The organism is Lentzea miocenica (genome assembly GCF_033949945.1).
In the GTDB taxonomy this organism is placed as follows: Bacteria; Actinomycetota; Actinomycetes; order Mycobacteriales; family Pseudonocardiaceae; genus Lentzea; species Lentzea miocenica.
The window spans coordinates 1-56792 of the sequence record NZ_JAXAVW010000038.1 but is presented as its reverse complement, the minus strand read 5'-3'; the positions used below and the strand labels follow the sequence as shown (position 1 = coordinate 56792).

Genomic DNA, 56792 nt, shown 5'->3' with positions numbered 1-56792 from the left:
CCTGGTTGCGGTGCGCGATGTCGAGGAAGACCCGGTTCACACCCTCACGGGCCTGCGTCTCCTTCACCGCCGCCGCGACCGCCGTGTACTGGGCGGTGTTGAACGCGTCCGCGACCTGGCCGATCTCGTCGTTGCCGTAGTCCAGCGGGGGCATGTCGCGGTGGACGTCCACCTGCTCGCCGCCACGCAGGCGCGCCACGATGTGCGGCAGCCGTTCCTGCGCCAGCCGCAGCGTGTCCTCCCGCAACGACGCCAGCCGCGTGACCAGCGCCCTGCTCACGAGCCGGTTCGAGATGCGCAACGCCAGCACGATGCCGACGACGACCGCGAGCAACGCGATGAGGCTGCCGATCAGCACGGCGGTGAACCGGCTGTTGGCCTTGGCGAGGCCCAGGTCGGCGGCGTCCCCGACCTGCCGGACCGCGATCCCGACGAGCTTGTCGTGCACCGGACCGGCCGCCGCACGCCACTGCTGGTCGGTGACGGCCGTGTCGTTGTTGATGATCCGGCCTTCGAGGTCGAGCAACGTCCGGTACTCCGAGCTCGTGCGCAACTCGTCGTACTGCGCGCGCGGCTGCTCCAAGGCGAACGGGATCGTGGAGTCGATGCTCGAGTGATAGGCACCCACGAGCCGCACGAACTCAACGCGCTCGGCCGGGGTGAACGTGCCGTTGAGCAACCCGCGCGAGCCGATCGTGGTGCCGCGGGACATCCAGTCGGCGGCCTGGAAGATCGTGACGGCCTGGATGTTCGCCTGGCCGGACTCCGCGTCCGGCACGAGCCGCGCCTGGCGGGAGAACAGCGCCACGCCCGCGTCGAGCAGGCTGTTGTAGTAGTCGTAGACCGCCTGCGGGTTCGCCGCGCCCGACGCGACCTGCGAACGCTGCTGCGGCAGTTCGTTCAACACCGAGTTGAGGGCGTTGATCCGGTCGGCGATGTCCTGCGGCGAGCTGTCCGAGAGCTCGGCGAACGCGTCCTTCATCTTCCGGACCGACTCGTCGGTCGCGTCCTGCTGCCGCTTCAGCGCGGCCGCGTCCACCCCGCCCGCCTTGCTCAGCACCTCAAGGCTCAGCTGACGTTCCTTCTGCAGCCCGACGAACGCCTCGACGGACGGGATCGCGGCGTCCTTGACGCTCGACGCGATCGACCGCATGTAGATACCGTCAAAAAGGGTGTAAGAGGAGAAAACGGCCCACATGACCAGGAGCACCACGCTGGGAACGACCACGACACCGGCCAGCCGCGACCGAATGGTCCGGGGGTTGGTCGGTGTGTAACCGCTCTTCTCGTTCACAGCGCTCTCACGGTCTCCTGTGTCCCACGGCTAGCGCTGCGGGTAACCCGAGTCACTCCTTCGGCTGAAATTAGGTTACAAGTAGCGATCATCGTTACCCAATGACAGCGATCACACGCAGTACGCGGTTGGCAGGCTACCCAGTCGAGTGAGCGGAGCAACACCCGGTACGAGGGTTCTCACAAGGCAAGAACCCCCGTACGGGCTAGTTCTGGCGGTCGTTCTACGGCCGCTCCACCGCGACGACGGTGTAGGTCGTCTCCGGCGTCGGCGGCGTGCTGAACCGGGCATTCGGCAGGTAGAGGCGTTTGCCGAACGCGGCGACCGTCGTAGGAACGTCGAACCGCGCGTCCGTGCGTTCCGCCGCAAGCGTCGCGCCGTCACGACTGAGGGTGTAGCGCGCGACTTTGTTCAGCCTGTTTTGCACCACGTACAACTGGCGCCCCTCACGCAACAGACCGTCACCATTCGTGAGTGTTTGACCGTGCAAATTAACACTTGTGGTCATGCCCGATCGTGCATCGATTCGGAACAGCAGCCCGGTGTTGCTCTGCACGGCGAGCAGGCCGCCGTCGAGCCCGGTGACGATGCCGTTGAGGTTCGTCGCGCCGGGCGTGACGACGAGGTCGCCGGTCAGCGCCAGGGTCCGGTGCGGCTTGAGGTTCAGCGGCACCTCGTACAGGACCGCCTTGCGCGAGTCGGTGAACCACGCCGACCTGTCGGTCAGCACGACGTCGTTGACGAACGTGTCCGTGGTCGCGAACTTGAACGTCGCGAGCAACACGCCCGTACGGGTGTCGTAGACGCGTCCGTCGCCACCGACACCACCCGCGACCCACAGCCGTTTGCGCCCGTCGACCTTCATGCCGAGCGATGGCGTGCCCGGCCCCTTCGCGAGCACCTTGCCCTTGCCGGTGCGCAGGTCCGCCGCGTAGATCGACCCGTCGGCCCGCGACCCGAAGTAGGCCGTGGTGCCGCTGATCGCGATGCCTTCGGGTTGCCACCCGTTGGGCAGGGAGAACTCCGTCGGGAACTGCTGGGAACCGTGCTGCGAACCGTCTGCGGTGGCCGGCGCGGCCGCGGTGAGCGTGACGCCCAGAACCGCCGCGAGCAGGACACCGAATCTGCGGTACATGCCGCCTCCTCCTCGGATTGGGGTGCGCCTCGATCCTTCTCCAGGTGGCGGCCGAACCGGAGTTTTCTCAGCAATCCGACATGTCTACAGCTCAGCGGCGGCGCCCCGGCCTGCCAACTCGGGCCACTGCTGCCACTCCACGCCGGTCGGCAGCTCTCCCCCGGTCTCCATGAACTCGACGCACGCTCGCAGCACCGCATCAGCAGGGCACTGGGCGCTTGCCGGAAACTCGTTGTCGCTGTTCATGTAGTAGTACAAGACGATTTCAGCCTGCAAAGGCCCGGTTTCCCGGTTCCTGCTGTACAGGCCGCGGCGATGGTTCCCGCCCGCGTACCGCAGCACTCCAAGGTCCCCGTTCAGTCCCACGTTCAAGATCACCCGGTTCGGGGAAGCGGCGTCGAGAACCTCGAGCAAGATCGGGTAGTCAACTCCCCGTACCCTCAGGAGGAGTGCCTCCAGCTCTGCGGAAGTCCGGACCAGCGTCGGTTCGTCGGTGCCCTCGTCACCCCAGATTTCTAGCTCCACGACGCTGCTGCCCCTCCTGTGTAGGTCTTCGTCATGAACCGGCCGTCTGGCGTCACTCCTGGACCGTCAGGCTGCTGCCCTCGGGAAGCACGACCGGAAGCAGCGTGTCACATCCGAATCGCCCCCTGCAGGGAGTGTTGTTCAGGACCACCGTCGCGTGTTGGATGCCGTTGCGCGCCATGTGGACCGCGATCTTGATCTCCACATCCGCAGCCGTTACCGGCGTGCCCGGTATGCCCATGTCGAGGAGATGTTGCTCGGCAGCCTGCCACCACTCATCGTGGCCGCTGATCAACTCGCGTGCGGGCGTGTCGAGCGAATCGGCGTCCGTGAACCATCGGCCGTGGGTCTTCCGGCCCGATCGAGGTTGCACCGGCGGCGGAAGGTCGCGGCGCAATTGGTCGACGTGCTCGGGGCTACCTGGTTGAGGAGGCCTTTCTCGTGACGGTCTCTGCGGCAGAGCCGCTGTTCGAGCTCCTCCTGCGCTGGTAGGTGTGCTCCTGTCGAGCTCCAGGCTGTGCAGGATCTTCTGAGTTCCGTCTACTCCAGCCCCAAGGTGACGGTGAAGTTCTGCCATGCCCTCAATGGCATCCGTGAACTGCGCGCTCGCAGTCTCGACGTCCGCTTGGAGGCTGCCTTCGGCGGCTGACTTCAGCAGGTCCCGTGCTTCCTCTGCCCACTCCGCGGCGGTTCGAAGCGCGGCGCCGGCCTCCACCGCCTTGTCGAGCACCGCGTTGAGCCCCTCGCCGACTTCTCCCAGTGAAGCCACACCTCAACACCTCGCCCGTTCCTGGCAATCCGACATGTCTACAGCTCAGCGGCGGCCTCGGCGATGAGCTCCAGCGACTCCCCGGTGTCCAGCGCCAGCTGCCGCGAGCCCGCGAACCTCTGCGCGCACTGCTCGACCAGCCCCGGTTCCTCGACGTACTCGCCCTTGACGAACGTCTCCAGGTACGCCACGTCGTTGTGCTGGCGGTGCGGGAAGCCCAGCAACGTGAACGGCGACCCCATCGCCGGATAGGCCCCGGCACCGCGCGGCACGACGCGCACGCTCACCGTCGGATGTTCGCTGACCTCCATCAGGTGCAGCAGCTGCGCCTTCATCACCCGCGGCCCTCCGACGACCTGCCGCAGCACGGCTTCCGGGAACACGGCCTGCACGATCAGCGGGTCCTTGTCCTTCAGGCGGCTGGACCACGCCTCCCGCGCCATCGCGAACCGGGCGATGCGGACCGGGTCGTCGGCCTGCATCGCGGCGTTGGTGTAGCCGGGGAGTTGAAAGACGGCCGGCACGAGGTCCGTCGTGAACACGCGCAACAACGTCGCCTCGAACACCAGATTCACGAAGTCCGCGGCCGGATCGAAGTTCAGCGCGGTGCCGAGCGCGCGCGTACGGACTTGTTCCGCGTGCTGCGCGCGCAGCACCACGGCTTGCCATTCCGGGGTCGGCACCTTGTAGACGTAACCGAGCGCCATGACGTCCACGGGCGACGAGGGCTGCACCGCGTTCTCCATCATGGACAGCTTGGCGCTGCTGAAGCCCACGCGCTGGCCGGCCTCGGTGAGGCTGAGCTCGCGCTCGTTGCGCCACCCGGCCAGCTGCCGCCCGATGGCGCGTTCGAGCGTCGTGGCCCGGAAATCCTTCGGCATACCGCGAAGGATATGACCAATTCGGATTCCCGAATGGGACCACCCGGTGTGGACAACCCTTTAGCACCGGATTTCCTCGTTTATCCGAACCCTATGCCGTTAAACGACCGTGCGTGCAATTTACTATTGATAGCGCTTCGTGCGCGCGTGAGCACGCACGAGATCATGGAACCTGAACGCGTCGTCTCCGACCTCGGTCAGCAACGACTTCTCCACCAGGTCGTCCAGCGCGTCCTCGACGTCGCAGTCGGACTCCCCCGCGATCGCCGCCGCCGCCGGAACGCCGAACGTGCCCGGCTGCCACGCGCACAGCCGGTAGAGCCGCGCCTGCCGTTCCGGAAGCTCCACATAGGACCGATCGAGCAGCTGCCCGATGCGCCCGTCGTCGGCGAGCGGTTCGACGTCGATCTCCTGCGACTGCGGGAGGTTCAGCTTCACCCGGCTGGTCACGAGCACCGTCCCGGACGCGGGCAGCAGCCGCGTCACCTGGTCGGCGGAGTCCACGTTGTCCAGCAGAAGAGTGAACTGCCGTCTGATCACGAGGCTGCGGAACACCGCCGGCCTGTCGTCGGCGTCCACGCCGGTGAGCCGGAACGCCCGCAACAACTGATCGAGATCCTGCGTGGCCAGATCGACGTACAGCTGGTCGCCGGATCGCCGTTCCTGCAACCACTTCAGCGCCAGCGCGGTCTTCCCCACCCCGCCGGGGCCGCTCAGCACCGTCACCCCACCGGCCCTGATGCCCGCCAGCTCGGCGTCCCTGCCCACGAAGTGCCGCGGCGGCAGCGGTGGCCGGAACTGCGGAGGCACCTCGTTCCAGCCGCGGAAGCGAATCGCGCCTGTGGCGGTGCCCGCGGTGCCTGTGGTGCCCGTCAAAACGTCACTCATCACCCGTACCTCCCCAACACGTTGAAGTTACGGGCTTTCCTCTTCTTACGTCAGACAGCCATAGAGTGATCGCACGTCAGTGCGGCACCCGTGTTCGACGTGGCGGTCTTCACCTGACGCCCGTTGATGATGATCTTGCACGTGAGCTCGCCGTGCACGCCTTCAAGCCTGATCGCCACCCGCCCCTTGCGCGCGCCCATCCGCTCGAACGGCATGTCGGGGTTGCGCAGCGTCCGTTCCTCCTCGCCGGGAAACGCGTAGGTGAGCTGATCGGTCGTGCCCGATCCCTCCACCACCACACGGATGTTGGGCGCTACCGCGCAGCCGGTGCTTCCGGCCAGCAGCAGGCCCACGAGTAAGGCGGCGGTCTTCATGTCGGGAACGGTAGGAAACAGGGGCCCGCGGACACATCAGCCTGAAGGCTCAAGAAGGGTCCACCATCAGACTGACAACCCGAGGCGGCGCAGGCATTCCTCGACCCGGAACCGCTCGATCTCGCGGTCCATCCCCTCCGGCAAGAGGCGCAACCGGTGCTCTACCTCCAACGCCGCGCAAGCCTGCACGAGCAGCGCGTCATAGGCCTGACGAGCGGCGATCTTCTTGACCGCCGACGTCCCCGGCTCGAAACAGGCCAACGTCCGGCGCACACGACGAAGGTCGGCCGCGATTCGTTCGATCGGCCGATGGTCGGACACCGGGGCAGGTGGACGAAGCCTGCGCAGCACCTTCATCAGATCGAAGGCCACCCCTCCAAGCTACCCCGCCTGCAGCGCCAGGAAGAGGTCCACGCGGGCCTCGAACTCCGCCAGGTCGATCCCGAGCAGGTCCTCCACGCGTCCCACCCGGTACCGCAACGTGTTCACGTGGACGTGCAGCTTGGCCGCCGCCGCGGTCCACGAGCCGGAGCAGTCCAGGAACACCTTCAACGTCCCGGTGAGATCCGACCCGTGCTCGGCGTCGTAGTCCAGCACCGGACCGAGCAGCCTTCGCCGCAACGACGTCCGCAGCTCTTCCGGAACCCCGGCGAGCAGCAGTTGGTAGAGCGCGATCTCCTCGCCCGCCACCACGCACGTGCGACCGCCGCGCCGTTCGCCGAGCCGACGCGCGTGCGTTGCCTCCTCCGCGGCGCCACGCAGGCCGCGCCATTCGACCGGCGAGCTGATGCCGATCAGGACCCGGGACGACCCGAGGCCCGGTTCCATCACACGCATCGCCTCGCGCACGTCGTCCGGCAGCGAGTCGTCGGCTTTCGCGACCGCGTAGACCATGTCGCCGACGGGCGTGACCAACGCCTGCGGCAGCGTCTCCTCCAGCACGGCGGCCGCGAGGTCCGTGCGCTGATCGGAGGTGACGGCGCTGATCACCCGCAGGCGGGTGTTCTCCAGTCCGGCGGCGGCCAGCCGTGACTCGACGTCCGCCGAGCCGGTCAGCACCGCGGTGACGAGCGGGCCGGCGGTCCGGTTCTCGATCTGGCGGCCCTGGGCCTGACGGAGGCGTTCCAGCCCGACCAGGGACGCGAGCTCGGCAGCGGCCTCTTGCTGCGGTTCGCCGCCCACGACGAGGATCCAGCTGGTGAGCCGGTTGCCGCCGCGTTCGGAGACGGGCACGAGCGTCATGCCCCTGACCGTCTTCGGGAGCCTGTCGGCCTGCAGGAACTCCTTGACCAGCGTGACCCGATCCAGCAACTCGCCGCCCGCCACGACCCGGCCGGCCGTCGACAGCACCCAGCACGGCGCGTTCAGCTCGTGGCCGCCTGCCAGCAACAGCGCGGGCAGACCGGAGCCCTCCGCGACGACGTTCAGAAGCCGGCGGTGGCGGGACAGGCCGACGAGCTCCATCGACACGCGTTCGGTGATCGTCGCGAACGACAGGTCGACCGGCACCTCCAGCAGCGGCACGTGGTGGCGCACGCAGGCGTCGACGAGATCGGCGGGCAGTGACCGGTTCTCGGTCTCGGACGCGGCCAGGCCGGCCACACGGGCCGTGGCGAGCGAGCGGACGAACGTCTCGGAGTCCTGCGGGCTGTGGTGCCAGAGCAGGCCGGACAGCACGAGCTCCCCTCCGGACAGATACCGGCTGGGGTCGGGCAGCTCCGTTCCGTACACGCGGGTGACCGTGCGATCGAGCTGGTCTTCACCGGTTTGCAGGCTCAGGCGCAGTTCCGGCATCTGCAGCAACGTCCGCAGGAGCAACATGAGAGGTCACTTTCGTCCATTCGTGTTTGTAGGAAAGCACAAATTCGTTACGTGTAGGAGCCTGCTGATTCATGTGTCCCGGCCGTAGAGGTACGGACCTCTGGGTCTGTGTACTGGCTCACAACGAGATGGGAGGGCGAGTGACGATCTCCACGCATGTGCTGGACGCGGCACGAGGCAGGCCGTTCGCGGGCATCGCCGTGTCGCTGCAGCGCCGCGACGGGACCGAGGTGGGTGCCGCCGAGACGAACGCCGATGGCCGGATCACCGGATGGGGTGATGGCCTGGAGGCCGGGGTGTACCGGCTGGTGTTCGACACGGCGGAGGCCGCGCCGTTCTTCCCCGAGGTCGTGCTCACGTTCGACTACTCCGATCCGGCGCAGCACTACCACGTGCCGCTGCTGCTCTCGCCGTTCGCCTACTCCACCTACCGAGGTAGCTGACGATGGACTTCCTTCGACCGGAAACGCTTGCGGAGGCGTTGGAGCTGAAGGCCTCCCGGCCGGACGCCGTGCCGATCGCCGGTGGCACGGACGTCATGGTGGAGCTGAACTTCGACCACCGCAGGCCCGCCGCGCTGCTCGACCTGACCCGGATTCCCGAACTCCAGCGGTGGGAAGCCGGGCTGCGGGTCGGTGCGGGCGTGCCGTACGTGCGGATCATCGACGAGCTGGGCGCGGAACTGCCCGGTCTGGCCATGGCCGCGCGAACGGTCGGGTCGCCGCAGATCCGCAACCGCGGCACGGTCGGCGGCAACCTCGGCGCGGCCTCCCCCGCGGGAGACACGCACCCGGTGCTGCTGGCGTCCGACGCGGTGATCGAGGTGGCCTCGGTGCGCGGGACGCGGATGATCCCGGCCGCCGACTTCTACCTCGGGGTCAAGCGGAACGCGCTGGAGCAGGACGAGCTGATCGTCGCGGTTCACCTGACGCCTGCCAAGGGGCCACAACAGTTCTCCAAGGTGGGCACGCGCAACGCCATGGTGATCGCGGTGTGCTCGTTCGGGATCTCCTTGTTCCCCGAGGAGAACCGGGTGGGCGCCGCCGTCGGGTCCGCCGCTCCCACTCCGCGCCGGGCTCACGACGCCGAGGCCTTCCTGGCTTCGGAGCTGGACTTCAAGAACCCCAAGCCGTTGCTGGACTCGGTGAAGCGCGAGTTCGGGGAGCTGGTCTCGCAGGCCGCGTCGCCGATCGACGACGTGCGCGGGTCGGCGGCGTATCGCAAGCACGCGCTGGCCGTGATGGCTCGCCGGACGCTGGGCTGGGCGTGGCAGGAACTTCTGGACGGGGAAAAAGCATGCGCGTGAACGTGACGGTCAACGGCGAGCAGCGCCAGGCCGACGACGTCTGGGAAGGCGAGTCGCTGCTGTTCATGCTGCGCGAGCGGCTCGGGCTGCCCGGCTCGAAGAACGCCTGCGAGCAGGGCGAATGCGGTTCCTGCACGGTGTACCTGGACAAGGTGCCGGTGTGCGCGTGCCTGGTCGCGGCCGGGCAGGCGCAGGACCGGGAGGTCCGCACGGTCGAGGGGCTCGCCGAGGGCGATCGGCTGGACCCCGTGCAGGAGGCGTTCGTCGAGGCGGGCGCGGTGCAGTGCGGGTTCTGCACGCCTGGTCTCGTGGTGGCGGCGCACGACCTGCTGGACCGCGTGCCGGCGCCGTCCGACCCGGAGATCCGCGAGGCGCTGGCCGGGAACCTGTGCCGCTGCACGGGGTACGAGAAGATCCTGGACGCCGTGCGATTGGCGGCGTCGCGCCGATGATCGTCCTCGACCGCTGCGCGGTGTCCACTGTGGATTCGAACGGGACCGAGCACGCCTCCGGGCACGTCGTCGTCGACGCCGGCCGGATCGTCTCGGTCGGTTCGGGTCCGGCGGCTCGGCCCTACGAGTCGCACACCTACGTCGACGCGTCGTCGTGCCTGGTCACGCCCGGGCTGATCAACACGCACCACCACCTGTACCAGTGGGCGACGCGGGGACTGGCTCAGGACGCGACGCTGTTCGAGTGGCTGACGACGCTGTACCCGGTGTGGCGCGGGCTGGACGACTCGGTGACGCACGCCGCCGCGTCCGCCGGCCTGGCGCGGCTGGCGTTGACCGGCTGCACGCTGGCCGCCGACCACCACTACGTCTTCCCGTCCGGCGGCGGTGACGTGTTCAACGCGCTGGTGTCGGCGGGGCGGCGGATCGGGATCCGGCTGGAGGCGATCCGCGGGTCGATGGACCGGGGCCAGTCGCACGGCGGGTTGCCGCCGGACAACCTGGTCGAGGAGACCGAGGCCGCGCTGGTCGCGACCGAGCAGGCGATCGGTGACTACCACTCGACCGCGGACGACGCGCTGGTTCGCGTTGCCGTGGGGCCGTGCTCGCCGTTCTCGGTGTCGAAGGAGCTGATGACCGGCGCGGCCGCGTTGGCGCGACGGCACGGCGTCCGGCTGCACACCCACCTCGCCGAGACGATGGACGAGGAAGAGCAGTGCCTGGCGGAGAACGGGTGCACGCCGACCGAGTACGCCGAGCAGCTCGGCTGGCTGGGATCGGATGTGTGGCTCGCGCACACCGTGCATCTGAACGCCGACGCGGTGAAGCGCATCGGTGCGACCGGGACGGGCTCCGCGCACTGCCCGACGTCCAACGGGCGCCTGGGCACCGGGATCGCGCCGGTGCGCGACCTGCTGGACGCGGGTGCGCCGGTCGGGCTCGGCGTCGACGGTGCGGCGTCCAATGAGGACGGTGGACTGGTGGTCGAGCTGCGTTCGGCGCTGTACCAGGCCCGTCAGCGAGGCGGACCGGGTGCTCTCGACGCCCGCAAGGCGTTGTGGATGGGCACGATGGGCGGCGCGCAGGTGCTGGGCCGGGCGGACGCTTTGGGCTCGATCGAGCCGGGCAAGGTGGCGGACCTCGCGGTCTGGGATCTGTCCGGAATGGACTACGCGGGTATCGCGGACCCGGTGGCGGCGCTGGTGCTCGGCACTCCCCCGCCGTTGAAACTGTTGATCGTGGGCGGCCGGGTCGTGGTGCGGGACGGGGTTCTGCTGACGGCGTCGACCGACGAGCTGGCGCGTGATCTTTCCGCCGCCAGTCTGAAGCTCCAGGAGGCAGCGCGATGACCCTCACTCCCGCCGAACTCACCTCCGCGGTGTCGGGTGGCATCGGGACGTCACCGCAGCGCCCGGACGGCAACCTCAAGGTGCGCGGCGAGTTCGCCTACGCCTCCGACCTGTGGCACGAGGACATGATCTGGGGCGCGACCCTGCGCTCACCGCACCCGTATGCCCGCATCACGTCGGTGGACATCACCGAGGCGCTGAAGGTGCCGGGCGTGTACGCGGTGCTGACGCACTCGGACGTGCCTGGGCGCAACCTGTACGGGTTGGAGCACAAGGACCAGCCGGTGCTGGCGGTCGACATCGTCCGCTATCAGGGCGAGGCGGTGGCGCTCGTCGGTGCCGACCACCCGGAGACCGCGCTGCGGGCGATGAAGAAGATCGTCGTGACCTACGACGTGCTCGAACCCGTGGTGGACATGGAAACCGCCGTGGACGACACGCCGCTGCACCCCGGCGGGAACCTGGTGCGGCACGTGCCGATCCGGCGTGGTTCGCAGGACGTCCAGGCCGATGTCGTGGTGACCGGCCGGTACGAGGTCGGGATGCAGGACCAGGCGTTCCTCGGTCCGGAGTCCGGGCTGGCGGTGCCGGCGACCGACGGTTCGGTCGATCTGTACATCGCGACGCAGTGGCTGCACGTCGACCGCGACCAGATCGCCGCCGCGCTGGGGTTGCCGCAGGAGCAGGTGCGACTGACGTTGTCCGGCGTCGGCGGGGCGTTCGGTGGCCGTGAGGACCTGTCGATGCAGGTGCACGCGTGTCTGCTGGCGCTGTACACCGGCAAGCCTGTGAAGATGGTCTACAACCGCGAGGAGTCGTTCTACGGGCACGTGCACCGCCACCCGGCCGTGCTGTACTACGAGCACGGCGCCGACCACACCGGCAAGCTGGTCTACGTTCGTACTCGCATGTACCTGGACGGCGGTGCCTACGCGTCCTCGACCCCCGCTGTCGTGGCCAACGCGGCGACGCTGGGCGTCGGGCCGTACGAGGTCGACAACGTGACCGTTGATGCCTACGGCGTCTACACGAACAACCCGCCTTGCGGTGCGATGCGCGGATTCGGTGCGGTGCAGGCAGGTTTCGCCTACGAGTCCCAAATGGACAAACTGGCAGAGGCTCTCGGGATGTCGCCCGTCGACGTCCGGGTGCGCAACGCGATGACCGAGGGTTCGGTGATGCCGACCGGTCAGGTGGTCGACTCCGCCGCGCCCGTCGCGCAGCTGCTGAAGCTGGTGCAGGACAAGCCGTTGCCCGCAGGCACGTCGTCCGACATCCGCGAACTGCCCGGTGGCGTGTCCAACACGACCCACGGCGAGGGTGTCGTGCGCGGTGTCGGTTATGCCGTCGGCATCAAGAACATCTGCTTCTCCGAGGGCTACGACGACTACTCGACCGCTCGCGTGCGGGTGTCGATGGTCAACGGAGAGCTGGCCGCCGCCGTGCACACCGCCGCCTGCGAGGTCGGCCAGGGCCTGGTGACGATCATGCAGCAGATCGTGCGGACCGAACTCGGCATCGAGCGCGTGACCGTGCTGCCGATGGACACCACGATCGGCAACGGCGGTTCCACGTCGGCGTCGCGCCAGACCTACGTGACCGGTGGCGCGGTGAAGGCCGCCTGCGCGATCGTGCGCGACCGGCTGGCGGGCCGCACCGACATCGGCGCGGAAGTGATCGACGAGACCACCGAGTGGCGGCACCGCGCGACCGAGTCGCTCGATCCCGTTACCGGGCAAGGCAACGCGCACGTCCAGTACGGCTTCGCCGCGCACCGCGCCGTCGTCGACGTGGACGTCGATCTCGGACTCGTGCGCGTGGTCTCGCTGGACTGCGCCCAGGACGTCGGTCGCGCGTTGAACCCGCAGGCCGTGGTGGGTCAGATCCAGGGCGGTTCCGCCCAGGGCCTCGGCCTCGCGGTGATGGAGGAGATCCAGACCTCCGGCGGCAAGGTGCGCAACCCGTCGTTCACCGACTACCTCATTCCCACCGTGCTCGACATGCCGCCGATGAGCATCGACGTGCTCGAGCTCGCCGATCCCCATGCCCCGTACGGCATCCGCGGCGTCGGCGAACCGCCCACCATCTCGTCGACCCCGGCGATCGTGGCGGCGATCCGCGCGGCGACCGGCCTGGCGCTCACCCGCGTCCCGGTCCGCCCGGAACACCTCACCGGTACCTGATCTTCTCTGGAGTTCTTGCTGTGAAAGCACATCTGCTCGCCACCATCGACCTGGCCACCCGCAACGTGGCCTCCGGCGGCGGCCCGTTCGGCGCGATGATCGTCCGCGACGGCCAGGTCATCGCCACCGGCGTGAACCAGGTGACGCCGAACCTCGACCCCACCGCCCACGCCGAGGTCGTCGCGATCCGCGCGGCCTGCCAGGTCGTCGGCGACTTCCGGCTGACCGGCTGCACGCTGATCTCCTCGTGCGAGCCGTGCCCCCTGTGCCTGTCCGCCGCGCTCTGGGCGCGGGTGGACAGGGTCGTCTACGCCGCCGACCGCCACGACGCGGCCGCGGCCGGGTTCGACGACCGCGAGTTCTACGAGCTGTTCAGCAAGTCCCGCAGTGAGTGGGACTTGCCCGTGCACCAGATCTCCACAGGCGAGGACAACGCCCCGTTCACCGCGTGGATGTCACTCGCGACCCGTATTGATTACTGACGGCTGTGTTAGTTCACGAGCAACCAGTCCATCAACGGTGTGCCCCCGGAGGAGCGCTGGCCGCGCGATAACGGGATGACTGTGGCCAAAAGCCTGTCTTGCTGACCGGAGCTTGCATCGCACAAACGCGTTCCGGCGTTGGAACGCGCCCACCGGCATGGGAAAGGCCGTCCTCCATGACCCAGTTACGGAGCCGACAATCGACGTCGGCCCTCGACCAGTTCTTCCGCATCACCGAACGTGGCAGCTCGTTGGGCCGTGAAGTTCGGGGTGGCATAACGACTTTCGTCGCGATGTCGTACATCGTGCTGCTGAACCCGCTGATCCTCGGTGCGTCCGCCGACATCACCGGCGCCAAGCTCACCATCGCCGAGATCACCACCGCGACAGCGCTCGCGGCCGGCGTGATGACCATCCTGATGGGACTGGTCGGCAACGCGCCTCTGGTGATCGCCGCCGGTCTCGGCGTGAACGGCGTGGTGGCGTTCCAGATGGCGCCGACCATGACGTGGGCCCAGGCCTTCGGGCTGGTGGTGCTGGAGGGCGTGTGCATCGTGATCATGGCCGCCTCCGGCGTCCGTGAACGCATCATCAACGCGATCCCGGAACCGTTGAAGATCGCGATCACCGTGGGCATCGGCCTCTACATCGCGTTGGTGGGACTGGTTTCCGCCGGTTTCGTGACCCGCACGCCCGATGCCGTCGGGTCCACGGTCCCGGTGCGGATGGGCGTCGACGGCCACCTGAGCGGCTGGCCGATCGTGATCTTCTGCCTGGGTCTGCTGCTGATGATCGTCCTGATGGCCCGCGGTGTGCCCGGCGCCGTACTGATCAGCATCGTGGTCGCCACCGTGGTCGCTGTGGTGGTGAACTCGGTCTTCACGATCTCCGGCTGGGGACTCGTGACGCCCACCCTGCCGTCGTCGATCGTCGGCTCACCCGACTTCGGCCTGTTCGGCAGGGTGGACCTGTTCGGCGGCTTCGTGTCGGCCGGCGTGATCGCGGCGACGATCTTCCTGTTCACCCTCGTGCTGTCCGGCTTCTTCGACGCGATGGGCACCATCACCTCGGTGTCCGACGAGGCGGGCCTGACCCGTGACGGCAAGGTCGAGGGCATGGGCAAGATCCTGATGGTCGACGGCGCGGGCGCGATCGCCGGTGGCGTCACGGGTTCGGCCCCGAACACCGTGTTCCTGGAGTCGGCGGCGGGCGTTGGCGAAGGCGCCCGAACCGGCCTGGCGTCACTGGTGACCGGCGGTCTGTTCCTGGTGGCGCTGCTCTTCACCCCGCTGGCCACCGTCGTGCCCGCCCAGGCGGCGGCACCGGCCCTGGTGGTGATCGGCGGCCTGATGATGACCCAGATCCGCCGAATCCCGTGGCAGGACACGGACTTCACCATCCCGGTGTTCCTGACCGTGGCCATCATCCCGTTCACGTACTCGATCACCAACGGCATCGGCGCGGGCCTCGTGTCGTACGTCGTGCTGCGCATCTGCAAGGGCCGCTGGCCGGGCTGGCTGATGACCGGCCTCGCCCTGATGTTCGCCGTGTACTTCGGCGTGGACATGATCACCGGCAAGTGACGCGCGGAGGCCCGGCCGGGCGGCCACCCGGCCGGGCCTCTCGCCTGAGGGAGGTTCGGATGCGTGACCTGGCATCGACTTTGCTGTCGTGGGACCGGTTCGCGGTCGCCTCGGTGGTGGCCGTGCGGGGCAGCGCACCACGTCCGGTCGGCGCCGCGATGGCGGTCGGCCCGTCGGGCGAGGTGATCGGCAGCGTGTCCGGCGGCTGCGTGGAGGCCGAGGTGTACGAGCTGGCCCGCACGGTGCTGGAAACCTCCGTTTCGTCGTTGGCCACGTTCGGCTACTCCGACGACACGGCCTTCTCCGTCGGTCTGACGTGTGGCGGTTCGCTGGACGTCCTGGTGCAGCGCGACACCCCTTCGTTGCGCGCCGCTCTTCAGGCCTCTGTGGACGGACACCCGGTCTCGGTGCGGTTCGGGATCGAAGGCCGCGTGTTCACCGAGTCCTGGCTGCCACCGCCGCGCCTGCTGGTGTTCGGCGCCATCGACCACGCCGCCGCCGTGGCCGAGATCGGGCGTTTCCTCGGCTACCACGTCACGGTGTGCGACGCCCGCCCGATCTTCGCCACCCCGCAACGCTTCCCCGCCGCCCACTCCGTTGTCGTCGACTGGCCGCACCGCTACCTCGCCGCCACCCGCACTGATGCCGACACCGCCGTGGTGGTGCTGACCCACGACCCGAAGTTCGACATCCCGGTGCTGACCGAGGCGCTGTCCCGGCCGCTGGCGTTCGTCGGCGCGCTGGGTTCCCGCCGCACGCACTTCGAGCGGCTCGACCGGCTGCGCGAGGCGGGCGTGCCCGAGGCAGCGCTGGCCCGGCTGCGGTCACCGATCGGCCTGGACCTGGGCGGCCGCGGCCCGGCGGAAACGGCCGTGTCCATCGCGGCCGAACTCGTGGCCCTGCGCCACGGCGGCACCGGCCTGCCGCTGTCGTCGGTGTCCACGCCGATCCACCGATCCCCAGTTCAGGAGAGTCATGGCACTGATCTTTCTCAACGGCGGCGGCATGCGGGGCGGCCCGCTGCACGACCAGCTCCAGGGCACCCCGATGGTGTGCCGGGCGCGCAGTGCGGCGAGGTATCGCTACTTCTCGGTGCGCGGGAAGTTCCCCGCGATGCACGAGTCGGGGTCGGCACAGGTGGTCGGTGAGCTCTACGACCTGCCGCTGACCATCCTGCGCGACCACCTCGTGCCGGCCGAACCGCCGGAGCTGGAGATCGGCGTGATCGAACTCGAGGACGGCAGCGCCGCCCTGGCCACCGTCCTGCGCGACGCGGTCCTCGAGGACTCGTCGCTACTCCGATCGGGTGACATCCGGGACATCTCGTATCTGGGCGACTGGCGGGAGTTCCTACATCGCGAGGGGTGAGGGAGTGGCACGGGGGGTGCCATTGGCAAGGGGAGTTGCCGCTGGCGGCGGGACCAACCGAAGTGGTCCCGCCGCGGGGGAACTCATCGCCCGCGACCGCGCAACAACCCGCGTTCGTACGCCACCGCGACGGCCGCCGCCCGGTCCGAGACACCCAGCTTCGCGTAGACGTGCAGCAAGTGGGTCTTCACCGTGGCCTCGGAGATGAACAGCGCCGCCGCCACCGCCCGGTTCGTCGATCCCTTGGCCACCAACGCCAGCACGTCGAGCTCCCGCGCGGACAACGCCTCCGATGCCGGCTGCCGCACCTGCCCCAGCAGCCGCGTCGCCACCGCGGGCGACAACACGGCCTCGCCGGAGTGGGCGGCCCGGATCGCGCGCTGCAGTTCGTCGCGCGGGGTGTCCTTCAGCAGGTAGCCGGTGGCGCCCGCCTTGATGGCCGGCAGCACGTCGCGGTCGGTGTCGTAGGTGGTGAGCACCAGGACGCGGCACGGGTGGGTGCGCAGGCGTTCGATGGCGGACAGGCCGTCGGAGCCGGGCATGCGCAGGTCCATGAGCACCACGTCCGGCGACAGCGCCGTGACGACCGCGACCGCCTCGTCGCCAGAGGCCGCCTCGCCCACGACCTCGAAATCCGTTGCGGCGGACAGCATGCCGCGCAGCCCGTCGCGGACGACCGGGTGGTCGTCCACGATCACCAGGCGGATCACGCCGGCACCCGCGCCGAGATCGCCGTTCCCACGCCCGGTTCGGACTCGACGAACAGCGCGCCGGACAGGCGGTGCACGCGGTGGCGCATCGCGGGCAGGCCGAAGCCGTCCGAGGGACGCGCGAGGTCGAAGCCCACACCGTCGTCACGCACGTCCAGGGTCACCACGTCCTCCATGTACGACAAGGTCAGGCCCACTCTGGACGCCGAGGCGTGCTTGGCCACGTTCGCCAGGGCTTCCTGGGCGGTGCGCAGCAAGGCCACCTCCACCTCCGGGTGCGTTTCGCGCACGGCACCCGTCAGCGTGACCGAGACCGGCACCCCGTTGTACTTCGACCAGCCGGACGCCACGTCGTCCAGGGCCTCGTGCAGGGCCGCCGAGTCCAGGGCCGGGGCGTGTCCAGCGCCGCGATCCGCCCGTCGCGGAACACCGCCACCCGGTCGCGGAGCCGCTCGGCCTCCTCCATGAAGTGCGTGACCAGCACGATCGTCACGCCGGCCGCACGCACCTCCTCGATCACCGACCACGTGTCCCGCCGCGCCTGCGGATCCAGCCCCGTCGTCAGCTCGTCCAGGATCGCCACCCGCGGCGAGCCGATCAAGGCCAGCGCGATCGACAACCGCTGCTTCAACCCGCCGGACAACTGCCCGAACTCCGCCTTCAGGTGGGACGTGAGCCCCAACCTCGCGGACCAGTCCGCCGGCGACGGGTAGAACGACGAGAACAACGACAACGCCTCGCTGACACGCATCCGTTCGGGCAGTTCGGACGACTGCAGCTGCACGCCGATCGCCGACCGCACGTCGGCGGGCGCCCGCCCCAGCACCGACACACTCCCCCGGTCCTGCACGCGCAGCCCCGCCACGCACTCGACGGTCGTCGTCTTGCCGGCCCCGTTCGGCCCCAGGATGCCGAAGATCTCCCCCTCGGCGACCTCGAAGGACACCGAGTCCACCGCGATCTTCGGCCCGTACCTCTTGCCGAGGTCGCGCACTTCGATGATTGCCATGCCGTCCACGATCGGGCAGCACGACCGGAAGATCATCGAACAGCCGGCGACACCCGGATCAACCGATCGGTTGATGCCGTCACTCAGACTCCAGCACGGCGGCGCGCAACGCGGCGGCCAACCGTTCGACGGCCTCCGGCACCGGCCCCGGCAGCCGCGCGAGCAGGATCTGGCGCCGCTCGGCGGGCCCACCCCGCACCGGCAGGACCCGCACTCCGGCGGGCACCACGGCCACCAGCGCGGCGGGCACCGTCGTGATGCCGAACCCGGCCGCGACCAGCTGCAACTTGGCCAGCCAGTCACGTGCGGTGTGCGCGACGACGGGCCGTTCGTCCAACCCGGGCCACACGCCCATCACCAACTGATCACCGGGCCCGGCGATCCAGCGCTGCCCCCGCAGATCTCCCACATCAATGAAGTCGTTGCGCGCCAACGGATGTGCGGCAGGAACCGCAACCCGCAGACTGCGTTCGACCAGCACGTCGGCCGCCAGCGCGGGCGTCTCGTCGTCTGGCGCACGAAACGGCGGTGAGGACGCGATCAACGCAACGTCCAATGTGCCCGCACGCAGCGCACGAACCAACGCCGGTGTGCTGCCCTCACGCGTGACGACCGTGATCGACGGATGAGTCCGTCCCAACGACGACAACGCCTGCGGCACCAGCCACGCCCCGGCCGTCGCGAACCAGCCGAGCCGGATGGTGCTCACGTCCTCTGGCAGCCCGGCCAGCTCCCGCGCGCCCGCGTCGACCTCGTCCACCACGGCGGCAGCGCGTCGCAACACCAGCCGCCCGGCCGGGGTGAGCCGCACGCCGTCGTACCGCCGCTCCAGCAGCTCGACGCCCGCTGCACGTTCCAGCGAGGCGATCTGCCGTGACACCGCGGACTGCGTGTAGCCCAGCGCGGACGCCGCCGCGGTCAGCGTGCCGCGCTCGGCGACCTCGCGGAACACCCGCAGAGCGACTAGCGACGCATCCGTGAGGGCCATGACGTCCTCGCATACCCAGGTTGACATACTTTCGCTACCCGCATGCCCAGACCGAGCCTAGCGTCGATGGCGTGATCAAAACAGAGTTCGGGTTCAGCAGCACCGCCGCGGAGGTCGCCGCGGGCATCGACCTGACCGGCAAGCGCGCGATCGTGACCGGTGGGTCCTCCGGCATCGGCATCGAGACCGCGCGAGCGCTGGCCGGCACCGGCGCCGAGGTCACCCTGGCCGTCCGCGACGTCGCCGCGGGTGAGAGGACCGCGAAGGACATCGGCGGCAACGTCCGCGTCGCCAGGCTGGACCTGACCGACCTCGCCTCCGTCGACGAGTTCACGAAGAACTGGCGGGGCCCGCTGCACGTCCTGGTCGACAACGCCGGCGTGATGGCGAGCCCGGAGCAGTACACCGAGCAGGGCTGGGAATGACAGTTCGCCACCAACCACCTCGGCCACTTCGCCCTGACCACGGGCCTGCACGACGCACTCAGGCGGAAGGCGCTCGCATCGTGGTGGTCAGCTCCACCGGGCACATGCTCTCGCCCGTCGTCTTCGACGACGTCAACTTCTCGTTCCGCCGCTACGACCCGTGGCTCGCGTACGGCCAGAGCAAGACCGCCAACGTGCTGTTCGCGGTCGAAGCAACGCGTCGATGGGCGAACGACGGCATCACGGCCAACGCCGTGATGCCCGGCGCCATCTACACCAACCTGCAGCGCCACACCGAGGGACGCGGCAGCGGCACCGTCGACGGCCGCGGCGAAGCCCCGCCGTTGCACGGTGTCGCCCGCTACGCCCTCGACCCGGACAGCGCAGCACGCCTGTGGACGTACTCCGAAACCCTCCTCGCGAAGGCCTGAACCATGACAGTCGCACTCGTCACCGGCGCCACCCAGGGCCTCGGTCTGGCCCTGGTCGAAGGACTCGCGCAACGCCTGGAGCCCACCGACACCGTCTACCTCACCGGCCGCGACATGAACCGCGTCATGACCGCCGTCGGGTCCATGCCCGGCGGCGGCGCCGAGGTCCGCGGCGAACTGCTCGACGTCGCCGACCCCGACGCGGCCGCCAAGCTGGCCCGGCAGATCCACGAACGGCACGGCGGCATCGACATCGTCTTCGGCAACGCGGTCATGCGCGTCGGCCCGGACGACGACCCGCGCGTGATCGCCGACCAGTACACGGAGGTGAACAACTTCGGCACCACGAGACTGCTCAAGGCGTTCGCGCCACTGCTCAACGACAACGGCAGGCTGCTCGTCGTCGCCAGCTCGCTGGGCACGCTGCACCACCTGGCGCCGGTGTTGCACGAGCGGTTCACCAAGCCGTCCACTTTGGACGAGGTGGACCAGCAGATCGCGTTGTGGCGCGACGCGGTCAAGGACGGCAGAGCGAAGGCCGGCGCGTGGCCGGGCTTCGTGAACATCCCGTCCAAGATCGGCCAGGTGGCCGCAGTCCGCGTGCTAGCCGAGCAGCGCAGGGAATCCGACGCGGAACGCGGCATCCTGATCTCCGCCGTCTGCCCGGGGATGATCAACACGCCCACGTCCGCACTGTGGTGGGACGTCAGCACCGCACCGACCCCGGCGCAGGCCGCGACGGCGTTGCTGGACCTCGCGCTGAACCCGGTGAAACCTGAGCACCACGGCGAACTCGTCCGCGCCGGCGAGGTGCTGCCGTTCAGCTGATGGGCTGGTCCAGCCCGTGCACGACCTGGTCGAGCAGCGTCTGGATGACCGCCTCGTTGTGCTCGTTGCGGCCAGGGGTGATCATCCGGGACGTCGCCTCGACCATCGCGTGCACGAGCATCGCCCGCAACTGCGCGCGCTGCACACCGGCCGTCTTGAAGACACCGACCAACGGCGCCAGCAGCCGTTCGTGCTCGGCACGGATCTGCTCGCGCGACGAGTCCGGCAACGTGTGCGCGGAGAGGGCCACCACCGCCCCGTGACTGCCGTCGGTGATGATCGCCAGCTCGGTGCGCAGGTACGCCTCGATCTTCTCCGGCACGGACGTGGCACTGTTGACCGCGTCCTCCAGCTTGTCCGCCCACTCCGGCAGCGCGTCGGACACGATCGCCGCGACCAGTTCTTCGCGCGACCGGAAGTACTCGTAGAGGCTCGGCCGGGACAGCCCCACGCGTCTGGCGAGCGACGCGAGCGTCAGCGCCTCCGCCCCCTCGGTCGCCACGATGTCCCGCCCCGCGTCCAGCAGGGCGCGCAACCGGTTGGCGCGGTGCTCCGCAACGGTGTCGGCACTGATCCTCGGCACCTCGGGATCGTATCGCGCTTGCTTTCCCGACGGGGAGTTGGAATAGTTCCCGACAGAGCGTCGGAATCAAGGAGGCCCCGTGTTCATCGCGACGAACCGCTTGTTCGTCCCTGCCGAGCGGGCAAAGGAGTTCGAGGACCACTTCCGCACCAACATGCGCACGTTTCTCCCCGGCGTCCCCGGGCTGCTGCGCAGCACGCTCCTCAAGCCGACCAAGGACGACCAGCCGTACGTCTCGGTGAACGAGTTCGAGTCCGAGGAGCACTTCCGCGCCTGGGTCGCCTCCGACTCGTTCCGCGAGGCGCACAAGCGCAACCGCGGCATCGCCAGGCACGTCACGGGCAACGCCGTCGAGACCTTCCAGCACGCCGAGGACATGGTGCTGCCGCAGCAGCGCACCGAGGCGTGAGAGCGCGGCCCTGCTTTCTCACAGCCTGTTCCTCACAGAGTGGGCAGCAGGGCCTTCATCCGGTTGATCTCGTCGGACTGCGTGGCGACCACGTCGTCCGCCATCTCCTCGACCTGGACGTTGACGCCGGCCCCGCGCACGTCCGTCGCCATCTTGATCGCACCCTCGTGGTGCTTGATCATCAGTTCCAGGAACATCCGGTCGAAGTCCTTGCCCCGCGCGGCCCCCAGCGCGTTCAACTGGTCCTGCGTGGCCATGCCGGGCATCGAACCGTGGTCGGCGTGCCCACCGACGACGTTGAACGTGCGCTGCCACTGCTTCATGGCGCCGATCTCGGGTTCCTGGCTGTAGCGGATGCGGTCCGCCAGGCCCTTCACCGTCGCGTTCTCGGCGCGGTCCGGGGCGAACCTGGTCATCGCCAGCGCCTGCTCGTGGTGGACGATCATCATGTCCACGTACGTGCGGTCGGCTTCGTTGGGCGGTGGCGGAACCGCACGGGAAGCGTCCGACGGCGCCAACGTCGGCGCCGAGCCGCCGGGTGTGTCCGGCGCGATGACCGGAACCGCATCCGGCTCCGATGTACAGCCTGCCAACAGGGCGAATGCCGCGACGATGACCAGAACCGCAGAACGCATGCGAGGGAGAATACCCTCCGAAAGACGCTGGCCCTTAGCAAGGCGAAAGGGTCATACTCCCCCTCACCAACCCGTACTGAGGGGGTACAGCAGTGACTTCACGCGAAACGGCCCGGCGGCGCAGAACGCCTTTCGCGGTTCTGGGGGCGCTCGCGCTGACGCTGTCGACGTTGACGGCGCCCGCGTTCGCCGAGCCTGACCTTCCCGCCGACGGCAAGGGGCTGAGCGAGGCTCAGCTCGAGTCGCAGGCCGAAGCGGTCAGCGGTATTCCCGGCGTCGACGAGATCAGCCGCAGCCGCAACATGGTCCCGGTCGGCCACCTGGACAAGCAGGCTCCGCTCGACGCCACTCAGACCGACATCGCGTTCCAGGACAACTACGCGTTCGTCGGCAACTACAACGGCTTCGTCATCTACGACATCCGCAACCCGAAGAAGCCGACGATCAAGAGCCAGGTCCTCTGCCCCGGCTCGCAGAACGACGTCTCGGTGTACGGGAACCTGCTGTTCCTGTCGACCGACTCGTCGCGCAACGACAACTCCTGCAACAGCGTGTCGCAGCCCGCGACCCAGAAGTCCTCTTGGGAGGGCATCAAGGTCTTCGACATCAGCGACAAGGCGGCCCCGAAGTACGTCGCCGCCGTCGAGACCGACTGCGGTTCGCACACCCACACGCTGGTGCCGGCCAAGGACAAGAAGAGCCTCTACCTCTACATCTCGTCCTACTCGCCCAACGCCACGTTCCCGGACTGCCAGCCGCCGCACGACAAGATCTCGATCGTCAAGGTCCCGGTGAAGAACCCGGCCGCGGCGTCGCTGCTCAAGGCGCCGGTGCTCTTCCCGGACGGCGGCAACCTGGGCAGGCCCGGCACGATCGAGACCGGCTACACCTCGGCCACCTCGGGTTGCCACGACATCACCGTCTACCCGCAGCTCGACCTCGCGGCCGGCGCGTGCATGGGTGACGGCGTGCTGTGGGACATCTCCGACCGGGAGAACCTGGTCGAGATCAACCGGGTCCAGGACGACGCGCACTTCGCGTTCTGGCACTCGGCGACCTTCAACAACAGCGGCACCAAGGTCGTCTTCACCGACGAGCTCGGTGGCGGCGGCGCGGCGACGTGCAACGAGAAGATCGGGCCGAACCGCGGTGCCAACGGCATCTACGACATCGTGGGCAAGGGCAAGAACCGCAAGCTGGTCTTCAAGTCCTACTACAAGATCCCCCGCATGCAGGCGGACTCGGAGAACTGCGTCGCCCACAACGGCTCGCTGATCCCCGTGCCCGGCAAGGACATCATGGTGCAGTCCTGGTACCAGGGCGGCATCTCGGTGTGGGACTTCACGAACTCGAGCAAGCCGCGTGAGATCGGCTTCTTCGAGCGCGGCCCGATGCCGAACAACGGCGGCGGCGGTACCTGGTCGACCTACTGGTACAACGGCTACATCTACTCCTCGGAGATGGGCCGCGGCTTCGACGTGATCGACATGCGCGACCCGCGCACGTTCGTGGCGAAGTTCTTCCGCACGGACGAGCTCAACGTGCAGACCCAGGGCAACTTCTACCGCGGGTAGACAGAAGCCTTGAACATCAGCGCGGCTGCCGTTTCTCGGCAGCCGCGCTGACCGCTGTCAGGACCAGAGTCACCGCGACACCACCGAAAACCGCCCAGATCGGTGAGCCGACGTCCAACGCCCACGCGGCGACGACGGCCGTGATCCCGTAGCCCGCGCCGGTCACCGCGTACATCATCGAGAACCCGGCCGCGTGCGCTCCGACCGGAAGCCGTTCACGCAGAGCCAGACTCCGCGTCACGAGCACCCCGGACTGGAACAACCCAGCCGCCAGCAACGCCCCCGCGATGCCCGGCAGGTTCGGGAACAACCCCACCGCCCCCACGCACGTCGCGGTGATGACGAGCAGCACCAAACCCTGTGTGCGGAACGTTCCCGGCCACGGCCGCAGTCCGTACAGCACCGCACCCAGCGCGCTGCACGCCGCGAAACCCATGAGCAGCGGCCCGATCCAGCCGATGGCGATCCCCCGGTGCTCCAGCAACGCCGGCAGCACCAGCTCCGCGACCGCCAGCTGCGCCAGCGCCGCCGCGCTCACCAGGTAGATCGGCCACGCCGACGCCACCACGCGCACCTTCGCCGTGCCGGAACGCGAGGTCACGTGCCCGCGCGGCAGGATGAACACCAGCCAGGCCGCGACGACGATCAACGACACCGACACCACAACGGGCGCACGGCGATCGACGCTCAACGCCAGGACGGTCACCAGCGCCGGTGCGACCGCCCACACCACCTGCGTGATCATGGCGTCGAAGCCCATCGCCTTGGGCACCAACGAGTCCGGCACCAGCCCGAGCAGCATCGCGCGCAGCCCTCCCGGTGTCGTCGACGGCCCGGCACCGGCCACGAGCGCCGCGATCACCAGCACCGTCACGTTCGTGGTCAGCGCCAGCGTCGTGAACGCGGCCGCGCCGACGAGCAGGCCGACCGACAGCTGGCCCCGCATCCGCGACGGGTCGAGGAACAGCCCGAGCAGCGCGGCGCCGAGCACCTCACCCAGCACGTAGACCGCGACCAGCGACGCGGCCAGCACGTACCCGCCGGGCAGTCCCCTGGTCAGGAACACCATCATCAGCGGCGTCATCGACATCGGCAGCTTCGCGGCGACCGTGACCACGGCGCACGCCAGCACGTCCCGGTTCGCGAGATCGCGGTAACCGGCAGCGGAGATCGTCATCTACTCGCCCAGCTCCTGGAACAACGTCAGCTGCAACCCGGCCGGCGCCGCCAGCCGGGCGTTCAGCGAGTTCCACGGTGTGCGCGTCGGCTCCGCGATCACCTCGGCCCCGGCGGCTTCGAGTGCACGGGTCGTGCGTTCGGAGTCGTCCACCTCGAACGCGACCCGGATGTGCCCGGCGACGCGCCTGCCCACCTCGACGTCGTCGATGAACTCCGCGTGCGGCGGATCGGTGAGCTCCAGCGTGGCCCGCCCGGCCTCCAGGATCGTGACCCGCCCGCCGTCGGACGCGAACGCCGCCCGTTGCTCGAGGCCGAGCACGTCGCGGTAGAAGCGCAGGGCCTCGTCGTAGTCGGCAGCGGTGACGACTAGGCGGAGTTCACGAACACCGGTCATGCACTGATCATCGCACCAGCCGTGTGAGGATCACGAGAACCAGGGTGATCCCCGCCGTGACGTGGATCGGCGCTGGTCCGAACGTCGCAGCGAGCACCGCGACGGACCCGAGCGGCAGCAGGTACTTGCGCGGCCCAGCCTGTCCCGGGCAGTCCTGCACGTACCAGACGCACAGGAAGAAGACCGCGAGCGGCACGGTCGTGAACGCGGCGATCGTCGTGCCCGGTGCGTGCGAGAGGTGCAGGTCGTAGTCGACGCTGGCCGCGAGACCGGCACCGAGCGCGGCGATCGAGCCGAGGATGAACAGGTGCGCGTAGCCCCACAGGAACGCCTTCTTCAGCGAGTGCAGGTGCGCGGGCGCCTCGAAGTAGATCCACCACACCGAGAACACGATGATCAGGCTGGCCACGGCGAGCGAGATGAGGTTGACGCCGCTGTCGAAGCCCTTCTGGAACGCCATCGTGGTCGACAGGATCGACTCGCCGAGCACGATCAGCGTGAACAGGCCGTGCCGCTCCGCGATGTGGTGGGGGTGCCACGTCGTCGCCTCGTCGCGCTCCGCCCAGACCGGCACCAGCAGCTCGCCGATCATGAAGATCACCCACAGCGGGAGCTGGAGGCTCGGCGGCGCCACGATCACCCACAGCACCCAGAGCACCTGCATACCGGCGATACCGGCGGCGTAGCGGCGGGTGCAGCTCTTGTGCGACGGGTTGTCCCGCGACGCCCTGAGCCAGTGCGCGACCATCGCGAGCCGGATGACGACGTAGCCGCTGACGACGATCCGGTAGTCCTGGTGCTCGAAGACGGCGGGGATGCCCGCCGCGATCACCAGCACACCGGCGATCTGGACCATCGTGATGATCCGGTACAGCGTGTCGTCGTTGTCGAACGCGCTGGCGAACCAGGTGAAGTTCAGCCACGGCAGCCACAGCGCGAAGAACGCCATGCAGAACGCCAGCAGGCCGGCCCCCGCGTGGTTCTCGGACACGGCGTGGTGCAACGAGGCTGCGGCCTGGGCGACCGCCACCACGAAGCTCAGGTCGAACAACAGCTCCAACGGCGTCGCGACCCGGTGGGTCTCCGCCGTGTCGCGCGCGAGGAGCTTTCTGATCATCCAGGCACCACCATGATCCGTGATTCGGTGAGGTCGAGCGCGACCCGCGTGCCCGGCTGGAACGCGGCAGCGGTGTTCGACGGCTGGTCGACGCGCAGCACCTGCTCGCCCACCCGCACCGAGATCCGCGTGACCGGCCCGAGGAACGACTGGGTCAGCACGTCGCCCACGATCTTGCCATTGGTGTCGCCGTCGTGTGCGGAAACGCCGATGTCCTCCGGCCGCACGATGACGCGAACGTCGCTTCCGGACGGCTGGTCGTGCTCCGCCGCGACCGTGACGCCGTTGACGACGACCGTCTGCCCCTCGGCCTTGGCCACCACGCTGTTCGTGACACCGACGAACTGCGCCACGAACGCCGTGGCGGGCTGCCGGTACACGACGGACGGCGTGTCCAGCTGTTCCAGCCGGCCGTGCGACATGACGCCGACGCGGTCGGAGACGGCGAGCGCCTCCTCCTGGTCGTGCGTGACGAACAGCGTCGTCATGCCGAGCTCCGTCTGGATGCGACGGATCTCGTCCCGCAGCGAGACGCGGACCTTGGCGTCCAATGCGGACAGCGGCTCGTCCAGCAGCAGCACGCGCGGCTGGATCGCGAGCGCGCGCGCCAGGGCGATGCGCTGCTGCTGACCACCCGACATCTGGTGCGGGTACCGGCCACCGAGGTGCGCGAGACCCACGAGTTCGAGCAGCTCACCGGTCCGTTTGGTGTCGGCCTTGCGCATCTTCAGGCCGAACGCGACGTTCTGCGCCGCGGTCATGTTCGGGAAGAGGCTGTAGGCCTGGAAGACCATGCCCATGTCCCGCTTGTTCGCCGGGACCTTCGTGATGTCCTTGCCGCCCACGGTGACCGTGCCGGAGTCGGACGTCTCGAAGCCCGCGACGATGCGCAGCGCCGTCGTCTTGCCGCAGCCCGACGGACCGAGCAGCGACACCAGCTCGCCCTCGGCCAGCTCCAGATCCAGACCGTCGAGTGCGGTGTTGCCGCCGAAGGACTTGCGCAGTCCCTTGAGTTCCAAGTGGCCCATAGTCTCAGTTGCTCCCCGGCAGAACTTCTTCTTCAGCAACGGTCTGACGGCGCCGCTGGCCGACATAAGAGAGTGCGAACAGGAGGACGAACGCGAAGAGCAGGCACAGCAGCGACACCGCGATGGACACACCCGCGTTGCGCTTGCCGAGCAGGTTGACCTGCACCTGCAGCGTGTCGAAGTTGAGCAGCGACGCGATGGTGAACTCGCCGAGCACCAAGGCCACCGACAGCAGTGACGCACCGATGAGGGCGACACGGATGTTGGGCACGACGACCTTCCACAGCACCGCGAACCACGACGCGCCGAGGCTGCGTGCGGCTTCCGCGAGTGTTTTCAGGTCGATCGCGGCGAGACCGGCGTCGACCGCGCGGTAGGCGAACGGCAGCACCAGGATCGTGTACGCGAAGGTCAGCGTCAGCGGTGAGTCGCCGAGGAAGTAGTTCACCCACGCGTAGAGCGGCGCCATGCCGACGACCAGCACGATCGCGGGGATCGCGAGCGGCAGCAGGCACAGGAACTCCACGAGCCGCTGCAGCTGCGGGAGCCGCAGCCGGATCCACGCCATCGTCGGTACGAGCAGCACCAGCATCAGCACCGCGCTGGTGACCGACAGCAGCAGCGAGTTGACGAGCGCTTCCATCAGCCCTTCGTCGTCGACGATGGACGTCCACGACTCGAGGCTGCGGTTACCGCCCCTGCCCCGCGTCGAGAACTCCGCCATCGCGATCAGCGGCAGGATGAAGTAGACGCCGAGGACCAGCAGGACGACCGTGCGCAGGACGCGCTGCTTCACTAGCGAACCCACTTGGCCACCTTCTTCTGCAGCAGCACGTTCACGCCCATCGCGATGCTGACCACGATCACCATGCCGAGGCCCAGCGCCTTGCCCAGGTTCTCCTGGCCCAGCACGACCTCACCGGTGAGGAAGCCGCGGATCTGCAGCGGCACGATCGGGCTGCCCTGCGAGACGAGCGCGGCGGCCGTGGCGTAGGCGCTGAAGGCGTTGGCGAACAGCAGGAGCAGCGCGCCGAGGAACGGCGGCAGCAGGATCGGGCCGCCGACGTGCCGCCAGAACGTCCAGCTCGTGCCGCCGAGGCTCGCGTTCGCCTCACGCCACTGTGGACGCAGGCCGTCCAGCGCGGGCAGGAACACGATGACCATCAGCGGGATCTGGAAGAACGTGTAGACGAGCGTCAGGCCGGGCAGCTCGAACAGCCAGGCGCTGCCGGCGAACAGGTCGATGCCAACGTTGTCACGCAGGAACTTCGTGACCAGGCCCTCGAAGCCGACCGTCGCGAGGAACGCGAACGCCAGCGGCACGCCACCGAACTGGGCGAGCACACCGGACCCGGCGACGACGACCCTGCGCAGCATGCCCTCGGACTTGCCGACCGCGATCGCCCACGTGAGCAGCGCGCCGAAGATCGCGCCGATGACCGCGGTGAGCGCGGACAGTTCGATGCTGCGCACGAAGGCGTCGAAGACGACACCCGTGAACAGGCTCGTGAGGTTGTCGAGCGTGAACGCGCCGTTGGAGTCCTGGAAGGCACCGAACAGCACGAGCACCGTGGGGTAGACGAGGAAGATGCCGACGAACGCGAGGAACGGCACCGCGACCAGCCAAGCGGCCGCAGATGGCCGACCGGCAGCCCCACCTTTGATCTTGGTGGAGCCGCCGGGCGTCGTCGCTACGGGAGCGACCGAGGTCATCCGATGGCCTGCGCCCAGGTCGCCGTCAGCACGGCCTTGGCCCTGTCGGCCTGCGCCTGCGTCTGGAACACCTGCTTGCCGTCGGTCTTGGGCAGCTTCTCCTTCGCCGCCTTGTCCGCCTTGTCGCCCATCTTGTCCAGGCGAACCGGGCGGGACATGCCCTTCAGGTAGAGGTTCTGGCCCTCGTCGGAGTAGAGGAACTCCTGCCACAGGCGCGCGGCCGCGGGGTGCGGCGCGTCCTTGCTGACGGCCTGGTTGTAGTAGCCGCCGATCTGGGCCTCGGCCGGGACGACGACCTTCCAGTCGAGCTTGCCCTTGAGCTTCTCGGTCTGGGCGGCGTTGGTGTAGTCCCAGTCGATGACGACGGGCGTCTGACCGGACTCGATCGTCGCGGGCGACGGGTCGACCGGCTGGAAGTTGCCTGCCTGCTTGAGCTGCTTGAAGAACTCGACACCGGGGGCGATGTCGTCGGCGCTGCCGCCGTTGCCCAGCGCCGCCATCACGACGCCGGAGAACGCGGCACCGGCCTGCGTCGGGTCGCCGTTGAGCGCGACCTTGCCCTTGTACTCGGGCTTGAGCAGGTCCTTCACGCTCGTCGGCGCCGGCACCTTGGCGGCGTCGTAGCCGATCGACATGAAGCCGCCGTAGTCACCGTAGTAGGCACCGTCCGCGTCCTTGAGCTCCGCGGCGATGTCGTCCCAGGTGCTGACCTTGTAGGGAGCGAACAGGTCCTTGTTCGCCAGAGCCACGTTCAGCCCGAGGTCGAACACGTCCGGCGCCCGGTCGTTGCCCTTGAGCTGCTTGGCCGCGTTGATCTCTTCCTGGCTGGACGCGTCCGGCTGGGCCGAGTCGACCTTGATGCCGTACTTGGCCTCGAACGCCTTGATGATCTCGCCGTAGTTCGCCCAGTCCGGGGGCAGCGCGATGACGTTGAGCTTGCCCTCCTTCTTGGCGGCCTCGACCAGCTTGTCCATGCCGCCGAACTCACTCGCCGACTTCGCGGTTCCGGCGGCACCGGCCGGCGTCTCCTTGGCGGGCGGGGCGCCACAGGCGGCCACCGCCAGCACCAACGCACCGACGCCGATCAGTTTCGTGGTGACGTTCCCTCGCTTCAGCACAGGCGGAGGATTCGCGCGGAAAGCTTTCGTTGTCAAGCCAGCCGCGCCGGTTGAGACCTTCTCGACTCCAACCATGAATTCTTGGTGCCCTACGAGTTGCCGCTGAATGCTTTCCGAGCTTCCCCCAGGTGCTGCCCCGTGATCCCGGTGGCCGGGTCGACGTGGATGAGTGCGGTGGTCAGAGGCTGTCGCTTGTGGACGAATTCCCGGTTCCTGTCCCGGTGCAGCCCGAAGTCGTCGTCGAACCAGACCAGGGGCCGTCCGTAGGCGTACCTGGCGACCGCGGGGTACTTCCAGCCCTGCTCGGCGTGGAACTCGATCACCTTGAGCTCCGGCAGCCCCAGCCGCGGCCCTATCTCGACGTTCGCCCGGTGCATCCACGTGGTGACCCAGGCGAGTTCGGCGCCGAACTCCTCGGCCAGCTGTCTCAACTGGTCGCCGTGATCCGGGTCGAGCCAGATGCGCAGCTTGCGCCGCCAGCCGACCTTGATCTCGAACAGCCGGTAGTTCGGCGGCTTGGGGTGCGCGGCCCACGGGTTGAGCGGGCCGTCGACGTCGACCAGGATCAGCGGTTTCACCTCGCCCAGCATGCCCTGCCTCGTACGCTTCCGCTGTGAAACGTCTCGCGCTGTTCGTCCTGCTGTGCGCCGCACTGGCCGGCTGCGGCGCGCTCGACGACGTGCTTTCGTTGCGAACCCGCGTCCAGGACGCCGGCTACACGAGCGTCTCGGTGTACCACCGCTCCCACAACGGCACCGACACCCTGGAGATCACCGCGTCCGCCGAGGACCAGGCACACGACTACGAGCAGATCGCCAAGATCGTCTGGGACACCTACCCCGAGCATCTCGACCAGCTGTCGATCAAGCTCAACGGAACCCGGCAGACCTACGCCGAGGCCACCCTGCGAGACACGTTCGGCGAACGCCAGGTCACCGAGAAGCCCGACGACGACGCGGCCGCCATGAAGTCCGCCGTCACGTGGATGATCGTCGGCCTCGTGGTGTTCCTGCTGCTCGGCATCGGCGCGACCATCCTCGTCGTCGTGCTGGTCCGCCGCTCACGCAGCCGCAACCCGCGGTACCCGCCACCACCGACCTGGCCTCCCGCCGGTCCGCCCGCCGCCCAGGACTCCACCGACGACGCCAAGTAGTCGAAACCGCGAAGCTCTGTTCGTATGAGGGGCATGTTCACCGACGAGGAAATCGCCTACCTGCGCTCCCAGCCGCTCGCCCGCCTGGCGACGATCAACGAGGACGACCAGCCCGACGTCGTCCCGGTGTCCTTCGAATACGACGGCACGCACTTCTGGGTGGGCGGCGTGGGCGCGCAGGTCCTGCACACCCGCAAGTTCCGCAACATCACCGCCGGCCGCCGCAAGGTGTCACTGGTGATCGACGACCTGGCGTCGTTCGACCCGTTCGTCGCACGGGCCATCCGCGTCTACGGCATCGCGGACGACCCGATCGACCGCACCGGCCTCGCCGGCCCCGGCATCTACAGCCGGATCACGCCGACCCGTGCGTGGGCGTGGAACATGGCGGGCGAACCGGCGGGCGAGACCTGGTACGAGCCCCGCCGTTCATGAGGCCCGCCGAGCCGAGCACACCACCGACCCACCCCACCGGGCGCCGTAGAGCAGCCCCGGCAGCAGTCGCCGGAACCGCAGGTGGATCTCCCCCGCCCGGTCCACCTCGTGCTGGGTCCCGCTCGGTTCGGCGTCGGACCGCTGCAGCACCCCGTCGAACGTCCGCACGAGCCGTTTGCGGTCGTGCTCGAACCGCACGCGCAGGTCGAACACCTCGCACGGCCGTTCAGGCACATGCAGAACGCACGGGTGCATCACGTCGCGGTTGGACAGCCGGTATCGGATCGCGAAGTCGTGGGTGTCCCCGCGCGTCAGCGGTTCGGCGGGGAGCAGGGTGAAGCCGGGACGTTCCACCGCGGAACTGCGGTCCAGCAACGTGCCGCCGTACAGCAGATGGACGTCCACGTCCCGCCTGCGCACCGGGAACACCGAGGCGAACTCCAGCTTGTCCACGGTGTCCCCGTCGACGACGACCTGATAGCGCTCCAGCACCTCGGGCTGCCCCTGGTCGAGCGCCACGGCGACGCTCAGCTCCGCGGTGTGCCAGCCGGCGGCGTCGCGCGGGGTGGTCGTCGCGGCGAGTTCGGCGAGCTGGTCGACGGCCTCGTCGACGCGGCGGCGCACGGTGCGGGAGTCGCGGTCGACCACGGCCGCCACCCAGTTGACCCGTTCCTGGTAGAGCGGGTGCCGGACGTCGGAGACGAGGCCGAACGCGGCCCGTGTCGCGAGCTGCAGGTCCTCCGGGAGCTGTTCGATCAGCTCGGTCAACCGGGAGACCAGCTTCTGCCTCGCGGCGGCGGGTCCGTCGGCCCTGGTGATCCCGCACGCGGCGGCCAGTGCCGGACCGACCCGGTCGACGATCCTCCCGGCGTGCACACCCCGTCCCTTGCGAAGGGTCTTCAGCTCACGGACCAATGTCGCGTGCGTCGTCGTCATCTCCGCTCTCCCTCCCCTTGCCCGTTCACGTGCGGCGGAGGCAGGTTGCGGCGGGTGTGTGGACGAGAAGTGGACACACCGTGGATCGCCTCAGACGTGCTGCGGTCGCAGGGCCGTCCGCGCGACCGACGAGGCCAGCGCGATGCCCAGCCGGACGCCGTCGCGTTCCAGGAACACCCGCGAGGTGCCGATGCGGTCCAGCACCGGTTGGTCGACGGCGCCGAGCCCGAACGCGATCATCTCCGGGCACGACGCCGTGGCGGCGAGCGCTGCCAGGGCGAAAGGCCAGCTCTGGTCCGTCGCCCTGCCGTCGGAGATGAAGAACAGCAGCGGGCGGCGCACCCGGATTCGTTGTGCCTTGAGACTTCGCACATCGCGCTCGATGGTGCCGCGCAGGAGGGTGAACGCGGAACCGAAGTCAGAGCCCGGTTCCTGGCGCGGCCTGATCGGTTCCGCCTGGTCGAGCGCGGGCAGGAGAGGCTGCAGGACCAGCGGTCTCTCCGCGAAAACGACCACGCAGAGCCGAATCTGGGCGGTCGCGCGGCGATCCGCGTGCACCACACCGCGGAATTCCCGCATTCCCGCGTTCACCTCGTCGATGTGATCGGTCATCGAGAACGACACGTCGCACACGATGTAGCAGGGCAACACATCGGACACCATCCGTCTTCCCTCCAGCACCGAGCGTGACGCGGAGAACGGTTACCGGATCGTGTTGATCGATCGTGGACAAAAAGATGATTCGCTGACACACCAAAGGGCCCTTGCGCGACATTCCTCCCAGATGGAGGCTCAAGCACCAGGAGGACGGCGTGGAATTTCGTATGCTGGGTCCGTTGGAATCATGGCACGGCAACACCTCCGTGGCCTTGGGCGACCAGCAACAACGCTTCGTCCTCGTCGTACTCCTCTTGCACGCGAACAAACCCGTGTCACCTGAACGGCTCACCGAAACGGTGTGGCCCGACAACCCCGACCGCCGGAACCTCGTGCGCGGTTACATCAACAAGCTGCGCAAGGCTTTCGAGCCGACCGACGTGGAAATCGAGACCACACCGACCGGGTACGTGCTGCGCGTCGACGAGAACCAGATCGACACCCTGCGCTTCGACAGGTTGCGCGAGCAGGCGGCGATCGCCTTGCAGGACAACGACCAGCGCAAGGCCGTGGAGCTGCTGCGCGAGGCGGTCGCGTTGTGGCGGGGCAGGTTCCTCGACGACATCGACATCGATCGGGTCGGTGGCGCCGCCGTGATCTCGCCGGCCGAGAGCTACGGCGACGCACTCGGCGACCTCGCCGAACTGGAACTCCTCATCGGTGACCACCGCTCGGCGCGCGACCGCATGCGCCGCGCCCTGCCGACCGATCCCGCCAACCAGAGGTATGCCGAGCTCCTCATGCGCGCGCTGATCGCGGGCGGCGACGGCGTGGGCGCGATCCGCGTCTACAAGAGCGCCCGCACCGCGCTCGCGGACGCCGGGTACGAGCCGGGGTCGGCGCTGCGCAAGCTCGCGGCACGGGCCGAGCACGGTGAGCCGGTCAGCTCGCTGCCGTCGCGTCCAGGAGGGTTCACCGGCCGGTCAGCCGAACTGGAGGCGATCGAGGTCGCCGCGGCGGGCACCGGCGAACGGAGGGCCGTGTGGATCAGCGGCGCGCCCGGTGTCGGCAAGACCGGCCTCGCCGTCGAGGCCGCACACCGGTTGCGCCACAGGTTCCCGGACGGCCAGCTCCTGGTGCGGCTCAACGGGTTCACACCGGGTGTGGCGCCGATGTCCGTGTCGGACGCGCTCACCCAGCTGCTGACCGAGCTGGGCGTGTCGTCGGAGCTGATCCCGGACACGGTGAGCAGGAAGGCCACCCTCTACCAAACCCACCTCTACGGCACGAAGACGGTCGTGGTGCTGGACAACGCGCTCTCACCCGACCAGATCCGGCCGCTGTTGCCCGAGACGCCGGACTGCTTCGCGATCGTGACGAGCAGGAAGATGGGCGACCCCGACATCAGTGAGCACGTGCGGCTGGCGCCGATGCCACCACAGGACGCCTCCAACCTGTTCCGGGCGCTGACCGACCCGTTCCGAGTGCGCGGCAGGGCGGCGGACGTGGCGGGTCTGGTGAAACGCTGCGGGTACCTGCCGGTGGAGATCACCGTCGCGGCGGCGTTGCTGCGCAGGCACGACAGGTGGTCGCTGGACCACCTGCTCGGCCTGTTGGACGAGCAGGGCCCGTTGCGGGAAGTCGCCGCCGTGCAGGTGTCGTACCTGCAGCTCAACGACCAGCTGCAGCAGGTCTTCCGGCTGTTCGGCCATCTTCCCGGTCCCGATGTCGATCTCGTCGGCGCGGCGGCGCTGGTGGGCCGCGACGTCGCCGACACCCGCAAGCTGCTCGACGACCTGCACGAGGTCTGCCTGCTGGAGGAGATCGCGCCGGACCGCTACCAGATGCTGGACTCCGTCAAGGAGTTCGCCGCTGGGGAACCTCCGCCCGCGGACGCCCTGGAACGGCTGCTGGACTTCTACCTCGTGACGCTGGCCAACGCGGTGAGCCTCGCCTACCCGTTCGACCGCACCGTCCAGCCGTCGGTGGACCGCACGAGCCCGTTCAGCCTGCGGTTCACGCGCGAGGACGAGGCGTTGGCGTGGATCACCGCCGAACGCGACAACCTGATGGCCGCGATCCAGCACCCGGCCGCCGGTCACGCCTGGCAGCTGGCCGCGTTGATCTGGCGGCACTTCAACACGGCGAACCGGTTCGCGGACTGGGTCGAGGCCGTCGCGTCCGTGCGTGCGGACGACGACTACGGCCAGGCGCACGTGCTGCTGCGCCTCTCCTTCGCGAGCAACCGGCTCGGCCGGCACACCGAGGCCCTCGACCTGGCCGGACAGGCGCTGCCGAGGTGGTCCCGTCTCGGTGACCTGGCGGGCGAGGCGGCAACGTTGTGCGCGCTGGCCCTCGCCGCCATGGCGCTCGGCACCCACGACGAGGCGATGCGGCATTTCGAGGCCGCGCTGGCGAAGTATGAGCTGTGCGGGGACCTCCGCGGCCAGGCGCACGCGTTGAGCATGCTCGGCTACCTCAACGAACAGCACCGCGAGTACGAGGTGGCGCTGCGGCAACAGACCGACGCCGTGCGGCTGCTGCGGGAGATCGGCCACCTGCAGGGGCTGGCCCACGCGTTGAACAACCGCGGCGCGATCCGGCAGCACCTCGGGATGCTCGACGAGGCCATCCCCGACCACTTCGAGGCGCACGAGATCGCGGTCCAGCTCGGCGACGACTGCGTGGCCGCCTACGCGTTGACCAACATCGCCGACGCCCACCGGCTCGCGGGCCGGCTGGGCGAAGCACTGCACCACCACGAGCTGGCTTCCGAAGCCGCGGCCGGGGTGGCCGACACGGACCTGCGCGCCCGGTTGTTGCGCGACAGGGCGTTGACGGCAGGTGACGGCGGCGACCTGGCCACGGCGCTGCGCCTGTACCTGACGCTGCTGGACATCGCGACCGGCACGGGCAACCGCACCCACCAGGCCCACGGTGAACTCGGTGTGGCGCGGACGATGCACGCGCTCGGCAGGCACTCCGCCGCCGCGCCGCACTGGGACGCGGCCGAGGCCGTGTACGCCGAGCTCGACCAGCCGGAGGCGGAGGAGGTGCGGGCCGAGCGTGCGGAGTTGACCTGCGCGTGCGGTCAGCGGAGCGTCAGAAGTCGTTTCAGGTCGGGGTAGATCTCCCTGACCGCGCCGTGGTTGTGCCACCTGCCCAGGGTTCTGGCCAGCTGCCGCAGGTCGGTCCGGATGGTCGCCGAGTCGACGTGCGCCGCGTCGTCGATCGTCTCGGCGAACGTCCGGCAGCTCTGGTCGACGTCGCCCGACAACGCGTGGGCGAGTGCTCGTCTGGTGCCGAAGCGGGCCCTGGTGCGGCGTGACGTCGCGGGCACCAGCGCGAGCTGCCGGTCCAGCACTCGCGCGGCCTCGGCGTTGAGGCCGAGATCGCTCAACGCCCATCCCCTGGCCAGTTCCAGCGGATCGGGCGCGCTGGGGCCGAGCGCCGGGTACGGGCTGTCCGGCGGTGCGGAATCCATCAGCCGCACCGCTCGGTCGAACGCGCTCTCCGTGGCATGACGATCTCCGGCCAGCGCATGACCCTGCGCCTCACGCCGGGCGGCCAGCGCGAGGACGCGTGCCCCCGCGCTGCCGATCCACTGCGCCTGCTGGGCGAGGTTGATCGTGCTCCTGGCGTCCTGCCGGTAGAACGCGATCCCCGCCTCCCGCACGAACGAGTAGCTCGCGATGTCCGGATCCGCCGCCGCGCGCGACAGTTCCGACGCCTGCCTGGTCCACCACAGCGCCGCTTGCTCGTCGCCTGCCTCCTGGCTCATCCAGCCGGTGTACTCGGCGATGCGCGCGGCGAGCCGCAACAACCTCGTGCCGACCGGCCCGGTGTTCTCCCTGGCCATCCCGTGCACGGTGTGCTGCAAGGCTTTCAGCGGTTCGATGAGCACCGTCGGACTGGTGCGCAGCCCCAGCGCCCGCAGGTTCTCGAACGAGGCGCGCATCCCCGCGATCACCTGTTCGTCCGGTACCGCCCGCAGCCCGCTGCCGGCGAGTGCGCCGACACCGAGCATCGTGCCGGCCACCAGTACCTGGCGGCGGGCGAGCGCCGGTGCGTCGTGCACCGCGGCCTCGATCAGCCGGCCACCGACGTCCAGCACGCCGTCGCACAGCCGGGCGAGGGTCGGCGTCGGCGGTTTGACGTCGTTCTCGATCTTGCTGAGATAACCCTTGCTGTAATGAATCAGCTTGGCCAGCTGCCCCATCGACAACCCCGCGGCGATGCGGTGTTCGCGCAGCAGCTCCCCAAAACTTCCGGCCACGATTGCCTCCCGCTCCGGCGTCATCCGAGTACACCATCCGAATGTGTTCAAGGCAATCGCCCTGGCCATGACAAAAAATGGCCAGGGCGCAATTGCCGCTAGCTCACCCGTACCACGGGTTGCCGCCGCCGTTCTGGGTCTCCGTGGTCGTAGTGGTGGTGGTAGGCGGCGGCGGGTTGTCGTCCGCGCTGGCCGTGCCGCCACCGGAAACAGCGGCGGCGACGGCCAATGCGGTCACCAGCGTGGTGGCGCCGGCAACGAAAGTGGACACGATTTTGGACATGACGAATCCTCCGAAGGAAATCGCGATTGATTCCGTGATTTCGCCCGCCGTTCTGCGGGCTACTTCGAGGATTCATCTTCAAAAACCGTGAAAACAGGTGTTTCCCGTTGCCCGCCGAGGCGGTCAACACGTCCACTCCTCATCCACTTCTGGTCAACACCCGGCGCGGATGCTGCGCGCAACCGGCCGCCGGCCGGTCCTGCAGGAGGAGGTTGGAGTGATCGAATCCGCGACCTACGACATCGCCGTGTCGTTCGCCGAGGAACAGCGCGCCGTGGTCGACGAGGTGGTCGAAGCCTGCCGCCAGCGCGGCCTGACCGTGCTGGAGGGCAACGAGCTGCCCGAGGCGCAGGTCCGCTTCTTCGTGCCGTTCGTGTCCACTGTGGACGATGTCCCGCCGAACAACGACGACCACGTGCTCCCGGTGCTGACCGGCGAAGCCCCCGAGTCGTCCACCTACCTGCGTGCCGACGAAGGACTGGTGGACGCCCTGGTGAGCCGGGTGGAGGCGGCCGAGACCGCGGGCAGGGACAGGGTGGCGGTCGCCGACGTGGCGGCAACCGCGACCGAGCAACCGCCACCCGCGAGCACCGGCCTGCGGGCCCTGGCCGAACAGTTCGCCGCCGCGTCACCTGAACTCACCAAGCGCGGCCTGGCCGGCACCATGCAGCTGGGCGAGAGCACGATCGCCGTACGCGTCGAACGGGCAGGCGACACCGTGTACGCGCTGGAAGTCCAGCGCGGCGCCGAGGAGACCGTGAACTTCGTGGTGCTCGGCGGCTCCGCCGAGCTGTTCCCCACGCTGTGCCAGCGAATCGAGGACATGCTGACCGCGACCGCGTGACGCGAAAAGGGCGGTGCCCCCGACCGGGGACACCGCCCTTTCTCATTGCTTCCTGGCTCGCTCGACCACTTCCTCGAGCCGCAGCGGGCTGGGAGGGTGATGACTCAGGCACAAGGGCGCCCGCATCCGCCGGAACCCGAACGTGTCCCCGGTGACGTAGAACTGCCCGCGCTCCAACCGCGAGATGTCCGCGATCGAACTCCCCTTGGCCCGCGCCATGTCCACGGCCGCGGCGATCTGCGCAGGACTGTTCAACCGCCCGAAGAACTGCGTGGTCGCGTTACCGGTGACCTGGTTGTGCACCCCTTTGGGCGCCTGCGTGGCGAGCACCAGCCCGAGCCCGTACTTGCGCGCCTGCGAGGCCAGCAGGATCGTGGTCTGCAAACTCGCCGTGACCCCACCGGACGGCGCGATCGTCTGCGCCTCGTCCATGACCATCAGCCCGCCGAGCGGCCGATCCACCGCGGGATGGCGCTTGATCCAGGCGAACACCTCCAGCTGCAACTGGCTGATGAACCCCTGCCGCTGCTCCTCGGACGGCAACCCGACAAAACTGATCACCGAAACCCGAGCCCGCTTCCCCCGCGACGGCTGGAGCAACACCCCGGGATCCGTAGGTTCCCCCTGTCCGGCAAGCAACGGATCGTTGACCATCGCGGCCCGCAACGTCTCCGCGAGATCAGCCGCCGTAGCCGCCGCGGAGTGCAACTTGCTGACACCCTCCGGCAACTCGGCCAACAGATCCACGAACCCGTTCAGATCCCGCCGATCCTCCCGCGCATACCGCTTGAGAGCCTCACGAAGCACAGCCCGCCCTCGCACCGCGAACTTGGTCTCGTTGGCAATCCGCGCATGCGGCACCAGCCTCGCCACCGCAGCCTCCACCGCGGCCGCGAACTCGTCCTCATCCCCCCGAACCTCAGCAAAGTCGGGCAACGGATGAAAACTCAGCGGCCTGCCACCAGCCCGCCCCGGCGTCCACACCACAACCTCGGTGCCGGCCAGGTACTCGGCAGCCTTCGCCTCGTCCCCCGCCCGCCACTCCCCCGGCACCTCAGGCCAGGCATCCCCAAGCCGCGCCAGGTCGTTGTTGGGATCCAGCACGATCGCCGAAACCCCGCGCAACGCGCACTCCTCGACGATCCGGCGCAACAACACCGTCTTCCCGCTACCGGAACCCGCGAACACGATCACGTGCTTGCGCAACGACTCCAGCTCGATCCGGATCTCCCCGTCCATCCCGAGCACGATCTCGCCCTCGCGTTCCGCCGGCGGTTGCTCCGGCTCCCGCTTCGGCTTCGGCGGGGGACGTGTCTCCTGATGACTGGCCGCGGTCCGCTCCTGGTCCGGCAGCACCGCACGCAGGAACGTCGTGCTGCTGGCAGGTTTTCGCGCCACCAGCCAGGCCAGCAACTGGTGGGTCTGCACCACGCAGATCTCCTTGAGCGCGCTGAACGTCCGCAGGTCGTCGTCCGTGATGTCGACGCACCGCCCGCCCGCGCTTTCGATGTCGGCGACCAGCCGCTGCGTCACCGCGCCGGCCCAGCCGTCGGTCCCGTTGCGGATGATGATCAGGTGCCTGCCCTGGCCACCGCGAGATCCCTCCGCCGCGGCACGAGCATCGCGCAGCCTTCGCAGCACCCGGTTGCCGTGACTGCAGGCGATGAACCGCAATCCCCAGCGTTCCTGGGTGTCCAGCTCCTCGTTGACCGTGAGCCGCAGCCCGGCGTGCAACCGCATGTCATCCGAATGCGGCTCCGGATGCCACTTCAGATCGTCGTTGCCGACCTCGGTGATCCACGACTTCAACCCGGCCAGGAGCAACCCCGGCAGCACCTCGTTCTCGTCGTGCTGCTTGATCTCCACCGAGTTGATCTCCGCAGTCTCCCTCAGCCGCGCGAACCTGGCGTCGAACTCCGCCATGTAGTCGGGCTCCGTCCCCGCGACGACCGGCGTCGTCACCACATCGGCGGGCTGCGGTTCGTCGAACGAGCTCAGTTCCCTGATCTCACCGTACAAACAGGCTTCCGCGTGCTGGTGCACCCGCCTGAGCAACTGGCGCGGCGTCCGGCCCGCCCAGTTCGCCGGCTCGAACGCGCTCGGTGCCACCGGCCAGGTCGCGTGCGGCGGGATGATGTCGTTGCGCTGGTACATGACGCCGAGCCACTTCTCGATGAGCTTCCTGCCCAGCGAGGGATCCGCGATCGAGGCCAGGATCGGTGTCGTGGTGAATCGGTCTTCGACCGTACTGCTGGAGATCGACTTCAGCAGAGACCACGTGTCTGGCAGGCACGCCACAACGGTGATCGTGCGCCGGGTGGTCTCGCGCAACTGCATCAGACCGTCCGAGATGTCCCCGATCTCCTGGATCAGCTCGGGGTTCGTCACCTTGTCCCCGACCGCGTCCCTCCCCTTGTTCACCAGCGTGTCCAGCTGGTCGACGGCGATCACGCAGGGGCCGGTCATCGCGAGCACCCGTGACACGTCGCGCACCAGCTCACGAGAAGGCTTCGGCTGAGCGGGCAGGCCCCAGCGACGCCGTTCGTCACTCGCGTCGTCCGCGCCTTTCAGATAGGACCTGCCGGCCTCCGCGTGTTCAGAGGCGTACAGCACCAACGCCCGGATCGTGTCGCCACACTCCACAGCGATGCGACTGTCCACTGTGCGCAGTCCGGTGAGGAAGGTCCGCAGGTGTTCCGGGGTAAGCGCCGACTCGCCGGTGACAGCACCGGTGACCTCCTGGGACACGTCCGCACCCAGGCACAACTGCCTCAGCAGCAAGGTGAGCTGAAGGACACCTTCGTCGTCGGTCCTGCGAAGTTCGCTGCGCATGGCGTCGGCGATGTCGTCCCAGAACGCCTTGCCGGACGTGACCTCGACCAGGAAGAAGTAGCCGCCCTCCTGCTGGACCATGCGGCGCACCGATCCCAGCAGGTGGGTCTTGCCCACGCCCTTCTCGCCCTGAAGCACGAGACCACCGATGCTCGGTCCGATGCTGGCCCTGGCGTCCGCGATACCTGCCCGGAGGCGGTGTTCTGCCCTGGTGTGCAGGCCCTCGACGTGAAAGGGCGAGGTGTGCCAGACGTCGTCCGGGGTCTCGGCCGAGTTGAAGCGCACGACCGCCAGCGCCTCGCGCAGATGCTCGGTCATGATTCCTCGATCGCCAAGAGGTGCTTGTCCTCGCCGCCGATCCGGATCGCCGCCGCATGGTCCTCGTCGGTGAGCACCTTGCGGTTCGCGCTGGCGACCAGGTGCGCATCGCCGCCCTTCACCATCTTCAGCAGGGTCTCGTCCACCTCACCACGGTCGGCGCCGTCGAGCCGCGGCCGGATCTTGGCCAGCCGGACCCAGTCCTGGTAGCCGTCCCCCAGCTCCAGGTACACCTGCCGGATCAACGACTCCAGATCACCGGAGCGGATCGCCTCGGCAAGAAACCCTCGCTCGTAGACGAAACGCACGATTCGGCGCAGCACCGAGGTGTGCACCCGTGCCAACGGACCCCGCGAAGGCGCTTCGCCCTCCATGAGATCGCTCGTGCACCACGCGATGCCCTTGTCGGTGATCCGATGAAACAGCCTCCTGCCTTCCTTCGACGACTCCAGGAGCCCGTCGTCGTTCAACGCCTCACGGTCGTCCTTGCCGAGCTCGATCTTGTACTGTTTGGTCAACTCCACGTTGGGGATCACCCTGTCCTCCAGCCACAACTGGAGGAGTGCCGCCCTCGCGCTGGGTGCGTACATCTCCGGCATCACGCCGCCTTTCAGTCGGTGAACGCGTTGATTCGTCGCTCGATCCGGGCGAGCAGTGCGCTCACCTCGGCACTCAGCCGCGCGGGCACCGGCACCCCGGTTCCGTTGTGGTGCGGCTTGCTGAGCAGCAGCAGGTCGGCCGACCGGTCGCGCAACAGGTCCATGTCGCCGTCGTCGAGCGCACCGGCCAGCCCGCGCACCGTCTCGTCGATGAGCACGAACCTCCCGGCGTACGGCAGCTCGTCCGGCAGTTCACGCAGAGCGGCCTCGGCCTTCCTCAGCGCTTCCTGATCCGGTTGGGTCTCGACCGCGGGCGTCGCTGTGATCAGTCTGTGGAGATCCAGCGCCACCTCGACCGGACGAGTGCTCGGGTCGAACACCAGGTGCTGGAGGTTGCGCAGGAAGCCGGGCAGCTGCCCGCTGTCCGTGCCGCGGGTCAGCAGGCAGAACACTCGCCGTTCCGCGCCGTCCGGGGCGAGGATGCGGCGCATGAACCGCTCCGCCTCGGTGAGCTGCCAGCGGCTCAGCTCGCCGTCCACCACCAGGCACAGGTGCTTCGCTGGATCGAGGGCCTGGTCGAGGATTCCCGGGTCACCGGACACGGATCTGACCGTCGTCGTCCCGAGCAACTGCAGTTCGGTGATCAGTGCCGTGCTGGTCTGCCACATGGTCCTTGGGGCCGACACCATCAGTTCCGTGCCGAACTTCTGCCGTCGCGACCGCGCGGCCGCCACGTAGGCGTCGCGGTTGTCGGCCAGCAGGTCGGTCCGGTCGAACTCCTGCGCGATCACCGAGGCGACCGTCTCCAGTGCGAACGAGATCTGGTTCGGCGACGGCGAGAGTTCCTCCAGCACGGGCAACAGCTCGCCGAAGCTCCAGTAGGAGATGTAAGGCACCGTGAGATGCCGCAGCATCAGGTCCGGCTTCACGGTCTTGACCAGCCAGTTGCGGAAGAGCGGCGTGACGACACGGGCGGACTTCTTCTGCCACTCTGCGGCGCGCTCGTACTCCACGGTGTTGTCCAGGCGGGACAAGACGGGCATGACCTGATGCCGGGGCCTGTCGTAGGGCAGCCGATCCCTGGCCTTGTCCGCGAGGTGGGCGATGTCCACCACGTCGTTGAGGTTCTGGTCGTTGGCGGTGAACACGACCACCAGCCGGTCAGGCAGCTGGGCGGTGCAGATGCTCGCGATGTCCGAGACACCGGTGCGGCTGTCGATCAGCACGAAGTCGTACTTGGCGGTCCACTCGTCGCGGTACTCCTCGAGGTGCGCCGCGAAGCCCTGCCGGTACAGGTCCTCCCAGTTGATCGTCTGCATCCGGCGCGAATAGGCGACGTCGAGCCTGCCCTCCTCCACTCGGCCCGCCGCGATCAGGTCCAGCACGCCGTCCACCTGAACCCGCACTTCATGGGCGCCCGGTGTCCTCACCCCGGAGAGGTATTCCTGAGCGATGTCGACCACACCGCTCTCCGGTGGTCTGACCAGATGTGGCTGGAAGTAGAGGTGAAGGCCGGGCGCTTCGAGATCCCAGTCGACCGCGAGCACGCGATAACCCCAGCGCGCGAGCAGCACGGCGATGTTCGCCAGGGTGAAGCTGCGCCCGACACCGCCTTTGTAGGAGTAGAACGTGATCACTGTCCCGGTCATCGCTCAAACCTCGGTAACGGCGGAGGCGGGATGAGCACCGGATTGGGCCGATCCACGATCGGCCAGTCCGGGCTCCACGGGGGAACCTGCTTGGCCAGCTGCACCAGATCACGCGCCAGCACTCTGATTTGCCGGCAGAAGGGGAGATAGTCGACCGAGTCCTGATAGACCGGATCCGGATGCGCATATTCCTTGAAGTCCTGCCAGGAACGCATTCGCTCGTCGACCGGGAAGTTGTCTGAATCCGAGTAGAGGATGGGATAGATCAGTCCCTGCGAGATGTCGGCACCGGCCAGGCCGAGCAGGGCCTCGCGAGCCCGCATGCTCTCCAGCTCCGCCATGCACCAGTCCGACTCGAAGTAGTGCGGGGTGAGCAGCTGGATCATGACCTTGCTGTGCCGCAGCGAGTTCTCCAGGTTGTGCGCCCACTCCACCGCCCGCGGCATGGTTCGGTCCATGTACACCTTCGGCGCGGGCGCGCACTCGTCAGCGAGGTACTCGACGAGCTTGTTGTAGAAGTGGGTCAACAGCCATTTCTGCACACTGCCTCGACGGCTGTAGCTGATGAAGAAATCGTACTTGTAGGACACAGCGCACAACGGTAGATGCGCCACCCAGGTTGATAAAAGACAAAAAAGTGGGCATTTTCGGCAGTTCCGACCAATAATTGGACAAAAACTGGGCGTTCAGCCGAACTCGGCCCCGAACAGCAAGAAACCCCCGATCATGTCGATCGAGGGCTTCTCTGGTTGAGTGGACGATACAGGGATTGAACCTGTGACCCCTACCGTGTCAAGGTAGTGCTCTCCCGCTGAGCTAATCGTCCGAGCGGATGACGAGACTCGAACTCGCGACCCTCACCTTGGCAAGGTGATGCGCTACCAACTGCGCTACATCCGCGTGCTCCGCAGGTGTCCCTTGCGGGTTTCCCGTGGCGCGAGAGAACTGTATCCGACACGTCTGGCGACTTCCAAATCGGCCGATCTCGAGCTTCCAGCAGCCGCGAAGAGGTCCGTGACCCACCTCTCACCGCCTGGTCGTTGTTACGACATAATCCGACACAGTCCAGGTTGAGGGAGGGCGACGATGAGCGGCGGCCGCAAACCGCTGGTGCGGGTGTTCCTCAGCGTCGCGCGACTGGACGAGGCGGTCGCCAGGCGGCTGTGGGAACGCCTCGCGGTCGCGACCGCCGTGGACCGGGTGTACGAGTTCGAGCTGTGGCGGTTCGACCAGGCCCTGCTGGTCGGCGACGACTGGGACGCCTGCATACGGGAGGCGTTGGCGGCGAGCGATGTGGGTGTGCTCGCGTTGAGCGACGCCTTCCTCGGCAGCGACTACATCACGGGCGTCGAACTGCCGGCGCTGGTCGACGTGCCGGGCAAGCACGCGGTTCCGTTGGCGCTACGGCAGATCAGCCCGCATGCCGATATGCGCGGGCTGGAGCACAAACAGATCTACGGCCACCAACGGCCGTTCGAAACGGTGCGCGGGCAGGCAGCGCAGACCGCATGGGTACACGATCTGGTGAACCAGATTCACCGCGTCCTGGCCCGCGCCTCACAGTCGGAAGGGGCGCGCTGAGCCCGTGGAGAAGCTCTCGCCCAACTCGGCACGCACGCGCCTGGACCGCGTGCCGCTGACCGTGCCGGACCGCGCGCTGCTGGCCACGTTGCTGCGGGCGTTGGACGACCAGGCCGAGCTGTCCGTCGAGCGGGCACACGAGGTGCTGTTTCCGGGACGGACGCCCGTTGCGGCGACGAAAGCGTTGGAGCGCCTCGTCAAGAAGGTCAACGGAGCCGCGGAGGTAGAGACCGTCGACCTCCGTCTGGAGGTCAGCGGCGCGAAGAAGCTGGGGGCACGTGGCCGCGTGCTGGGGTTCGTCGCGCAGCGGGTCGACCAACCGCGCGACCCGCTGCGGTCGTTCAACGAGATCGGCGACGCGCTCATCCTCGACCGGCCCGCGACGTTGATCGGGCCCCGGCGAGTCGTGCTGTGCCACGCACCTCAGGACGCCGAGCTCGCGGGCCGGCTGTGGGATCTGCTCACCGAAGCACTCGCCTGCGGCCAGGCACAGATCACGGTGTGGCGCCCGGACAACGACGTGCTGGCCGGGGACGACCGCGCCCAGCACTTCCGCACCGCCGCGGCACAGGCGGATCTGGCAGTGGTCGCGCTCAGCAACGCGTGGCTCGGCCAGACCGCGGCTCACGAGACGTTGTTCGAGGGCACAGGCCTGAAGATCGTGCCGGTTCGGCTGCAGGCGCTGAGCCCTCTCGCGGATCCTGCGGGCTTCGGCAGCACGCCCTTTCCGGACGACGCGGACGGCAAACCGTTCGAGGAACTGCGCGGCGCGGCGGCCAAACGCTCCTGGGCCAACGGGCTCGCCGACCAGATCCAGCGGCTGCTGTCCAGGCACGCGCCGAGCCCACCAGACATGGGCCTGCGCGATCTTCGGTTGCTCAAGGCCGACAGCGGGAACGGCTACTTCGCCCTCGACGCGAGCCGAGGCGCCATGGAGCCCACCATCCTGCCCGGCTCCTGCACGGACGCCCGCCGCGTCAACGACGTCGTGTCGTTCCTGCTGAACTGGGCTCATGACCCGGACGGCACTCCCCTGGCCGCGCTGCTGGGCGAATACGGTGCCGGGAAGACCATCACCTGCCAGGAGCTCACCGAACGGCTGCGCGGCGACAACCATCCCGAGCCGCTCTACTTCGACCTGCGCCGCGTCGGCAATGTGAGCAACGGCGTGCCCACGCTCACCGAGATCCTCACCGAGTGCGTCGCGCGGGGATGGGAGTCCGGCGACGCCCGCCTGCCCACCGGCGAGGAGGTCATCGCGCGGGCCAGGTCCAGGCCGACGTTGTTCGTCATCGACGGTCTGGACGAGGTCCTGGTCCGGCTCGACGCGGCGCAGGGGGTGACGTTCACCCACGAACTGCTGAAGCTCCGTCCAATCAGGACACGCGACGGCATCCGCGCACCGTTCGCCGGCAAGGACACGAAGGTCCTGCTGTCCTGCCGCACACACTACTTCCGCTCGTTGCGCGAACAGTCACGGCACTTCCTCGAACACGACCGCGACCTCTCCCGGGCAGAGGACTACACAGCGCTGATCCTGCTTCCGTTGACGGACAAGCAGATCCACGACTACCTCGACAAGACCCTGGACCGTGACGCGACCCAGGTGATGGACATGCTGCGCGCGGTCCACGACCTCTCCGACCTCGCCACCCGTCCGTACACCCTGGCCAAGGTCGCCGCGCAGGTCCCGTTCATCGAACGCCGCCTGTCCGAACAACGTTCCGTCCACGCGGCCACCATCTACCAGCAGGTGCTGCACGACTGGCTGGCCCGCGACAGCGGCAAACATCACCTGCGCCCGGACCACAAGCTCAAACTGATGGCCCGCCTGGCCGCGTGGTCGTGGCGCCGCGGCGACCGCCGGGTCGACAGCGGTGATCTGGACGATTGGCTCGATGAGCAACTGGCCACCGACGACGTCCTTCAGCGGCGCTATCGGAACGTCTCACGCGACCAGTTGGAAGAAGATCTGCGCACGGCGACGTTCGTGGTCCGCAGTGACGACAACGGCCCTGACCGCCCGGACTTCCAGTTCGCCCACAGCTCCATCCACGAGTACTTCCTGGCACAGCACCTGTGCGACGCCTTGCGCGACGACCGCCGCGACGACTGGCGCCTGCCGATGCCGTCCGACGAAACCCTCGACTTCCTCGGACAGCTGATCGCCGACGCGGACGACCAGGCAGCGCTCACCCGCCGCCTCGCCGAGTGGCGCGCGCCGTACGTGGCCGAGGCGAGCGAACTCTGGTTGCGCTACCACCTCCGTGCCCGCGAACACGAGTGGCCTCACTCGACGATCGCCGCCTGCGACCTGACCGGCGCCTCCTTGCGCCACTGGCGGTTCCGCGGCACCGAGACGGCGCCGCTCAACCTCACCACCGCGGTGCTGGCCGGCGCCGACCTGCGCGACACGCGGTGGGATCACGTGACGTTGCGCGACGCGAACCTGCACGGCGCGAACCTCGAGCGCGCGATGCTCAACCACTCCGACATGATCTCCGGCGATCTGAGCGCCGCGAACCTCAAGGGCGTCTTCCTCCGCCAGTGCCGCTTGGAGGGCGCCGACCTGTCCGGCGCCGACACGCACGCGATCATGCACGTCGGACCGGACGTGACGCTGCCAGCTCCGCCGCCGCCGAGCCGCACCAGGCTCCAGAGCCGTGCGGGCCGGTCCGATGCTTTGAACGGCGTGGCGTTCAGCGCGGACGGCACCCGCGTGGCGGTCGGCAGCGGTCAGGCGGTGCGCATCTGGGACGCCACAACAGGTGACTACCTGGTCACCTACACCGGCCACACCGGCATGATCCACGACGTGCTGTTCAGTCCTGACGGGACTCGGCTCGCCACCACCAGCCACGACCACACCGCGCGCATCTGGGACGCCACCACCGGCGAACAGCTGTTGATCCTCAACGGCCACACTGATTGGGTGCGGGGCGCGGCGTTCAGTCCTGACGGATCCAGGCTCGCCACCACCAGCCACGACCACACCGCGCGCATCTGGGACACCGTTACCGGAGAACACCTCCTGACGCTGGCAGGACGCACCCGCCGGTTCTGGGACGTGGCGTTCAGCCCCGACGGAACTCGGCTCGCGACAACCGGTAGCGGCATGGACGCGCGCATCTGGGACGCCACCACCGGTGTGCACCTGCTGACCCTCACCGGCCACACCGGCGTGGTGCACGACGTGGCCTTCAGTCCTGACGGACTCCGGCTCAGCACCAGCAGCGGCGATGACAGCGTGCACATCTGGGACGCGGTGACCGGAGATCCACTGCTCCGGCTCGACGGACACGGCAACTCGGTGTGGGCGGCGAGGTTCAGTCCTGACGGATCGCGAGTCGCCTCGGCCAGCCTCGACCGGACCTCGCGCGTCTGGGACGCGGTGACCGGCGAGGAACTGCTCGTCCTCACCGGCCACAGCGACGAGGTGTACGACGTCGTGTTCAGCCCAGACGGCACTCGGATCGCCACCAACAGCGCGGACCACACCACGCACGTCTGGGACAGCACGACGGGAGAGCACCTGCACACCCTCGCGAGCAACTCCGAACTGCCCGCGGTGGCCGCGTTCAGCCCGGACGGCGCCCGGCTCGCGAGCACCGGCGACGACAAGGCGCACGTGTGGAACACGGTGACAGGCGCGCACCTGCTCACCCTGACCGGTCACACCGGTTCGGTGAACGCCGTCGCCTTCAGCCCGGACGGCGCCCGGCTCGTCACCACCGGCAACGACCAGACCGTGCGCCTGTGGGACAGTCCCACCGGCGAACAGGTCCGCGTGCTCACCGGCCACGCCAGCGAGGTGAACTCCGTCGCCTTCAGCCCGGACGGCACTCGGCTCGCGACCATCGACGACGAGCATTTCGTACGCGTCTGGGACAGTTCCACCGGCGAACACCTGCTCATGTTCGACTGCGACGGATCGACCATGTGGGTCGGCAAGAACGCCGTGATCTTCAGTCCGGACGGCGCACGTCTGGTCACCACCGGGCAGGACGAGTGCGTGCGCATCTGGGACAGCGGGAGCGGGGACCTCCTCAGCGTTCTCGACGGAGAAACCGATTGGGTGTGGACCGCGGCGTTCAGCCAGGACGGCCGCCGGCTCGCGACCGACGGCGCTGACGGCACCGCCTCCGTCTGGGACCCGCACACCGGAGAACGCCTCTTGAGGCTGTCCGGCCACGCCAAGGGCGTGCAGGCCATCACGTTCAGTCCGGACGGCCGTTGGCTGGCCACTGGCGATGGCGACAGCCGAGTACGCCTGTGGGACAGCACGACCGGAAAACAACTGTTCGACCTCGACCTCGACCACAGCGGCGAGGTTCGAACCCTGACCTTCAGCCCGGACGGCCGGCAGCTGGCCACCGCGTGCGACGACGGCACAACGCGCGTCTGGGACATCGCCGGCCACCGGCTGCTGTGGCTCGCCGCTCAGTTCCCGGACGGCGCCGCCGCGTCGTGGTCGCCCGCCGATGATCGACTGATCGCGACGATCGGGGACGTCTGGAGGTACCTGCGCGCCGCGTGCTACGACTCGCAGGGCCGCGTGATCGGCGTACAGCCGTACGAGCGGTACTACTCGTTGCCTGAGTCGCAGAACGAATCATGAGCAACAACGCGAAAGGCTCCGACCAATTCTGGTCGGAGCCTTTCGTTGCTTCGAGTGGACGATACAGGGATTGAACCTGTGACCCCTACCGTGTCAAGGTAGTGCTCTCCCGCTGAGCTAATCGTCCGAGGCGGAGACGGGAATCGAACCCGTGTACAGGGCTTTGCAGGCCCTTGCCTAAGCCACTCGGCCACTCCGCCAGGAGCATGACTCCACAGCGGACAGCCACTGGGGAACCACAGAGCGGATGACGAGACTCGAACTCGCGACCCTCACCTTGGCAAGGTGATGCGCTACCAACTGCGCTACATCCGCGTACATCACTGACTTCGTGATGTTGAAACAACCTTATACGAGGGGATCAAGCGGGTTTCACCGGGGGTACCCGCATCGCCTTCGCGGGCCCCCTACCTCGGAACATTCAGCTGAGGTCGTTCGAGATGAGGTGCGTGAGCGCCTCGTCGACGTTGACCCAGAGGTGCTCGTTGCCCGGCACGACGACGTCGTAGGTCCGGTCGAGAAAGTCTGCGAGTTCCTGGGCGGACGCCTCGAACATGGCGTGCCCGGAAGGCGAGCTCAGCTCGATCACGACGACCTCGGGGTCGTCGGCGGCAGGGCGGATCCGGACGTCACCGTCGCCGGCGTCGGCGATCAGACCGTCTGCGAGCAGGTCGCGGGCGTACACCCACTCGACCCAACCGGCGCGGCCGGTGCGGAACGCGGCGACGACCGCGTACGGGTCCTTCGTGTCGTATCGAAGCTCCACCTGGACCGGGACCGCAGGTGTCCTCGGCGCCAGCAGGTCGAAGACCGCTGTCGAGCGGAGCGTCACGTGATCGTTGCGCATCGTCGTTACCCTCTTCTCCCTTCCCGGTCAATGAAACGACCGAGCACCTTAGTTGTGACGTGCATGTGGCGAGGAACGCTCGCGAAACGGGCGCATATCACCCCATCGGGTCAGCTTGACTGCGTAACGCGACGGTTTGCACGCGTTCCGTGTCCTCCTCGCTCGTTAGCCCGCGTTCAGCCACTCCCATCTTGCTGGGTCTAACCTGAACCCGGTACCGGCTGTTGCGCGAATGTTGGACGTGAGGACATCTCTGGTGGCTGACTCGCCCGGTCCACCCGTTGCGTCACGCGACGGCCGGCCGACCGATTTCGGGCTCGTGCAAAGGCTCGCACAGGGCGATCGGTCGGCGTTCGGTGAGCTGTACGACAGGTACGGCACACCGGCATATTCGCTGGCCAGACGCATCTGCGTAGACCCCGAACTGGCCGAGGACGTTGTTCAGGAAGCCTTCCTCGCGCTCTGGCGGCACCCCGCCAGGTTCGACCCCGCCCGCGGAAGTTTCGGCACCTGGTTGATGACCTTGGTGCACCACCGCGCGGTGGATGCCGTACGCAAGGAGAACACTCAGCGTCGTCGGACTGTTCCCCTCACCGACGATGTTTCACCACCGGCCGAGGGTTCCGACCACGCAGCGTTGGTCAGCGTGGTGAGCGCCGAGGTCAGGGCGGCGTTGCGGACGTTGCCGGAAGAGCAGCGCCAAGTCATCGCACTGGCCTATCTCGGCGGCTACACGCAGTGCGAGGTGGCGAAGCTGACGGGCGTGCCACTGGGGACTGTGAAATCGCGCACGTTCGCGGCGATCAGACGCCTGAGAGGCACGTTGGGGAACTTGTGGGCCGGCGAGACCGGCGAGACGACAGGAGTTCACCGGTGAACGGCGAGCTGTGCCCTCACGAGGAGCTCGCTGTCGGCTGGGCGATGCACTCCTTGGAACCGGACGAGGAAGCGGTGGTCCGCGACCACCTGCCGACCTGCGACACGTGCCAGCACACGGTGATGGCGACGCAGGAGGTCCTCGCGGGCATCGGCGGCGCGGTCCGCCACGAACAGCCACCACCCCGCCTGCGCGCGAGGCTGATGGAACAGATCGAGCACACCCCGCAGGAGCCGCCGGTCCAGCACCGCCCGCGCCACGCGGCCCCCACTCCCCTGCGCCCGCAACACCGCCGCCGCCCAGGCCGCGTGCTGCTGGCCGCGGCGGCGGCACTCGTCGTCCTGGCCGGCGGCGGCTACCTGGGCGTGCGCGTGAACCAGCTGTCGGGCCAGGTAGCAGCCTCCGAGGCCCGCACCGACGAGCTGAACAAGGCGCTGTCCCTGGCCGCGGACCCGAGCACGAACAGGGCGGTCCTGCGCACGGGCTCCGGCGACGAGGTGGCCGTGGTGCTGTCGAACCCGACCTCCGGCGCCGTGATGCCGAAGAACCTGAAACCGAACGACTCGGGTCACGTTTACGTAGTTTGGGGTGCAAGTACGAAAGCGCCGGTACCGTTGGCGTTGTTCGACGTACGCGCAGGCTCGGCCGACCCGCAACTGCTGTCCTGGTCGGCCGACGCACACAAGCACACGAAGTTCGCGGTGTCACTCGAACCCGGCCGCCAAGCCCCGCCGAGTCCCTCGGAGGTGCTGGCAGGAGGCCAGGTTGCGCCCGCCTGAGTCCCAACAGGATGATCGACACATGACCAAGCCCGACGTGAAGCCCGAAGACGAGCACAAGGGCTGGCGCCACTGGTTCCACCGCAACCCGGCCCTGAACATGGCCTACCGAATCGGCGTGGGCGTGATCGGCGGCCTGGTGCTGATCGCGGGCATCATCATGATCCCGTACCCCGGCCCTGGCTGGCTGGTGGTCTTCGCGGGCCTGGCAATCCTCGCGACGGAGTTCGAATGGGCGGGCCGAGTCCTCAAGTTCGCCAAGCGCTACTACGACCGCTGGGTCGCATGGCTCAAGCGCCAGCCCTCCTGGGTCCGCGGCCTGGTGATGGCAGGCGTCTGCGCCATCGTCCTGGTCACCTGCTACTTCCTCAACGTGTTCGCGCTGGTCGGCGGCTGGTTCGGACTGGAGTGGAGCTGGTTGCAGAGCCCGATTTTTGGTTCTCGTTGATGATGTTGTAGGCTATGGCCACACCGCGAGAGCGGTACAGCACCACAACAGAACACGGGCGTTTAGCTCAGCGGGAGAGCGCTTCGTTCACACCGAAGAGGTCACTGGTTCGATCCCAGTATCGCCCACAGTGTGTTTTGCCTAGTCAGACGGCCTGTCGATGATTTCATCGGCGGGCCGTTTGCGTTGCATTGGGAGCAAATTGGGAGCACGAGCTCCTGAACACATTTGCGATACCTAAGTGTTCACACCGCTTCGTCCAGTCCTTCCATGATCCAGGACCACCCGCCGTCCTCTTCCCAACGGCGCTGCAGCTGTTCCAACATCCTACCGATCATGGCGTCCGTCACATGCGAATACCGGTCGTGGACCTCCTTGCGCTTGTGTCCCAGCCGCTCGAGTCGCAGCACGTGCGGCACGCCGTCCTCGATGAGCCACGTCTCGTGCGTGTGCCGCAGATCGTGGAAGTGCATCCCCTCCTTGAGCGGAGCCCAGCCGAGAGTCTCGTTGCCAGCAAGAGCCGGCAACCAGACGCGCTGCCGAAAGTTGGACCGCCGCCGCAACGCACCGCGCGCACCGGGGAACACGAACCTCGAGTCGGGGTTGCGCTCATGGTGTGCACGCAACTCGTTCACGAGGAACGGCGGCAGGTGGACATCACGGACGCTGGCTGGGGTCTTCGGCGGACCGAGAACAAGCTGCTGTCCTCGAACCTCGTGCACCGCACCGAACTCCGGATCCACCGCGATGCGCGGGTCCGAGTCCAGGTAGGTCCTGATCCACTGCAGCCCAGCCAGCTCACCCCACCGCAGACCGGTGTAGGCGGCGGTGATCGTCAGCAACCCGTCGTCGGGATCCATCCGACCCGCGAGTGCGTCCACCTCATCAGTGCTGGCATGGGGCCGCTCCGGCGACGCGGCGAAGGCGATCCTCAACTTCCGGCACGGGTTCGAACCGATCAGCCCTTCGTCGACCGCTTCGCCGATGATCTGAGAGAACAGCACGAGCACGTCCTTCGCGCTCTTGTCGGCGAGCTTCGACCTCAGTGTCTTGTTCACCCACCCCTTCACCTTGATCCTCTCGATGTCACCGAGCCCGGTACCGGACCAGAAGGGCAGGATGTGGTTGCGCAGATGCGAGTCGTAAGTCGACCACGTCATCATGGTCACGCCGTGCGCGTCCGCCCACTTCCGGATCCACTCATCGATCGTGGTCTTCGCCAGCCGCGGATCGGCGAACCGCTTTCGCCGCTGATCGGACTCCACGTCCAGCGCGCGTTCCTCCGCCGCGGCCTCGCTCGGGTACCCGTTCTCCGAGTAGACCGTTCCGTCGTCAAGTCGATAGCGGACGCGCCAGTCACATCCATGTTGCTCAACCCAAGCCATTACTTCTCCCTTTTCGAAGACTTTCGAATGTGCCGGGATCGGCACAGCCAGATGAACGCTCGTTTCAACGAAAAGGGCAAACTAAATGTGTTCTTCGGGCTCGGAGGTGCCGGCACCCTTCTTACGGCGGCTCGTTTCAATGCTTCGCCTGTGGCTCCGACGGACCGACGGACTACAGCCCATCGTGACTGGCCGCGCGGCATCGGAGGCGATCTGCTGAAGGTTCTCGGAGGAGAAGCGCAGGTGCTTGCCGAGAAAGGTGCACGGCACCGTCCGCCGTGCGGCCCGGCGCCGCAACCAGGACTCTCGCACCTGCAACAACGCCGCAGCCTGAGCAGGGGTAAACAGCACCGGGGCTGTGTCGGCCGCCTGATCGCCCGCTGACGCTGGGCGCCGTCACGGCCACCCCGTGTCCCGTCACGACAGGACTCAGCGGCCACATGGGCTGCGGAAGATGAACACGCCTGGGTTGAATCTGGCTGTTGCACGATGTCCCCTTTCTGGATTGGAAATGCCCACCGAGAGGTGAAGCGACGCCGACATCCCATAACTCCGGCAGGACGCGCCTTCGGGGACACGCGACAGGCGACTTCTTGCTGATGCCCGGAGGCTTCGCACAGCGACTTTCTTCCTGGGCTTGTTTGGTCGCGCGACACAACCTCGCGGCTCCGACGGAAGCTGGAGCCTCTGTGGTTCAGTGGCGCGATGAACTCGGGCGCTTCCCTGTCGTACGCGTCGGTGGGCATGACGCCACGGCCACCACGGGTGGTCATCGTGATCGACGGCGGCCCCTGGTGGACCTACCTGGCTCGCCGTGCCCTTTACCGCGCCAGCAGCATCTGGGGCGGTGCCGGGTTCGCGATCGTGCCGCATCACGCCGGCAAGGTGCACCCGGCGCTGCTGCGCGCCTGCGAGATCTACGACCCGGACTACGTCCTGGCGTATCGCCTGACTGTCGCCGATCTAGAACACTTCTCTCCCGGCTGGTTTCAGATCCGCGGCGAAGACGGGAAGCTGCTCGAAGGTGAAGAGCGACAACAGATGCTCGACCAGGCACTCGAACAACCAATCGCTGTAGCGGACGATCTGACCGCACGGGATGAGATCGCTGCAGTCTGCTCGCAGTACCAAAGCGGCGACCCCACGGAGTGGCACGACTTCCTCGAGTTCCTTGAAGAGGACGACACGAGCAACTTCACCCCGATAACGGACATCCCTGACCTCTGGACCGGTTCGGTTCTGGCCTGCCCCGCCGAGTGGGGCGGACTGTTGGGTACCGCAGTCGCCTCCCACGCAGGAGTATCTGCACCACCTACTCGCGATCGTGACGAACCCGAAGTCTCCGACAATGACCGGACAGAACTGAGCTCGTGGCTGCTCGGAGCTGATTGGGCAACGCCGCCGCACTCAGTGGTCTGGCACCCGGCGGCCGCCACCGGAGTCGACACCCGCACGACACCCACCGCGCACGACCGCAGCCTGGCGCACCTGGTACCGCTCACGTCTGGCCCGCAGCACCGGCGAACCGGCCTGCTCGTGATCGGCGACTCCGCAGACGACTTCGCCTTGGCACGCCTCTGGCGGCTCAACTTCGGTGACGGCTACTGGTTGCCCTCGGTTTTGGGCACCGATCAGCCGACCATGCTGTGGACAATTGGCTCGGCGGTCGATCGCCTCCAGCGTCGACTTGCTCGGCGCAGTGGCCACCTGGCGATCACATCATCGTCGCTCCCAGCGCAAGATCTCGAAGATGTGCGCAACCGCATGACGAGCGAAGGCGCGAC

Annotated in this window: 56 protein-coding genes, 6 tRNA genes and 1 pseudogene (1 of these 63 running past the window's edge); 25 read left to right on the top strand and 38 right to left on the bottom strand. The window is 68.1% G+C overall.

Annotation, left to right across the window (positions count from 1 at the left end):
• From SK803_RS36780 to SK803_RS36740, 9 genes are all read right to left on the bottom strand, one after another.
• Positions 1-1294 carry the 5' portion of a sensor histidine kinase gene (locus tag SK803_RS36780; RefSeq protein ID WP_319970805.1) on the bottom strand. The gene continues 1061 nt to the left of window position 1, outside the view, so the window shows 1294 of its 2355 coding nt (coding positions 1-1294); it begins with the start codon at positions 1292-1294; its stop codon lies beyond the left edge, outside the window.
• Between the two features lie 223 nt (positions 1295-1517).
• Entirely contained in the window at positions 1518-2429 is a 912-nt protein-coding gene (locus SK803_RS36775; protein WP_319970804.1) for an NHL repeat-containing protein, read from the bottom strand.
• Between the two features lie 84 nt (positions 2430-2513).
• The gene (locus SK803_RS36770; RefSeq protein WP_319970803.1) at positions 2514-2954 is read right to left on the bottom strand and encodes an Imm1 family immunity protein; all 441 of its coding nucleotides are present in this window, start codon (positions 2952-2954) and stop codon (positions 2514-2516) included.
• A gap of 52 nt (positions 2955-3006) precedes the next feature.
• Positions 3007-3723, bottom strand: coding sequence for a DddA-like double-stranded DNA deaminase toxin (locus SK803_RS36765; RefSeq protein ID WP_319970802.1), 717 nt, complete (start codon positions 3721-3723; stop codon positions 3007-3009).
• Between the two features lie 38 nt (positions 3724-3761).
• Complete coding sequence (locus tag SK803_RS36760; RefSeq protein WP_319970801.1) at positions 3762-4604, bottom strand: helix-turn-helix domain-containing protein; 843 nt, start codon at positions 4602-4604, stop codon at positions 3762-3764.
• 123 nt (positions 4605-4727) lie between these two features.
• A complete protein-coding gene (locus SK803_RS36755) occupies positions 4728-5492 on the bottom strand; it encodes an ATP-binding protein (protein WP_319970800.1) in 765 nt (254 codons plus the stop codon).
• Between the two features lie 50 nt (positions 5493-5542).
• Positions 5543-5866 (bottom strand): hypothetical protein, encoded by a 324-nt coding sequence (locus SK803_RS36750; RefSeq protein ID WP_319970799.1) that lies wholly within the window; start codon positions 5864-5866, stop codon positions 5543-5545.
• A 66-nt stretch (positions 5867-5932) separates the two neighbouring features.
• On the bottom strand, positions 5933-6238 hold the full coding sequence (locus tag SK803_RS36745) for a hypothetical protein (protein ID WP_319970798.1): 306 nt from the start codon (positions 6236-6238) through the stop codon (positions 5933-5935).
• Positions 6239-6247: 9 nt separating this feature from the next.
• A complete protein-coding gene (locus SK803_RS36740) occupies positions 6248-7687 on the bottom strand; it encodes a PucR family transcriptional regulator (RefSeq protein ID WP_319970797.1) in 1440 nt (479 codons plus the stop codon).
• Positions 7688-7815: 128 nt separating this feature from the next.
• Between SK803_RS36740 and uraH the strand changes: the two genes are divergently transcribed.
• The 9 genes and pseudogenes from uraH to SK803_RS36695 form a co-directional block, all read left to right on the top strand.
• The gene (uraH, locus tag SK803_RS36735) at positions 7816-8130 is read left to right on the top strand and encodes a hydroxyisourate hydrolase (RefSeq protein WP_319970796.1); all 315 of its coding nucleotides are present in this window, start codon (positions 7816-7818) and stop codon (positions 8128-8130) included.
• A gap of 2 nt (positions 8131-8132) precedes the next feature.
• On the top strand, positions 8133-8993 hold the full coding sequence (locus tag SK803_RS36730) for an FAD binding domain-containing protein (protein ID WP_319970795.1): 861 nt from the start codon (positions 8133-8135) through the stop codon (positions 8991-8993).
• Positions 8984-9445, top strand: a complete 462-nt coding sequence (locus tag SK803_RS36725) for a (2Fe-2S)-binding protein (protein WP_319970794.1) — start codon at positions 8984-8986, stop codon at positions 9443-9445. The genes SK803_RS36730 and SK803_RS36725 overlap by 10 nt, the downstream gene beginning before the upstream one ends.
• Positions 9442-10794, top strand: a complete 1353-nt coding sequence (locus SK803_RS36720) for an 8-oxoguanine deaminase (protein ID WP_319970793.1) — start codon at positions 9442-9444, stop codon at positions 10792-10794. Before SK803_RS36725 ends, SK803_RS36720 begins: the two co-directional genes overlap by 4 nt.
• Entirely contained in the window at positions 10791-12977 is a 2187-nt protein-coding gene (locus tag SK803_RS36715) for a molybdopterin cofactor-binding domain-containing protein (RefSeq protein ID WP_319970792.1), read from the top strand. Before SK803_RS36720 ends, SK803_RS36715 begins: the two co-directional genes overlap by 4 nt.
• A gap of 20 nt (positions 12978-12997) precedes the next feature.
• A complete protein-coding gene (locus SK803_RS36710; RefSeq protein ID WP_319970791.1) occupies positions 12998-13459 on the top strand; it encodes a nucleoside deaminase in 462 nt (153 codons plus the stop codon).
• A gap of 176 nt (positions 13460-13635) precedes the next feature.
• Positions 13636-15042, top strand: a complete 1407-nt coding sequence (locus tag SK803_RS36705) for an NCS2 family permease (protein WP_319970790.1) — start codon at positions 13636-13638, stop codon at positions 15040-15042.
• Between the two features lie 59 nt (positions 15043-15101).
• On the top strand, positions 15102-16190 hold the full coding sequence (locus SK803_RS36700) for an XdhC family protein (protein WP_406601636.1): 1089 nt from the start codon (positions 15102-15104) through the stop codon (positions 16188-16190).
• Positions 16087-16410, top strand: a pseudogene (locus tag SK803_RS36695) (allophanate hydrolase-related protein); the annotation flags it as partial. The gene SK803_RS36700 and the pseudogene SK803_RS36695, both read left to right, overlap by 104 nt.
• Positions 16411-16493: 83 nt before the next feature.
• Here SK803_RS36695 and SK803_RS36690 read toward each other — a convergent pair.
• From SK803_RS36690 to SK803_RS36675, 4 genes are all read right to left on the bottom strand, one after another.
• A complete protein-coding gene (locus SK803_RS36690) occupies positions 16494-17120 on the bottom strand; it encodes a response regulator transcription factor (RefSeq protein ID WP_319970788.1) in 627 nt (208 codons plus the stop codon).
• Positions 17117-17440, bottom strand: a complete 324-nt coding sequence (locus SK803_RS36685) for a sensor histidine kinase (RefSeq protein WP_319970787.1) — start codon at positions 17438-17440, stop codon at positions 17117-17119. The genes SK803_RS36690 and SK803_RS36685 overlap by 4 nt, the downstream gene beginning before the upstream one ends.
• Positions 17419-18129 (bottom strand): ABC transporter ATP-binding protein, encoded by a 711-nt coding sequence (locus tag SK803_RS36680; protein ID WP_319970786.1) that lies wholly within the window; start codon positions 18127-18129, stop codon positions 17419-17421. Before SK803_RS36680 ends, SK803_RS36685 begins: the two co-directional genes overlap by 22 nt.
• A gap of 79 nt (positions 18130-18208) precedes the next feature.
• A complete protein-coding gene (locus SK803_RS36675; RefSeq protein ID WP_319970785.1) occupies positions 18209-19117 on the bottom strand; it encodes a LysR family transcriptional regulator in 909 nt (302 codons plus the stop codon).
• Positions 19118-19188: 71 nt separating this feature from the next.
• Here SK803_RS36675 and SK803_RS36670 point away from each other — a divergent pair, with 71 nt between their 5' ends.
• The 3 genes from SK803_RS36670 to SK803_RS36660 all read left to right on the top strand — a co-directional run bounded on the left by SK803_RS36670 (position 19189) and on the right by SK803_RS36660 (position 20801).
• A complete protein-coding gene (locus tag SK803_RS36670) occupies positions 19189-19542 on the top strand; it encodes an SDR family NAD(P)-dependent oxidoreductase (RefSeq protein WP_319970784.1) in 354 nt (117 codons plus the stop codon).
• Between the two features lie 80 nt (positions 19543-19622).
• Positions 19623-19973, top strand: a complete 351-nt coding sequence (locus SK803_RS36665) for an SDR family NAD(P)-dependent oxidoreductase (RefSeq protein WP_319970783.1) — start codon at positions 19623-19625, stop codon at positions 19971-19973.
• Between the two features lie 3 nt (positions 19974-19976).
• The gene (locus tag SK803_RS36660) at positions 19977-20801 is read left to right on the top strand and encodes an SDR family NAD(P)-dependent oxidoreductase (RefSeq protein ID WP_319970782.1); all 825 of its coding nucleotides are present in this window, start codon (positions 19977-19979) and stop codon (positions 20799-20801) included.
• Here SK803_RS36660 and SK803_RS36655 read toward each other — a convergent pair.
• Positions 20794-21384: a TetR/AcrR family transcriptional regulator gene (locus tag SK803_RS36655; protein WP_319970781.1), complete on the bottom strand. Its 591-nt coding sequence runs from the start codon at positions 21382-21384 to the stop codon at positions 20794-20796. The two genes, SK803_RS36660 and SK803_RS36655, sit on opposite strands and share 8 nt — an antisense overlap.
• 79 nt (positions 21385-21463) lie before the next feature.
• Here SK803_RS36655 and SK803_RS36650 point away from each other — a divergent pair, with 79 nt between their 5' ends.
• A complete protein-coding gene (locus SK803_RS36650; RefSeq protein WP_319970780.1) occupies positions 21464-21793 on the top strand; it encodes an antibiotic biosynthesis monooxygenase family protein in 330 nt (109 codons plus the stop codon).
• Positions 21794-21825: 32 nt separating this feature from the next.
• Here the strand turns inward: SK803_RS36650 and SK803_RS36645 are convergent, their stop codons facing one another.
• Positions 21826-22428, bottom strand: a complete 603-nt coding sequence (locus SK803_RS36645; RefSeq protein ID WP_319970779.1) for a DUF305 domain-containing protein — start codon at positions 22426-22428, stop codon at positions 21826-21828.
• Positions 22429-22520: 92 nt separating this feature from the next.
• Between SK803_RS36645 and SK803_RS36640 the strand changes: the two genes are divergently transcribed.
• A complete protein-coding gene (locus tag SK803_RS36640; protein WP_406601635.1) occupies positions 22521-24002 on the top strand; it encodes an LVIVD repeat-containing protein in 1482 nt (493 codons plus the stop codon).
• A gap of 16 nt (positions 24003-24018) precedes the next feature.
• Here the strand turns inward: SK803_RS36640 and SK803_RS36635 are convergent, their stop codons facing one another.
• The 8 genes from SK803_RS36635 to SK803_RS36600 all read right to left on the bottom strand — a co-directional run bounded on the left by SK803_RS36635 (position 24019) and on the right by SK803_RS36600 (position 31129).
• On the bottom strand, positions 24019-25179 hold the full coding sequence (locus SK803_RS36635; protein WP_319970778.1) for an MFS transporter: 1161 nt from the start codon (positions 25177-25179) through the stop codon (positions 24019-24021).
• Entirely contained in the window at positions 25180-25575 is a 396-nt protein-coding gene (locus SK803_RS36630; protein WP_319970777.1) for a VOC family protein, read from the bottom strand.
• A gap of 7 nt (positions 25576-25582) precedes the next feature.
• Positions 25583-26692 (bottom strand): low temperature requirement protein A, encoded by a 1110-nt coding sequence (locus SK803_RS36625; RefSeq protein WP_319970776.1) that lies wholly within the window; start codon positions 26690-26692, stop codon positions 25583-25585.
• Positions 26689-27720, bottom strand: a complete 1032-nt coding sequence (locus SK803_RS36620) for an ABC transporter ATP-binding protein (protein WP_319970775.1) — start codon at positions 27718-27720, stop codon at positions 26689-26691. Before SK803_RS36620 ends, SK803_RS36625 begins: the two co-directional genes overlap by 4 nt.
• A 4-nt stretch (positions 27721-27724) precedes the next feature.
• On the bottom strand, positions 27725-28528 hold the full coding sequence (locus SK803_RS36615; RefSeq protein ID WP_319970774.1) for an ABC transporter permease: 804 nt from the start codon (positions 28526-28528) through the stop codon (positions 27725-27727).
• Positions 28516-29433: an ABC transporter permease gene (locus SK803_RS36610; RefSeq protein WP_319970773.1), complete on the bottom strand. Its 918-nt coding sequence runs from the start codon at positions 29431-29433 to the stop codon at positions 28516-28518. Before SK803_RS36610 ends, SK803_RS36615 begins: the two co-directional genes overlap by 13 nt.
• Complete coding sequence (locus tag SK803_RS36605) at positions 29430-30551, bottom strand: ABC transporter substrate-binding protein (RefSeq protein WP_319970772.1); 1122 nt, start codon at positions 30549-30551, stop codon at positions 29430-29432. The genes SK803_RS36610 and SK803_RS36605 overlap by 4 nt, the downstream gene beginning before the upstream one ends.
• An 89-nt stretch (positions 30552-30640) precedes the next feature.
• The gene (locus SK803_RS36600) at positions 30641-31129 is read right to left on the bottom strand and encodes an HAD domain-containing protein (RefSeq protein ID WP_319970771.1); all 489 of its coding nucleotides are present in this window, start codon (positions 31127-31129) and stop codon (positions 30641-30643) included.
• Between the two features lie 35 nt (positions 31130-31164).
• On the opposite strand from SK803_RS36600, the gene SK803_RS36595 reads away from it, so the two are divergent.
• Positions 31165-31704, top strand: a complete 540-nt coding sequence (locus SK803_RS36595; protein WP_319970770.1) for a hypothetical protein — start codon at positions 31165-31167, stop codon at positions 31702-31704.
• A 33-nt stretch (positions 31705-31737) separates the two neighbouring features.
• On the top strand, positions 31738-32139 hold the full coding sequence (locus tag SK803_RS36590; RefSeq protein WP_319970769.1) for a PPOX class F420-dependent oxidoreductase: 402 nt from the start codon (positions 31738-31740) through the stop codon (positions 32137-32139).
• Here SK803_RS36590 and SK803_RS36585 read toward each other — a convergent pair.
• Together SK803_RS36585 and SK803_RS36580 are read right to left on the bottom strand one after the other, a co-directional pair.
• On the bottom strand, positions 32134-33075 hold the full coding sequence (locus tag SK803_RS36585; protein WP_319970768.1) for a hypothetical protein: 942 nt from the start codon (positions 33073-33075) through the stop codon (positions 32134-32136). The two genes, SK803_RS36590 and SK803_RS36585, sit on opposite strands and share 6 nt — an antisense overlap.
• Before the next feature lie 90 nt (positions 33076-33165).
• Positions 33166-33738, bottom strand: coding sequence for a vWA domain-containing protein (locus tag SK803_RS36580; protein ID WP_319970767.1), 573 nt, complete (start codon positions 33736-33738; stop codon positions 33166-33168).
• Positions 33739-33887: 149 nt separating this feature from the next.
• Between SK803_RS36580 and SK803_RS36575 the strand changes: the two genes are divergently transcribed.
• On the top strand, positions 33888-36800 hold the full coding sequence (locus SK803_RS36575) for an AfsR/SARP family transcriptional regulator (protein WP_319970766.1): 2913 nt from the start codon (positions 33888-33890) through the stop codon (positions 36798-36800).
• On the opposite strand, the gene SK803_RS36570 is transcribed toward SK803_RS36575, so the two are convergent.
• Positions 36764-37948, bottom strand: a complete 1185-nt coding sequence (locus tag SK803_RS36570) for a helix-turn-helix domain-containing protein (protein WP_319970765.1) — start codon at positions 37946-37948, stop codon at positions 36764-36766. The two genes, SK803_RS36575 and SK803_RS36570, sit on opposite strands and share 37 nt — an antisense overlap.
• A gap of 103 nt (positions 37949-38051) precedes the next feature.
• The gene (locus SK803_RS36565) at positions 38052-38231 is read right to left on the bottom strand and encodes a hypothetical protein (RefSeq protein WP_319970764.1); all 180 of its coding nucleotides are present in this window, start codon (positions 38229-38231) and stop codon (positions 38052-38054) included.
• Between the two features lie 217 nt (positions 38232-38448).
• Between SK803_RS36565 and SK803_RS36560 the strand changes: the two genes are divergently transcribed.
• A complete protein-coding gene (locus tag SK803_RS36560) occupies positions 38449-39075 on the top strand; it encodes a hypothetical protein (RefSeq protein ID WP_319970763.1) in 627 nt (208 codons plus the stop codon).
• Positions 39076-39117: 42 nt separating this feature from the next.
• Here the strand turns inward: SK803_RS36560 and SK803_RS36555 are convergent, their stop codons facing one another.
• The 6 genes from SK803_RS36555 to SK803_RS36530 all read right to left on the bottom strand — a co-directional run bounded on the left by SK803_RS36555 (position 39118) and on the right by SK803_RS36530 (position 45373).
• Positions 39118-42225, bottom strand: coding sequence for an ATP-binding protein (locus SK803_RS36555; RefSeq protein WP_319970762.1), 3108 nt, complete (start codon positions 42223-42225; stop codon positions 39118-39120).
• Positions 42222-42749, bottom strand: a complete 528-nt coding sequence (locus SK803_RS36550) for a hypothetical protein (protein WP_319970761.1) — start codon at positions 42747-42749, stop codon at positions 42222-42224. The genes SK803_RS36555 and SK803_RS36550 overlap by 4 nt, the downstream gene beginning before the upstream one ends.
• An 86-nt stretch (positions 42750-42835) precedes the next feature.
• On the bottom strand, positions 42836-44473 hold the full coding sequence (locus SK803_RS36545) for a tyrosine-protein kinase family protein (protein ID WP_319970760.1): 1638 nt from the start codon (positions 44471-44473) through the stop codon (positions 42836-42838).
• Positions 44470-45063: a TIR domain-containing protein gene (locus SK803_RS36540; RefSeq protein WP_319970759.1), complete on the bottom strand. Its 594-nt coding sequence runs from the start codon at positions 45061-45063 to the stop codon at positions 44470-44472. The genes SK803_RS36545 and SK803_RS36540 overlap by 4 nt, the downstream gene beginning before the upstream one ends.
• 164 nt (positions 45064-45227) lie before the next feature.
• Positions 45228-45299: transfer RNA gene (locus tag SK803_RS36535), tRNA-Val, on the bottom strand.
• A gap of 1 nt (position 45300) precedes the next feature.
• Positions 45301-45373, bottom strand: a tRNA-Gly gene (locus SK803_RS36530).
• 186 nt (positions 45374-45559) lie between these two features.
• On the opposite strand from SK803_RS36530, the gene SK803_RS36525 reads away from it, so the two are divergent.
• Positions 45560-46054, top strand: coding sequence for a TIR domain-containing protein (locus tag SK803_RS36525; protein ID WP_319970758.1), 495 nt, complete (start codon positions 45560-45562; stop codon positions 46052-46054).
• 4 nt (positions 46055-46058) lie between these two features.
• A complete protein-coding gene (locus SK803_RS36520; RefSeq protein ID WP_319970757.1) occupies positions 46059-50672 on the top strand; it encodes a pentapeptide repeat-containing protein in 4614 nt (1537 codons plus the stop codon).
• A 55-nt stretch (positions 50673-50727) separates the two neighbouring features.
• Here the strand turns inward: SK803_RS36520 and SK803_RS36515 are convergent.
• From SK803_RS36515 to SK803_RS36500, 4 genes are all read right to left on the bottom strand, one after another.
• Positions 50728-50799 (bottom strand) — tRNA-Val (locus SK803_RS36515).
• A gap of 1 nt (position 50800) precedes the next feature.
• Positions 50801-50872: transfer RNA gene (locus SK803_RS36510), tRNA-Cys, on the bottom strand.
• A gap of 42 nt (positions 50873-50914) precedes the next feature.
• Positions 50915-50987, bottom strand: a tRNA-Gly gene (locus SK803_RS36505).
• Positions 50988-51093: 106 nt separating this feature from the next.
• Positions 51094-51519, bottom strand: a complete 426-nt coding sequence (locus SK803_RS36500) for an SsgA family sporulation/cell division regulator (protein ID WP_030477975.1) — start codon at positions 51517-51519, stop codon at positions 51094-51096.
• Between the two features lie 256 nt (positions 51520-51775).
• Between SK803_RS36500 and SK803_RS36495 the strand changes: the two genes are divergently transcribed.
• The 4 genes from SK803_RS36495 to SK803_RS36480 all read left to right on the top strand — a co-directional run bounded on the left by SK803_RS36495 (position 51776) and on the right by SK803_RS36480 (position 53751).
• On the top strand, positions 51776-52396 hold the full coding sequence (locus SK803_RS36495) for an RNA polymerase sigma factor (RefSeq protein ID WP_319970756.1): 621 nt from the start codon (positions 51776-51778) through the stop codon (positions 52394-52396).
• Entirely contained in the window at positions 52393-53175 is a 783-nt protein-coding gene (locus tag SK803_RS36490; RefSeq protein WP_319970755.1) for an anti-sigma factor, read from the top strand. The genes SK803_RS36495 and SK803_RS36490 overlap by 4 nt, the downstream gene beginning before the upstream one ends.
• A gap of 22 nt (positions 53176-53197) precedes the next feature.
• Positions 53198-53623 (top strand): TIGR02611 family protein, encoded by a 426-nt coding sequence (locus SK803_RS36485; protein ID WP_319970754.1) that lies wholly within the window; start codon positions 53198-53200, stop codon positions 53621-53623.
• 56 nt (positions 53624-53679) lie between these two features.
• A tRNA-Val gene (locus SK803_RS36480) sits at positions 53680-53751 on the top strand.
• Between the two features lie 117 nt (positions 53752-53868).
• Here SK803_RS36480 and SK803_RS36475 read toward each other — a convergent pair.
• A complete protein-coding gene (locus SK803_RS36475) occupies positions 53869-55008 on the bottom strand; it encodes a tyrosine-type recombinase/integrase (protein WP_319970753.1) in 1140 nt (379 codons plus the stop codon).
• Between the two features lie 705 nt (positions 55009-55713).
• On the opposite strand from SK803_RS36475, the gene SK803_RS36470 reads away from it, so the two are divergent.
• Positions 55714-56792 (top strand): hypothetical protein (locus tag SK803_RS36470; RefSeq protein WP_319970752.1); only part of this gene is annotated, 1079 nt, incomplete at its 3' end.

What these genes read in the sequence shown, in the direction of transcription:
- SK803_RS36775 (WP_319970804.1), bottom strand. Translation starts at nt 2,429, where the DNA reads ATGTACCGCAGATTCGGTGTCCTGCTCGCGGCGGTTCTGGGCGTCACG.
- SK803_RS36760 (WP_319970801.1), bottom strand. Translation starts at nt 4,604, where the DNA reads ATGCCGAAGGATTTCCGGGCCACGACGCTCGAACGCGCCATCGGGCGG.
- SK803_RS36755 (WP_319970800.1), bottom strand. Translation starts at nt 5,492, where the DNA reads ATGAGTGACGTTTTGACGGGCACCACAGGCACCGCGGGCACCGCCACA.
- SK803_RS36750 (WP_319970799.1), bottom strand. Translation starts at nt 5,866, where the DNA reads ATGAAGACCGCCGCCTTACTCGTGGGCCTGCTGCTGGCCGGAAGCACC.
- SK803_RS36740 (WP_319970797.1), bottom strand. Translation starts at nt 7,687, where the DNA reads ATGTTGCTCCTGCGGACGTTGCTGCAGATGCCGGAACTGCGCCTGAGC.
- uraH (WP_319970796.1), top strand. Translation starts at nt 7,816, where the DNA reads ATGGGAGGGCGAGTGACGATCTCCACGCATGTGCTGGACGCGGCACGA.
- SK803_RS36730 (WP_319970795.1), top strand. Translation starts at nt 8,133, where the DNA reads ATGGACTTCCTTCGACCGGAAACGCTTGCGGAGGCGTTGGAGCTGAAG.
- SK803_RS36725 (WP_319970794.1), top strand. Translation starts at nt 8,984, where the DNA reads ATGCGCGTGAACGTGACGGTCAACGGCGAGCAGCGCCAGGCCGACGAC.
- SK803_RS36720 (WP_319970793.1), top strand. Translation starts at nt 9,442, where the DNA reads ATGATCGTCCTCGACCGCTGCGCGGTGTCCACTGTGGATTCGAACGGG.
- SK803_RS36715 (WP_319970792.1), top strand. Translation starts at nt 10,791, where the DNA reads ATGACCCTCACTCCCGCCGAACTCACCTCCGCGGTGTCGGGTGGCATC.
- SK803_RS36705 (WP_319970790.1), top strand. Translation starts at nt 13,636, where the DNA reads ATGACCCAGTTACGGAGCCGACAATCGACGTCGGCCCTCGACCAGTTC.
- SK803_RS36700 (WP_406601636.1), top strand. Translation starts at nt 15,102, where the DNA reads ATGCGTGACCTGGCATCGACTTTGCTGTCGTGGGACCGGTTCGCGGTC.
- SK803_RS36680 (WP_319970786.1), bottom strand. Translation starts at nt 18,129, where the DNA reads ATGGCAATCATCGAAGTGCGCGACCTCGGCAAGAGGTACGGGCCGAAG.
- SK803_RS36675 (WP_319970785.1), bottom strand. Translation starts at nt 19,117, where the DNA reads ATGGCCCTCACGGATGCGTCGCTAGTCGCTCTGCGGGTGTTCCGCGAG.
- SK803_RS36660 (WP_319970782.1), top strand. Translation starts at nt 19,977, where the DNA reads ATGACAGTCGCACTCGTCACCGGCGCCACCCAGGGCCTCGGTCTGGCC.
- SK803_RS36645 (WP_319970779.1), bottom strand. Translation starts at nt 22,428, where the DNA reads ATGCGTTCTGCGGTTCTGGTCATCGTCGCGGCATTCGCCCTGTTGGCA.
- SK803_RS36635 (WP_319970778.1), bottom strand. Translation starts at nt 25,179, where the DNA reads ATGACGATCTCCGCTGCCGGTTACCGCGATCTCGCGAACCGGGACGTG.
- SK803_RS36630 (WP_319970777.1), bottom strand. Translation starts at nt 25,575, where the DNA reads ATGACCGGTGTTCGTGAACTCCGCCTAGTCGTCACCGCTGCCGACTAC.
- SK803_RS36625 (WP_319970776.1), bottom strand. Translation starts at nt 26,692, where the DNA reads ATGATCAGAAAGCTCCTCGCGCGCGACACGGCGGAGACCCACCGGGTC.
- SK803_RS36620 (WP_319970775.1), bottom strand. Translation starts at nt 27,720, where the DNA reads ATGGGCCACTTGGAACTCAAGGGACTGCGCAAGTCCTTCGGCGGCAAC.
- SK803_RS36610 (WP_319970773.1), bottom strand. Translation starts at nt 29,433, where the DNA reads ATGACCTCGGTCGCTCCCGTAGCGACGACGCCCGGCGGCTCCACCAAG.
- SK803_RS36590 (WP_319970769.1), top strand. Translation starts at nt 31,738, where the DNA reads ATGTTCACCGACGAGGAAATCGCCTACCTGCGCTCCCAGCCGCTCGCC.
- SK803_RS36585 (WP_319970768.1), bottom strand. Translation starts at nt 33,075, where the DNA reads ATGACGACGACGCACGCGACATTGGTCCGTGAGCTGAAGACCCTTCGC.
- SK803_RS36580 (WP_319970767.1), bottom strand. Translation starts at nt 33,738, where the DNA reads ATGGTGTCCGATGTGTTGCCCTGCTACATCGTGTGCGACGTGTCGTTC.
- SK803_RS36565 (WP_319970764.1), bottom strand. Translation starts at nt 38,231, where the DNA reads ATGTCCAAAATCGTGTCCACTTTCGTTGCCGGCGCCACCACGCTGGTG.
- SK803_RS36555 (WP_319970762.1), bottom strand. Translation starts at nt 42,225, where the DNA reads ATGACCGAGCATCTGCGCGAGGCGCTGGCGGTCGTGCGCTTCAACTCG.
- SK803_RS36545 (WP_319970760.1), bottom strand. Translation starts at nt 44,473, where the DNA reads ATGACCGGGACAGTGATCACGTTCTACTCCTACAAAGGCGGTGTCGGG.
- SK803_RS36525 (WP_319970758.1), top strand. Translation starts at nt 45,560, where the DNA reads ATGAGCGGCGGCCGCAAACCGCTGGTGCGGGTGTTCCTCAGCGTCGCG.
- SK803_RS36500 (WP_030477975.1), bottom strand. Translation starts at nt 51,519, where the DNA reads ATGCGCAACGATCACGTGACGCTCCGCTCGACAGCGGTCTTCGACCTG.
- SK803_RS36485 (WP_319970754.1), top strand. Translation starts at nt 53,198, where the DNA reads ATGACCAAGCCCGACGTGAAGCCCGAAGACGAGCACAAGGGCTGGCGC.
- SK803_RS36475 (WP_319970753.1), bottom strand. Translation starts at nt 55,008, where the DNA reads ATGGCTTGGGTTGAGCAACATGGATGTGACTGGCGCGTCCGCTATCGA.